Origin of the sequence: Chryseobacterium sp. KBW03 (genome assembly GCF_003852415.1) — a bacterium.
Taxonomy (GTDB): domain Bacteria; phylum Bacteroidota; class Bacteroidia; order Flavobacteriales; family Weeksellaceae; genus Chryseobacterium; species Chryseobacterium viscerum.
This window is the reverse complement of sequence record NZ_QAJO01000015.1, coordinates 1-57,671: the sequence shown is the minus strand read 5'-3', so window position 1 is coordinate 57,671 and position 57,671 is coordinate 1. Positions and strand designations below refer to the sequence as shown.

The 57,671-nt window shown below is 36.2% G+C and carries 52 protein-coding genes (1 of these 52 running past the window's edge); 28 read left to right on the top strand and 24 right to left on the bottom strand.

Going from position 1 to position 57,671, the window contains the following annotated elements; translation table 11 throughout:
* Positions 1 to 190, bottom strand: partial view of a phenylacetate--CoA ligase family protein gene (locus DBR39_RS23125; protein WP_124537039.1) — the 5' end (the start) only. It extends 1,127 nt beyond the left edge of the window; only the first 190 of its 1,317 coding nucleotides appear in the window; it begins with the start codon at positions 188 to 190; the stop codon falls past the left edge of the window.
* Between the two features lie 306 nt (positions 191 to 496).
* Complete coding sequence (locus tag DBR39_RS23120; RefSeq protein WP_124537038.1) at positions 497 to 1,075, bottom strand: TetR/AcrR family transcriptional regulator; 579 nt, start codon at positions 1,073 to 1,075, stop codon at positions 497 to 499.
* A 370-nt stretch (positions 1,076 to 1,445) separates the two neighbouring features.
* Here DBR39_RS23120 and clpB point away from each other — a divergent pair, with 370 nt between their 5' ends.
* From clpB to DBR39_RS23085, 8 genes are all read left to right on the top strand, one after another.
* Complete coding sequence (gene clpB, locus DBR39_RS23115; protein WP_103234542.1) at positions 1,446 to 4,040, top strand: ATP-dependent chaperone ClpB; 2,595 nt, start codon at positions 1,446 to 1,448, stop codon at positions 4,038 to 4,040.
* A 176-nt stretch (positions 4,041 to 4,216) separates the two neighbouring features.
* Positions 4,217 to 4,372, top strand: a complete 156-nt coding sequence (locus tag DBR39_RS24410) for a hypothetical protein (protein WP_185147248.1) — start codon at positions 4,217 to 4,219, stop codon at positions 4,370 to 4,372.
* A gap of 162 nt (positions 4,373 to 4,534) precedes the next feature.
* Positions 4,535 to 5,104 carry a hypothetical protein gene (locus DBR39_RS23110; protein WP_124537037.1) on the top strand — a complete coding sequence of 190 codons (570 nt, stop codon included), beginning with the start codon at positions 4,535 to 4,537 and terminating at the stop codon, positions 5,102 to 5,104.
* Positions 5,105 to 5,122: 18 nt separating this feature from the next.
* Positions 5,123 to 5,767, top strand: a complete 645-nt coding sequence (locus DBR39_RS23105; protein ID WP_124537036.1) for a hypothetical protein — start codon at positions 5,123 to 5,125, stop codon at positions 5,765 to 5,767.
* Positions 5,746 to 6,531, top strand: a complete 786-nt coding sequence (locus tag DBR39_RS23100; protein WP_124537035.1) for a sensor histidine kinase — start codon at positions 5,746 to 5,748, stop codon at positions 6,529 to 6,531. The genes DBR39_RS23105 and DBR39_RS23100 overlap by 22 nt, the downstream gene beginning before the upstream one ends.
* Positions 6,528 to 7,169, top strand: a complete 642-nt coding sequence (locus DBR39_RS23095; protein ID WP_124537034.1) for a response regulator transcription factor — start codon at positions 6,528 to 6,530, stop codon at positions 7,167 to 7,169. The genes DBR39_RS23100 and DBR39_RS23095 overlap by 4 nt, the downstream gene beginning before the upstream one ends.
* A 251-nt stretch (positions 7,170 to 7,420) precedes the next feature.
* A complete protein-coding gene (locus DBR39_RS23090) occupies positions 7,421 to 8,434 on the top strand; it encodes a zinc metalloprotease (protein ID WP_124537033.1) in 1,014 nt (337 codons plus the stop codon).
* A gap of 109 nt (positions 8,435 to 8,543) precedes the next feature.
* Positions 8,544 to 9,953 (top strand): phosphatase PAP2 family protein, encoded by a 1,410-nt coding sequence (locus DBR39_RS23085; protein WP_124537032.1) that lies wholly within the window; start codon positions 8,544 to 8,546, stop codon positions 9,951 to 9,953.
* A gap of 36 nt (positions 9,954 to 9,989) precedes the next feature.
* Here the strand turns inward: DBR39_RS23085 and DBR39_RS23080 are convergent, their stop codons facing one another.
* Together DBR39_RS23080 and DBR39_RS23075 are read right to left on the bottom strand one after the other, a co-directional pair.
* Positions 9,990 to 11,855 (bottom strand): M1 family metallopeptidase, encoded by a 1,866-nt coding sequence (locus tag DBR39_RS23080; protein WP_124537031.1) that lies wholly within the window; start codon positions 11,853 to 11,855, stop codon positions 9,990 to 9,992.
* A gap of 106 nt (positions 11,856 to 11,961) precedes the next feature.
* Positions 11,962 to 14,331, bottom strand: a complete 2,370-nt coding sequence (locus DBR39_RS23075) for an outer membrane beta-barrel family protein (RefSeq protein WP_124537030.1) — start codon at positions 14,329 to 14,331, stop codon at positions 11,962 to 11,964.
* 158 nt (positions 14,332 to 14,489) lie between these two features.
* Between DBR39_RS23075 and DBR39_RS23070 the strand changes: the two genes are divergently transcribed.
* Entirely contained in the window at positions 14,490 to 15,812 is a 1,323-nt protein-coding gene (locus DBR39_RS23070; protein WP_124537029.1) for a sensor histidine kinase, read from the top strand.
* Positions 15,802 to 16,488, top strand: a complete 687-nt coding sequence (locus DBR39_RS23065; protein ID WP_124537028.1) for a response regulator transcription factor — start codon at positions 15,802 to 15,804, stop codon at positions 16,486 to 16,488. The genes DBR39_RS23070 and DBR39_RS23065 overlap by 11 nt, the downstream gene beginning before the upstream one ends.
* Positions 16,489 to 16,492: 4 nt before the next feature.
* Here DBR39_RS23065 and DBR39_RS23060 read toward each other — a convergent pair whose 3' ends face one another.
* The 9 genes from DBR39_RS23060 to DBR39_RS23020 all read right to left on the bottom strand — a co-directional run bounded on the left by DBR39_RS23060 (position 16,493) and on the right by DBR39_RS23020 (position 24,891).
* Positions 16,493 to 17,320, bottom strand: a complete 828-nt coding sequence (locus DBR39_RS23060; RefSeq protein WP_124537027.1) for an endonuclease/exonuclease/phosphatase family protein — start codon at positions 17,318 to 17,320, stop codon at positions 16,493 to 16,495.
* A gap of 66 nt (positions 17,321 to 17,386) precedes the next feature.
* A complete protein-coding gene (locus tag DBR39_RS23055; protein WP_124537026.1) occupies positions 17,387 to 17,590 on the bottom strand; it encodes a hypothetical protein in 204 nt (67 codons plus the stop codon).
* Positions 17,587 to 18,849, bottom strand: coding sequence for a S8 family peptidase (locus tag DBR39_RS23050; RefSeq protein WP_124537025.1), 1,263 nt, complete (start codon positions 18,847 to 18,849; stop codon positions 17,587 to 17,589). Before DBR39_RS23050 ends, DBR39_RS23055 begins: the two co-directional genes overlap by 4 nt.
* A gap of 12 nt (positions 18,850 to 18,861) precedes the next feature.
* Positions 18,862 to 19,440 (bottom strand): hypothetical protein, encoded by a 579-nt coding sequence (locus tag DBR39_RS23045; protein WP_124537024.1) that lies wholly within the window; start codon positions 19,438 to 19,440, stop codon positions 18,862 to 18,864.
* The gene (locus tag DBR39_RS23040) at positions 19,440 to 20,138 is read right to left on the bottom strand and encodes a hypothetical protein (protein ID WP_124537023.1); all 699 of its coding nucleotides are present in this window, start codon (positions 20,136 to 20,138) and stop codon (positions 19,440 to 19,442) included. Before DBR39_RS23040 ends, DBR39_RS23045 begins: the two co-directional genes overlap by 1 nt.
* Positions 20,139 to 20,153: 15 nt before the next feature.
* Positions 20,154 to 21,041: a DUF2589 domain-containing protein gene (locus DBR39_RS23035; RefSeq protein WP_124537022.1), complete on the bottom strand. Its 888-nt coding sequence runs from the start codon at positions 21,039 to 21,041 to the stop codon at positions 20,154 to 20,156.
* Between the two features lie 358 nt (positions 21,042 to 21,399).
* Positions 21,400 to 23,340 carry a M1 family metallopeptidase gene (locus DBR39_RS23030; protein WP_124537021.1) on the bottom strand — a complete coding sequence of 647 codons (1,941 nt, stop codon included), beginning with the start codon at positions 23,338 to 23,340 and terminating at the stop codon, positions 21,400 to 21,402.
* Positions 23,341 to 23,422: 82 nt separating this feature from the next.
* A complete protein-coding gene (locus DBR39_RS23025) occupies positions 23,423 to 24,304 on the bottom strand; it encodes an SDR family oxidoreductase (protein ID WP_124537020.1) in 882 nt (293 codons plus the stop codon).
* A gap of 176 nt (positions 24,305 to 24,480) precedes the next feature.
* Positions 24,481 to 24,891: a DUF1573 domain-containing protein gene (locus tag DBR39_RS23020; protein ID WP_124537019.1), complete on the bottom strand. Its 411-nt coding sequence runs from the start codon at positions 24,889 to 24,891 to the stop codon at positions 24,481 to 24,483.
* A gap of 161 nt (positions 24,892 to 25,052) precedes the next feature.
* On the opposite strand from DBR39_RS23020, the gene DBR39_RS23015 reads away from it, so the two are divergent.
* The 3 genes from DBR39_RS23015 to DBR39_RS23005 all read left to right on the top strand — a co-directional run bounded on the left by DBR39_RS23015 (position 25,053) and on the right by DBR39_RS23005 (position 29,377).
* The gene (locus tag DBR39_RS23015) at positions 25,053 to 26,306 is read left to right on the top strand and encodes a sensor histidine kinase (protein WP_124537018.1); all 1,254 of its coding nucleotides are present in this window, start codon (positions 25,053 to 25,055) and stop codon (positions 26,304 to 26,306) included.
* Between the two features lie 12 nt (positions 26,307 to 26,318).
* Entirely contained in the window at positions 26,319 to 27,002 is a 684-nt protein-coding gene (locus tag DBR39_RS23010; protein WP_124537017.1) for a response regulator transcription factor, read from the top strand.
* Between the two features lie 77 nt (positions 27,003 to 27,079).
* Entirely contained in the window at positions 27,080 to 29,377 is a 2,298-nt protein-coding gene (locus DBR39_RS23005; protein ID WP_124537016.1) for a GH92 family glycosyl hydrolase, read from the top strand.
* 183 nt (positions 29,378 to 29,560) lie between these two features.
* Here the strand turns inward: DBR39_RS23005 and DBR39_RS23000 are convergent, their stop codons facing one another.
* Positions 29,561 to 30,898: a dihydroorotase gene (locus DBR39_RS23000; RefSeq protein WP_124537015.1), complete on the bottom strand. Its 1,338-nt coding sequence runs from the start codon at positions 30,896 to 30,898 to the stop codon at positions 29,561 to 29,563.
* Between the two features lie 100 nt (positions 30,899 to 30,998).
* Here DBR39_RS23000 and DBR39_RS22995 point away from each other — a divergent pair, with 100 nt between their 5' ends.
* From DBR39_RS22995 to ribA, 8 genes are all read left to right on the top strand, one after another.
* Complete coding sequence (locus tag DBR39_RS22995; RefSeq protein WP_124537014.1) at positions 30,999 to 32,426, top strand: oligosaccharide flippase family protein; 1,428 nt, start codon at positions 30,999 to 31,001, stop codon at positions 32,424 to 32,426.
* A 146-nt stretch (positions 32,427 to 32,572) separates the two neighbouring features.
* Positions 32,573 to 33,589, top strand: coding sequence for a sugar phosphate nucleotidyltransferase (locus DBR39_RS22990; protein ID WP_103234472.1), 1,017 nt, complete (start codon positions 32,573 to 32,575; stop codon positions 33,587 to 33,589).
* Between the two features lie 105 nt (positions 33,590 to 33,694).
* The gene (locus DBR39_RS22985) at positions 33,695 to 34,540 is read left to right on the top strand and encodes a DUF4292 domain-containing protein (RefSeq protein WP_124537013.1); all 846 of its coding nucleotides are present in this window, start codon (positions 33,695 to 33,697) and stop codon (positions 34,538 to 34,540) included.
* Positions 34,537 to 36,099, top strand: coding sequence for a murein hydrolase activator EnvC family protein (locus DBR39_RS22980; protein ID WP_124537012.1), 1,563 nt, complete (start codon positions 34,537 to 34,539; stop codon positions 36,097 to 36,099). The genes DBR39_RS22985 and DBR39_RS22980 overlap by 4 nt, the downstream gene beginning before the upstream one ends.
* 31 nt (positions 36,100 to 36,130) lie before the next feature.
* Entirely contained in the window at positions 36,131 to 36,343 is a 213-nt protein-coding gene (locus tag DBR39_RS22975; protein WP_103234782.1) for a twin-arginine translocase TatA/TatE family subunit, read from the top strand.
* A 15-nt stretch (positions 36,344 to 36,358) separates the two neighbouring features.
* Positions 36,359 to 36,973, top strand: coding sequence for a DUF4254 domain-containing protein (locus tag DBR39_RS22970; protein ID WP_103234783.1), 615 nt, complete (start codon positions 36,359 to 36,361; stop codon positions 36,971 to 36,973).
* Positions 36,970 to 37,428 (top strand): hypothetical protein, encoded by a 459-nt coding sequence (locus DBR39_RS22965; RefSeq protein WP_103234784.1) that lies wholly within the window; start codon positions 36,970 to 36,972, stop codon positions 37,426 to 37,428. The genes DBR39_RS22970 and DBR39_RS22965 overlap by 4 nt, the downstream gene beginning before the upstream one ends.
* A gap of 18 nt (positions 37,429 to 37,446) precedes the next feature.
* On the top strand, positions 37,447 to 38,043 hold the full coding sequence (ribA, locus tag DBR39_RS22960) for a GTP cyclohydrolase II (protein ID WP_124537011.1): 597 nt from the start codon (positions 37,447 to 37,449) through the stop codon (positions 38,041 to 38,043).
* 236 nt (positions 38,044 to 38,279) lie between these two features.
* On the opposite strand, the gene DBR39_RS22955 is transcribed toward ribA, so the two are convergent.
* Complete coding sequence (locus tag DBR39_RS22955; protein WP_124537010.1) at positions 38,280 to 38,831, bottom strand: hypothetical protein; 552 nt, start codon at positions 38,829 to 38,831, stop codon at positions 38,280 to 38,282.
* A gap of 116 nt (positions 38,832 to 38,947) precedes the next feature.
* On the opposite strand from DBR39_RS22955, the gene DBR39_RS22950 reads away from it, so the two are divergent.
* From DBR39_RS22950 to DBR39_RS22930, 5 genes are all read left to right on the top strand, one after another.
* Entirely contained in the window at positions 38,948 to 40,672 is a 1,725-nt protein-coding gene (locus DBR39_RS22950) for a glycoside hydrolase family 3 protein (RefSeq protein ID WP_124537009.1), read from the top strand.
* 4 nt (positions 40,673 to 40,676) lie between these two features.
* A complete protein-coding gene (gene bshA / locus DBR39_RS22945) occupies positions 40,677 to 41,825 on the top strand; it encodes an N-acetyl-alpha-D-glucosaminyl L-malate synthase BshA (protein ID WP_124537008.1) in 1,149 nt (382 codons plus the stop codon).
* Positions 41,826 to 41,853: 28 nt separating this feature from the next.
* Positions 41,854 to 43,110 (top strand): DUF2851 family protein, encoded by a 1,257-nt coding sequence (locus DBR39_RS22940; RefSeq protein WP_124537007.1) that lies wholly within the window; start codon positions 41,854 to 41,856, stop codon positions 43,108 to 43,110.
* A gap of 95 nt (positions 43,111 to 43,205) precedes the next feature.
* Positions 43,206 to 43,427 (top strand): PspC family transcriptional regulator, encoded by a 222-nt coding sequence (locus tag DBR39_RS22935; protein WP_124537006.1) that lies wholly within the window; start codon positions 43,206 to 43,208, stop codon positions 43,425 to 43,427.
* Positions 43,428 to 43,430: 3 nt separating this feature from the next.
* Positions 43,431 to 43,943, top strand: coding sequence for a GNAT family N-acetyltransferase (locus DBR39_RS22930; protein WP_124537005.1), 513 nt, complete (start codon positions 43,431 to 43,433; stop codon positions 43,941 to 43,943).
* Positions 43,944 to 44,090: 147 nt separating this feature from the next.
* Here DBR39_RS22930 and DBR39_RS22925 read toward each other — a convergent pair whose 3' ends face one another.
* From DBR39_RS22925 to DBR39_RS22910, 4 genes are all read right to left on the bottom strand, one after another.
* Entirely contained in the window at positions 44,091 to 44,825 is a 735-nt protein-coding gene (locus tag DBR39_RS22925; protein WP_124537004.1) for an SIMPL domain-containing protein, read from the bottom strand.
* A gap of 108 nt (positions 44,826 to 44,933) precedes the next feature.
* Positions 44,934 to 45,746: a carboxypeptidase-like regulatory domain-containing protein gene (locus DBR39_RS22920; RefSeq protein WP_228447905.1), complete on the bottom strand. Its 813-nt coding sequence runs from the start codon at positions 45,744 to 45,746 to the stop codon at positions 44,934 to 44,936.
* A 12-nt stretch (positions 45,747 to 45,758) separates the two neighbouring features.
* Positions 45,759 to 46,571, bottom strand: a complete 813-nt coding sequence (locus tag DBR39_RS22915) for a hypothetical protein (protein WP_228447904.1) — start codon at positions 46,569 to 46,571, stop codon at positions 45,759 to 45,761.
* 5 nt (positions 46,572 to 46,576) lie between these two features.
* Positions 46,577 to 47,323: a hypothetical protein gene (locus DBR39_RS22910; protein ID WP_124537002.1), complete on the bottom strand. Its 747-nt coding sequence runs from the start codon at positions 47,321 to 47,323 to the stop codon at positions 46,577 to 46,579.
* Between the two features lie 182 nt (positions 47,324 to 47,505).
* On the opposite strand from DBR39_RS22910, the gene DBR39_RS22905 reads away from it, so the two are divergent.
* Both DBR39_RS22905 and DBR39_RS22900 read left to right on the top strand, forming a co-directional pair.
* Positions 47,506 to 50,646 carry a UvrD-helicase domain-containing protein gene (locus DBR39_RS22905; protein WP_124537001.1) on the top strand — a complete coding sequence of 1,047 codons (3,141 nt, stop codon included), beginning with the start codon at positions 47,506 to 47,508 and terminating at the stop codon, positions 50,644 to 50,646.
* 123 nt (positions 50,647 to 50,769) lie between these two features.
* A complete protein-coding gene (locus DBR39_RS22900; RefSeq protein WP_124537000.1) occupies positions 50,770 to 50,994 on the top strand; it encodes a hypothetical protein in 225 nt (74 codons plus the stop codon).
* 139 nt (positions 50,995 to 51,133) lie between these two features.
* Here DBR39_RS22900 and DBR39_RS22895 read toward each other — a convergent pair whose 3' ends face one another.
* The 5 genes from DBR39_RS22895 to DBR39_RS22875 all read right to left on the bottom strand — a co-directional run bounded on the left by DBR39_RS22895 (position 51,134) and on the right by DBR39_RS22875 (position 57,443).
* Positions 51,134 to 51,643, bottom strand: coding sequence for a ferritin (locus DBR39_RS22895; protein WP_109739280.1), 510 nt, complete (start codon positions 51,641 to 51,643; stop codon positions 51,134 to 51,136).
* 127 nt (positions 51,644 to 51,770) lie between these two features.
* A complete protein-coding gene (locus DBR39_RS22890) occupies positions 51,771 to 52,223 on the bottom strand; it encodes a hypothetical protein (RefSeq protein ID WP_124536999.1) in 453 nt (150 codons plus the stop codon).
* A gap of 187 nt (positions 52,224 to 52,410) precedes the next feature.
* Positions 52,411 to 53,364 (bottom strand): hypothetical protein, encoded by a 954-nt coding sequence (locus DBR39_RS22885; protein ID WP_124536998.1) that lies wholly within the window; start codon positions 53,362 to 53,364, stop codon positions 52,411 to 52,413.
* 139 nt (positions 53,365 to 53,503) lie between these two features.
* Entirely contained in the window at positions 53,504 to 56,155 is a 2,652-nt protein-coding gene (locus tag DBR39_RS22880) for a 4-alpha-glucanotransferase (RefSeq protein ID WP_124536997.1), read from the bottom strand.
* 124 nt (positions 56,156 to 56,279) lie between these two features.
* Positions 56,280 to 57,443 carry a T9SS type A sorting domain-containing protein gene (locus DBR39_RS22875; protein WP_124536996.1) on the bottom strand — a complete coding sequence of 388 codons (1,164 nt, stop codon included), beginning with the start codon at positions 57,441 to 57,443 and terminating at the stop codon, positions 56,280 to 56,282.
* Positions 57,444 to 57,671 lie beyond the last annotated feature (228 nt).

The following is a 57,671-nucleotide window of genomic DNA, read 5'->3' as shown; positions in this document are numbered from 1 at the left end:
GTTTGTAAGTGATTGGAAGTTTCGTGATATCTTCAATCGACCTTATTTCCTGTGGAGATATTTGCAATTCATCAAATTTCTTTTTATAAAATTCCGACTTCTCTCCCAAATAGCTGATCAAGCTGATCAACCGGTCGGATTGAAGCTGTCTCAACTGACCCAGCTCCAGATATTCAACTGAAAAATCCATAAAACTAACTAACATTTGTTAGGTGTAAATTTAAAAAGATTTTATAAGCTGGCAAAATTTTTATGACTTTTGTCATATTTTGAATGATTCTAAATAACGAAAGCAGGTTTTAAATTGCGGATTCTGTCATTCTGAATACAGACTGAAGGTCTGCGAACGTAGTTCAGGAGTGTAGTGAAGAATCTATTATTAAATACCAGAATGAATCGATTTCTCTATCTCAAAATAACAGACACAGTATTAAAATTCATGACTAAACAGCATAATTATCAGATTCTTCCTTCGTCAGAAGGACAAAAGAAATGTTTAATTTTTCTGGTTCCCCAATAAACCAAAAAGAAGTTTTTCCCTGATTTCATCGGTAATTTCATCGGTGGAATCACTGCTTCTTTTAAACCAGAAATAGGAATTATTTAAAGTATGAAGGATAAATCTTGTGGTAAATGATGGTGATTTTAGCTCCCAGTTTTCGGCTTTGTAGATCTCAGAAATCAATTCTTCAACTTCCTGTTGATAATTTTTTCTTAATTCTACAAATTCGGGAAGCCTTTCTTCCAGATGTCTCCATTCATTGGAATAAATATGGGTAACATCACGGTTTTTAAGAACGACTGAAAGGTGTTTATCCAATAATAGATTCAGTTTTTCCCTTGGAGCAATATCTGTATTTTTTACATGCTGAAGCTCATCGAAAAATTCCTGGGCAATGCCAAAACAAATCCATTCCAAAATTTCTTCCTTTGAACGGATGTGCGCATACAAAGATGCTGCTTTGATATTAAGTTTCGTAGCCAAGTCTCTTACCGAGCTCCCCATATAGCCCTTCTCCTTGAAAAGTTCTACTGCTACGTCTAAAATTTTTCTCTGTTTTTCTTTAAGTTCCATCTGTAAAATGCAAAAGTAATTATTCTAAAATAAAAAGCTGAATTTTAACACTTACATTAAAGAAATTCAACCTTTTTAAAATTTGCTCATCAACTTTCCCCTTTATGATATGACTATTTGTTCATAGATTTCCAAGTGATAATTGTGAAATCGGAAATTTTGTCAAGTTAAATTTCCGTTAAAAATACAAAATCCGGAAAATTTGTCCATATTTTTTATAAATTTAATAATTGAACAGTTTTTGCGATATAGTCATCGAATAAATGATTAAATAATTGATGGCATTAAGAAACTGAGCCTTAAAATTTAGTTTCTTGATGTTTTTTAAAAGTTAAACTTAATACGAACCATTACCAAAAATATAAAAGATATGAACTTAAACCAATATACTGTAAAATCACAGGAAGCCATCCAGGCAGCACAACAGGTTGCTATGGAATTGGGCAATCAAAGTATCGAACCTCAACATCTTCTTGAAGGAATCTTCCAGGTAGATGAAAATATATCGCCTTTCTTATTAAAAAAATCTGAAGCAGATGCCAATTTAGTAAGAGAGCGAAACCGTGAAAATTTAGAAAAACTTCCTAAAGTACAAGGAGGAAACATTTATCTTTCACAATCAGCAAACAAAGTATTGCTGGATGCCCCCAACATCGCTAAAAAAATGGGTGACGAATATGTAACGATTGAGCATTTATGGTTATCACTTCTGGAAACCAGTTCTGAAGTTTCCAAAATGCTTAAAGATATGGGCGTAACCAAAAATCTGCTGGAAGGTGCCATTAAAGAATTAAGAAAAGGAAGTAAGGCCACTTCTGCAAGTTCGGAAGAGACCTATCAGTCTTTAAATAAATATGCTAAAAACTTCAATGAACTAGCAGCAGAAGGAAAACTGGATCCTGTAATCGGACGTGATGAAGAAATCAGAAGGGTTCTACAGATCCTTTCCAGAAGAACAAAAAACAACCCCATCCTTATTGGAGAACCTGGTGTAGGTAAAACAGCGATTGCTGAAGGAATTGCCCACAGAATTATCAGTGGTGATGTTCCGGAAAATCTGATGGATAAAACTTTATTCTCCTTGGATATGGGAGCTTTGATCGCCGGAGCCAAATATAAGGGTGAATTTGAAGAGCGTTTAAAATCTGTAGTCAATGAGGTGACTAAAGCTGATGGGCAGATTATTCTTTTCATTGATGAGATCCATACTCTGGTAGGAGCCGGTGGTGGTGAAGGTGCTATGGATGCAGCCAACATCTTAAAGCCTGCTTTGGCAAGAGGTGAGCTGAGAGCCATTGGAGCCACTACTCTGAACGAATATCAAAAATATTTTGAAAAAGATAAAGCGTTGGAGAGACGTTTCCAGAAAGTAATGGTGGAAGAACCGGATACTGAATCTGCAATTTCGATCCTTCGTGGTATTAAAGATAAATATGAGGCTCACCACAAAGTAAGAATCAAAGATGAGGCAATTATTGCGGCTGTGGAAATGTCTCAAAGATATATTTCAGACCGTTTTTTACCGGATAAAGCCATTGACCTTATTGATGAAGCTTCTGCAAAACTGAGAATGGAAATCAATTCCAAACCGGAAGAGCTTGATGTTCTCGACAGAAAATTGATGCAGCTGGAAATTGAGCTGGCAGCCATTTCAAGAGAAGGCAACCAGACCAAAATTGATCATTTGAAGGAAGATATTGCAAAAATTTCGGAACAGAGAAATGAGATCAATGCCAAATGGCTGAAAGAAAAACAGAAAAGTGAAGATCTTACCCAGATCAAAAAAGATATTGAATCTCTGAAACATGAAGCAGAAAGAGCTTCCAGAGCAGGAGATTATGCAAAAGTAGCGGAAATCCAGTACGGAAAACTTCGTGAAAAAGAGGAAGAGCTCACTAAGATGGAGCTTGAAATGCAGAATCATCAGAATGAGCTGATCAAAGAAGAGGTTACCGCAGAAAATATCTCTGAAGTGATTGCTAAATGGACAGGTATTCCTGTCACCAAATTGCTGCAGTCTGAAAGAGAGAAATTACTGAATCTTGAATCTGAACTACACCACCGCGTGGTAGGACAGGACGAAGCAATACAAGCGGTTGCTGATGCGATCAGAAGAAACAGAGCAGGTCTGAGTGATGACAAAAAGCCTATTGGTTCTTTCCTATTCCTGGGAACAACCGGAGTGGGTAAAACGGAATTGGCAAAGGCATTAGCTGAGTTCTTATTCGATGATGAAAACAACATGACCAGAATTGATATGAGTGAATATCAGGAACGTCACAGTGTTTCAAGATTGGTAGGGGCGCCTCCGGGATATGTAGGATATGATGAAGGCGGACAGCTGACTGAAGCGGTAAGAAGAAGACCTTATTCTGTGGTGCTGTTGGACGAGATTGAAAAGGCACACCCGGATGTTTTCAATACTTTACTTCAGGTTTTGGATGATGGACGTCTGACTGATAATAAAGGACGCCTTGTCAATTTCAAAAACTCTATCATCATTATGACCTCTAACTTAGGATCTCATTTGATTCAGGAGAATTTTGAAAACCTTACTGAGGAAAATCAGGATGAAATTGTGGATAAAACAAAAGACGAAGTTTTTGATCTTTTGAAACAAACCTTACGTCCGGAATTCCTGAACAGAATTGATGAGATTGTACTGTTCCAGCCTTTAAGAAAAAAAGAAATCGGAAAAATCGTTCAGTTTCAGTTGAGAGGATTCAATGAGATGCTATCTAAACGAAACATCATTATGACCTTCACTCAGGATGCGGTAGATTATCTGATGAATAAAGGCTACGATCCTGCCTTCGGAGCAAGACCATTAAAAAGAGTGATCCAGCAAGAAGTATTAAACAAACTGTCTAAAGAGATTCTTGCAGGAAGTGTAAATGATGGAGACAGAATCACACTGGATTATTTTGTAGAAACAGGTTTGGTTTTCAGACCTACTGAACAATAAAATAGTTTTTTTCATATATTATTTTTGTGAATAAGTGCTGTAGAGAAATCTGCGGCACTTATTTTTCATTTATTTTATCCTATTATGGTGAAATAATATTATATTTACGTTACAAATCAATAACTAAAACAAAATCACTATGAAAAAGCTAAAAAGACAAGATTTAAAGAAAATCGATGGTGGAATTGAACCACCAACTATACAGTGTGGTGATGACTGGAGCTGTCCTCCCGGTCTTTGCTGTACAGTGGGATATGTCTGCATGGATTGGAGAAAATATCCTTGTATTTAAAGAACTGGCGGAGAAATATACTTTCTCCGTTTTTTTATAGAGTAAATCTGCGTTTGCTTTCTCTCTCAATTGTTATACTTTACATACAATCCGTAAAAACACGGTAAAAATAACAGTATAATTCCCTATTTACGAATACATTTCCTAGCATATTTTTTACGAGATTTGCATATTAATTGAGTTTTACCGTAAACCATAAGCTATGAATACAGAATCAAACAACCCACTAGAACCTGGAATCATGTCAAACAGTCTTATCCAGGCTCTGATCGACAATTACCGTCAAAACCACCTAAGTGCTATTAACACTGCTTTAGGAATTCAGGATGCACATTCTATTTGGTTTGACCTTCCAAAATTGAAAAATTTTATTGCTAAAATCGAAGAAGAAGCTGCCAAAGTGAATCCAGCTACTTCCGAAGCAGACCTGGGAATCAGATTTTACTATGCAACTTATCCTAAGCAGGAAAACTGGTCTATGATGGACTCTCACCCTGTTCCAGTAGAATATGCCGGAAGACATACTTTAGTGATGATTCCAACGGTGAAAAAAGCCAGTGAAACAGGAGAACTTGTTGATTTTGATTTTAACCCTTTCCAAACCAATGGAGAGAATTCAAATTTAGCATTAAATTCACGTAATATTACTCCATCTGGCAATGGCGGTGATAATGGTAATGGTGGTGGCGGACCTCTTGGTGATGACACTGGTCTTGGAGAAAATAATGGACAACTCACCCCCCCTAAAGCCTCGTTAGGTGAATTATATTAACAATTAATTTATAAATACATGACGGATTTCCAAGAATTTGCTAGCAAAAGTATGCTTTGGGCTGAGGGACTTGCCGCTTTTGTTGGCATTCTGTATTACAATCGTGTAAGAAAAGAGTATTGGAAATTTTTTGTATTTTTCTTAGTTTTCATCTTCATTAGCGAGGCATATGGTAGATGGGGAAAATTTGCTTATTTTTCTAAAGCCTATTTTTACAATTACTTTTTGATGCCTGTCCAGTTTATTTTTTTTTACTGGTTATATGCTGCCAAGTCCTTAGGAAAGCCAAAGCTTTTTTACGGACTATCTCTCCTATACCTTCTTTCATTTATTCCCAATGAATTGTATTTTTCAGGGAATAAAATTGTATTTGCTTTTAACTACACTTTTGGGTGCCTTATCTTAATGCTTTTGGTAGTTATGGAATATTACAAACAAATTAATTCTCAAGATATTCTTCATTTTAATAAAAACAGAATGTTTTATATTAATTTGGGAATTACGCTATCATATATAGGAACACTACCCTTCATGGCATTTTATTCTATATTGTTAGATTATATGGAAATCTGGAATATTTATTTTAGTTATTTTCTAATGTCAGGTGTAGTTATGTATATTTTATTTGCAAGTTCATTCATATGGGGAAAACGGAGCTCTTAATTGTCATTATTCTATTCAATATCCTTTTTGTAATGTTTGTAACGGCGGTATTAATCTATATCAGAAGTTACAAACAACGCAAGAAGGAACACTTGAATGAAATTGAAAGAAAAAATGAACTTCATCAGAGAGAGATCTTGTCTACCCAACTGGAAATACAACAAGCTACCATGCAGCAGATCGGTCGGGAACTTCATGACAATATTGGCCAGAAACTTACCCTCGTAAGTCTGTATGTACAGCAAATGCTTTATGAAAACAAAGTATCAGAAGCAAGCGAAAGAATTGATCAGGTTTCTCAGATCATCAACCAATCTCTGCAGGATCTTCGAAGCTTGTCAAAAACATTAACCGATGATAACATCAACCAAAAGGAAATTGTAACTTTGATACAGGAAGAAGTGGACAACACCAATTCCTTCAAAAGGTGTAAAGTAAGCTTTGAGCACAATTTTAAACAGCTGGATTTAGGTTTTGTTCATAAAAATGTTCTGCTCAGAATCACTCAGGAGTTTATTCAGAATAGTATAAAACACTCAGGCTGTAAAAATATTTTTATCAGCCTGAATACTTCTGAAGACATTCTTTGGGAACTTGATATTCGTGATGACGGAACCGGGTTTGACACTTCCCAGATTAAGTCCAACGGAATAGGTCTCACCAACATGAAAAACAGAGCCGAAATCATAGGAGCCCGCTTTCATATGGAAAGCCAGGAAAATGCAGGAACCCACCTTAATATTATCTTAAAAAAACAGTCATGAAAAAATCAATTGTAATTGTTGACGATCATATACTTATAGCCAAGGCTCTGGAAGGAATTATTGGTAACTTCAATGAATTTGAAGTCATCTATGTGTGTGAAAATGGGAAGGACCTCATCCAGAAACTTGAAGAGGGCAACGCAATTCCGGATATTATTCTTTTAGATATCAGTATGCCGATTATGGATGGCTTTGAAACGGCAGCCTGGCTTACAAAAAACCACCCGGACATCAAGGTTATGGCTCTCAGCATGCAGGGAGACGACAACAGTGTGATCAAGATGATCAAAAGCGGAGCAAAAGGCTACCTCTTAAAAAACACCCATCCTAGAGATTTGGAAACCGCACTTACCCGACTGAATAGTGACGGCTTTTTTTATCCGGACTGGGCTTCAAAAATCATTTTCTCCAACCTTAATAAAGAAACGGAATCTGAAATTGCCATAAGAATTTCCGACAGGGAAAAAGAATTCCTGAAATATACAGTTACTGAACTAAGCTATAAGGAAATTGCAGACAGAATGTGCTGCAGTCCAAGGACTGTAGAAAGCTACCGTGATCAGCTTTGTGAAAAACTGGATTTGAAAACCCGTGTCGGGCTGGCTGTTTTTGCTATTAAAAATGGGTTCGCCAGCTAGTCGAAAGGATAAAAATATTCTATAAATAATTAAAAAAACGTAATTATTTACATTTAAAAATACACATAAATGTGAAATATTTTTTACAAATCAAAAATTAACTAAAATTCAACACAAATCAATAAAACATATCATATAATCAACCAAAACAACTATTAAATAAGAATAATTTAAATAAAATGTAAAATAATTTGCATATCAATTTCAAATAATATAATTTCACATCCTCAACCAAATTATATTATAACGATATGAAAAAATTCTTATTTGGAGCCCTCGTTCTGGGCTTTATGTCGGCATGTAACACCGACAGCTTAAACAATCAAAACGAAACACCTCTGAACCAGGAACCTCCTGTTGAAAGTGCCCTTAAAAGAAGCTGTCCTTCTGAAGAATTGAGAGCTGAAATGTTACAGAAAAATCCTTCACTAAGGCTAAAAGCAGACGAAATTGAAGCCCGTACTCAAAACTTTGCTGACAATCTTAAACTGGGAAAAGTTCTCGCAGATGGAACTGTTGAAATCCCTGTTGTTTTTAACGTAATTTATAACACCTCTGCTCAAAATGTTTCTGATGCACGAATTGCAGAACAAATCGCTGTACTGAATGCAGATTATGGTGCTACCAATTCTGATATTAATAAAATTCCTTCCGCATTTCAGCCTTCTGCGGCAGGTGATGTAAAAATTCGTTTCAAATTAATCGCTACCAATCGCAAGCAAAATTCAAAAACAGGCTGGAAGTCTAACCTGGAAGAGATGAAAAAAGCAAGCACAGGAGGTATTGATGCTACTGATGTAAATAAAAATATGAATATCTGGGTTGTGAATTCAATCCTTGACCAAAATGGACAGGCTGGAACGCTTGGCTATGCCTATTATCCTGAAAATGCAGGACAATGGTATGATGGTCTTGTAATTGGATATCAATACATCGGAAAAACAGGAGCTTCTGCTCCGTTCAACTTAGGAAGAACGGTAACCCACGAAGTAGGACATTATCTAAACCTTCCACACCTTTGGGGATCATCTGATGCTGGCTGCCAGACAGATTACTCTAATGATACACCTACCTCTCCTGGCCCTAACTACGGAAATCCTACCTATCCTCTAAACAGAGTTTGTGGAGGTGTAAGCCGTTCTCAAATGTTCATGAATTATATGGATTATGTAGATGACAAATCTATGGTTATGTTCTCTGCTAACCAAAAAACAAGAATGCAGGCTGTAGTAGCTGCATCCGGACCAAGATCTGGATTAAGATAATCAACAACGTAATTTGTAATATTATAAAAATATTAAAATAGTCTATCTCAATTTTTGGGATAGATTTTTTTAATACTTTTACATGATTTAATTTCGCACCACTACTAAGATGAAAAAATTAGCACTAGCATCAGGAATACTATTGCACTTATACTGTATTAAAGCACAGGATACTATCCAAATTAAAACACAGGATACGATCCAAGTCAGAAGTCTTAAAGAAGATCTCGCATTAATTAATTCCGGTTACAGCATTCAGGAGAAAACCCCTTTTTTCAAAAAAGAATGGGTAAAAAAATCAGTGGCTCCTGCCCTTCTTTTTGCCGCTGCTGCGGCAACATGGGGAGAAAAAGAGAATATCCGCGAAGTAAGAAACCGATATCTTCCCAACTTTAAAGTCAAATATGATGATTATCTTCAATATGCTCCTGCTGCTGCCGTTTACGGATTAAAACTGGCAGGTGTAAAAGGTAGAAACAATCTCGGGCGGGCCACTTTATCCTACGGTACCAGCTTAGTCATCATGGCTATTTTAGTGAATTCTATTAAATATACAGCAAAAGTGGAACGTCCGGATGGGTCCAAAAACAATTCTTTTCCATCAGGACATGCTGCAATGGCTTTTACCAACGCCAGCTTTCTACACAAGGAATATGGTATGGTAAACCCAGCCTATAGTATTGCAGGGTATGGTTCTGCCGCTATTACGGGACTTGGACGGAATTTAAATAACAGACACTGGGTTCCGGATATTCTTGCCGGTGCTGGGATTGGGATTATCTCAACAGAGCTCGGGTATTTCTTTATTGATAAAATTTATAAGAACAAGGGGGATAATTTAAGTCTCTTATCCAGAATACAAGGAAACGATTATCCATCTTTTCTTGCCTTAAAGACGGGGACAGTATTAGGAACCACCAACTTCCTGAAGGAATCTGAACTGGATGACAAAAAACAAACAGGTTTTGAGGGCGGATTGGAAGGTGCTTATTTCTTTTCAAAAAAATGGGGTGTGGGCGCAGATATCACCTTCAGCAGCTTCCCGATTAAATCTCAAAGAATAAACTTTGATGACGGGCAGGATTTTGGTAACCATGAACTAAAAACGCAATCCATGGGCTTCCTTGCTGCAGGTATTGGTCCTTATTTTTCTCATGAATTCTCAGATAAATGGCAGCTTACCTTAAAGCTAACCGGAGGATATGCCGCCACAGCAAGTGGAAAAGTATTTGTAAAAGGAGACGATATAGACGCTCCTAACCACGAACTTCAAATAGCCCGATACAAGCCCAAACCTGCTTTCCGCTGGAATACAGGAGCTGCTATGACCTACAAGTTCAATCCGGGGTTAGGTCTTACTTTCTATACAGATTACAATCAGATCAACTCTACGATCCGCTATCACTTCAGTGACGAGATTAAAGAAAGTGCTGAGCTGGATGAGGAACTTAACAATATGATTGCTAAAGAAAAAATCAATTATATTACATTAGGCTTAAGATTGACAGCCTATTTTTAAAATAAAAAAGCCTTCAGAATCTGAAGGCTTTTACTTTTATAAATTTTTGCGGTTATTTTCCGGAGTATAATCCATAAACAGATCTCCATCCAGCTGTACCGATTTTATTTTTTTCTTAATAGGAATCACCAGATCGGTTAGTTTCTGATCTTTTTCCCAAACAGAAGGAGAAAAATGCAGTTTCTCCGTAGTCCCGTCTTCATAGGCCAATATTGCATCAAACGGAATTACAAATCCACCTACATTTGCCACGTTTACTGTAAGCATATCATTCATCTGGGATGCTCCCGTTACTTTTAAATCAATATAATTATTGGTATAAAACCAATTCTGGAAGAACCAATTCAGATTTTTCCCTGAGCCGGTATTCATAGAGTTGAAATAATCCCATGGCACCGGATGTTTTCCATTCCAGTTGTCCATATAATGGTGTAATGCTTTTTTGAACAGTTCATCTCCTAAATAATCTTTCAGCGCCAGATAAGATAAAGAGGCTTTCACATAGGAATTGTTTCCATACCCCGCGCCACTTACCTGCGTACTCATCGTAATTACAGGCTGATCCTGTTCTGCAGACGGATCATTGATCCATTTTTTAACACGGAAGTTTTTATAAAATTCTTTGGCAGCATCTTCTCCGTTCTCATCAATACCGATAAGATACTCCAGGGTGGTAGCCCAACCTTCATCCATAAATGCATATCTCGTTTCGTTGATTCCCATATAAAAAGGGAAATACGTATGGGCAATTTCATGATCTGCCGTCAATCTTGCATCCTGAAGATCATCAGGAATACTGGTATCATTGATCATCATTGGATATTCCATATCTGCATATCCCTGGATAGCGGTCATTACATTATAGGGATATTCTACTCCCGGCCAGTTTTTAGAAAACCAGTCCAGGTTATAACGCATCCAGTCTACATAGTATTCAAAATCTTTTGCTCCGTTTTTATATCCGGATTGAACGCTTGCTCTTTTTGTTTTTAACTGAACACTGGCTGCATCCCACACATAATGGTTACTCAGTGCAAAACAGAAATCTGTAATGTGGCTGGCTTTGAACTTCCATATATTCCATTTGTTCTGCTGCGTAACTTTCCCCGACCTCATTTCCTGCTCCGTAGCAATATGCATTACTTTATCGCTTTTTAATGAAGCTTTATATCTTTTTAAATATTCCGGCTGAAGGACAGCTTCCGGGTTCAGAAAATCTCCGGTTGCCCAAACTACATAATTTTTTGGTGCAGTAATAGCAAAGCTATAGTCATTGAAATCGTTATAAAACTCCTGTCTGTCTGAGTGCTGAAGCATATCCCATCCGTTGTAATCATCATACACAGATATTCTTGGAAAAGAATAGGCTACATAAAAAGTTTCAGAATCTATCTGACCTTCTCTTCCACTCTGTACAGAAAGCGGATACTCCCACTCTATTTTAACCTCGGATTTTGATTTTGGTTTTAAAGCTGTTTTTAATTTTACTTTTTCAACGGTGCTCCAATCGTCACTATTGATATCATATTTCTCACCGTTCACGATGAAAGATTTAATCTTAAGCCCTGAAGACAGAAAATCCTTAGAGACCACTCCAGATCTTGGCGACTGTGGTTTGTGAAGATTATTTACAAATCGTATCGCCAGTTCATTCAGGTTATCCGGGCTGTTGTTTGTGTAGACAATCGTTTCTTTTCCGGAAACCACTTTTGTGCTGGCATCCACTTTCACCTCTACATTATACGCTCCTTTATTCTGCCAGTAGCTTTTACCTGGCGCCCCGGAGATATCACGTGTTCCTTTTTCATATGCTTTTTTGATGTTCCTCGGCATATATAGTTCCTGTGCAGACAGTTGCAGTAAAGAAACTGCTATCAGCAATCCGGAAAAAATTTTCTTCATATCGATCTTTTTAAAGATAGGTATCAAAAATAGCGAAAATGTGACAGCGGGTGATGATTTCTTTTATAATAATATTTTATTGTAACTGGTTTTATATTAATTTCTTCTATAATCTTTCCTGCTCGGTGGTTTTCTTTATTGTTTTTGCGTTTTTCACAGACTGATTTCCAAAGTTGAATTTCAATGATAATGTGACTCCCTGCGCATCGGTATAATCAAGGAAATAATTATCCTGATTCGCATATTTCGTACTCACTTTCTGACCTGTAGTTCTGAAAATATCGCTGACCACAAAACTCGCTTCCAGTTTTTTATTAAAGAACTTTCTGTTCATAACAAAATAGGCTGACCAGACAGAAGAAATCCTGAAGGTTCCCTGTATTCCCGGAGAATAATAGCGATGTCCCATTTCCATTTTCCAATCGCTGCTTTTATCAAGCGTAAAACTAGTGGAGATATTGGAAACCCAGTTCAGTACTTTGTTTTTATACAACATTCCGTCTGTTCCCTTGAAATAGTTTTCGTTATGTTCAAGATTTTCAGACACGATGATGTTCCACCATGGTTTCACCTGGAAATTTTTGTAAAGGCTAGCCCCGAAAGCTTCTCCTTTTTCAATATTGGTAAAATAATAAATCAGGCTGTTGGTACTCGGCTCCTGATAGGATATTTCCATTGAGGGATAAATTTCTTTTCGGTAATAGAGATCAAGGTTCCATTCTTTCCATGAATAGGTAAGATTCAGGTTATGCGTAATTGTTGCCTTCAGCTTCGGATCTCCCTGGTAGTATGAAAACAGGTTGTAATAAGATTTGGCAGGATTCAACCATGAATAGGAAGGTCTGCTGATCCTTTTTCCATAGGAAAACCCGAATTCCTGCTTATTTTCTGTAGTATACTGTGCATAGAAAGTAGGAAAGAACTTCCAGTAGTTGCTTTTATTCAGTTCATAGGGTTCAGAAACGATGCCTTCAAGATCTGTCATTTCGGCACGAAGCCCTCCCTTGAAGTTCCATTTTCCAATATTGTAGGCAAGTGAAGAATACAGGGCAAAATTATGTTCTTTATAGTCAAAAATACTGCTCTTCTCAGGACGGTACTGTAAAACGCCATTCTCGTTGTCTGAGAAATTAAGCGTACTGTTTGTCTTTACAAAACTATATTTCGCTCCAGATTCCAGCTCCAGCTTTTCACCTTTCCACTGATAATCCAATTGGGTAGAATACAACTGGACATCTGCTTGATTCTGTGTAATGAAGTTATCTTCTTTAGGAGGCTGGCCCGCAAAGTTCAGATAGGTAATCACGTTCTGATATTTATCGCTATTATTTCCGGTAAAGTAATTGATCCAGGAAAGACTGCTTTTTTTATTCAGTTTACGGTCTATCTGAAAACTCACAGAATTATTGACAGACCTCGATCGGTGATCATTAATTGTCGTGTAATTGGATTCCACGATATCCTGAGCATTATAGATCAGCGTAGGAACATGGTAGGTCCCGAAAGATTTTGGAGAGAAATACCCTGAATAGTTGAGGCTTAAGCTGGTCAAGCTGTCCAGCTCATATTCCACATTAAAATTCAGGGTATTCTGGTTAGTGTTTTTATCCTTCCTGTTCATCGTACTCACCCATCGGGTTTGGCTTTCCGGGTAATTCACATAGTCTGTCCCTTCCCGGTAATACGTTCCCATCCCTCTATAATAGCTTCCCATAACGGAAAGTTTATCTTTTTTATAATATTGAGAAAGTCCGACAACGCCTTTCGCATACTGTGTCTGTATATATTTGGATGAAATGATCCCTCGGTAGCCTTCAATCTTATTTTTCTTCAGAACGATATTCAGGACTGCACTTCCTGAAGCTTCATATTTTGCTGGCGGATTGGTGATCACCTCTATAGACTTCACCTCATCTCCCTGGGTATTTTCAAGAAGATTTTTGAGTTCGTCTCCCGTCAGCATTACTTTTTTATCATTAATGGTCACCAGGATCCCTGTACCTCCTTTTACACTCAGCGTACTATTATTTACAGTGACACTTGGTGTATTTTTTAAAATTTCCCAGGCATTGAGTGATGAAATATTGCTGTTTTCAACATTGAATTCCAAACGGTCAACTTTTCTTTTCACCAACGGTTTACGCTTCGTCATTACCACTCCCTCTATTTCCTGAGTTTCTTTTTTAAGGGTAATATATAAAGTTTCTGGCTGCTTCAGATCAATCTTTTTCTCAAATAGAGAATATCCCTGATTTTTGACAACGAGTTTCACATTACCTTCTGTAATATCCTCCAGCACGAAATTTCCATTATCGTCTGTTTTTAATGCTTTGATTAATTTATTTTGAGAATTATACAGCTCCATCTTTACAGATGAAAGTTTTTCATTATCCGTGTTTACAACAGTTCCTCCAAGTTTTTGTTTCTGGGCAAGAACCAGGAGTGGCAGACACAGAAAAAAAAGAATTTTATACATGGCTTATTTTTTAAATCCTATCAAACAAAACAACGGTTCTGTTCTATGGGTACAAAATTCCATATTGAAAGGGAGAATCTCGGTTAACGATGGGTTAATGATAGGTTAATGACAAAAATACTATTTCAGTAGAATGCTAAAGCTTTATCTTTGTTTCAATGATATCCAAGAGTAAAATTCTTATCTCCGTTTTTGCTGCCCTGTTCCTTCTTTTACTAGGAATACAGGTTTATTTTATGTACAAGACCTATCAGGTCAAAGAAAGAGATATCTACAGATCCGTGAATGACGGGCTTACCAACTACACCGATAATCTGGAAGATATCCACGAAGTCAAAGAAACAAAAGATGATTCTCTTCAGCAAATCATCATCAGGTATCATAATAAAGAGATCAACAGAAAGGATTTTTTAAATTATTTCATAGAAAACAGAAAGATAGCCAGAGAAAGACTGATGCACTATATCGACAGTCGCTACCAGAAAGACGGCTATGAAATTTCTGCAAGAATCCGGTATCTCTCCATTGTTCACCTTCCGGACAGTGCCAAAGTAATCACCGAGCCTATTATAATTTTTGAGACAAAGGACAGGATTAAAAATCCCCGTATTGCCAGCAACGGAAGCTGGGAAACCTCAACCACAAAAAAAGATGATTCGGATAAAGGTCAGGTTGAAAAAAGAAATACTTTTCTGGTGAAAACCCAGACCGATTTTGAGATTAAAAATATAAAGAGTATTGTTTTCAAAGAGCTTACTTTATTGATCATTTGTTGTGTTATACTTCTTTCCGGTGTTCTTCTGCTTTATATTTTCACGATTAGAAATCTGATCCAGCAGCAGAAGCAGGTAGAAGTTCTCCACACGATTGTGGATAACATTTCACATGAGTTTAAAACACCCATTGCTACATTAAAAATAGCTTCTAAAGCATTAAAAAAAGGATGGAATCCTGAAACACTCCCCCTTATTGACCGTCAGATTTCCCGGCTTGAAAGTCTGATGCTGCAGCTTCATAAGGATGAAATGCCGGATGAAATGATTGCAGTACAACCAGAGGATTGGAACTTTTTTATTCAGGATCTTGCCGTCACTTATCCCGACAAGGATTTTAACCTTGACAATACGATCTCACAAAAGCTTCCTTTTGATAAAAACCTAATGGAGACCATTATTAAAAATCTTTGTGAAAACAGTGTAAAATATGGTGCATCTGTTGTTAACATAGCGATCAGAACTGCCTCCCAGCAGCTGGAGATTGAAGTCGCTGACAACGGCCATGGTATGGAGACCAAAGAGTTAAATACTATTTTTGAAAAATTCTACAGAATACAGAACAATAATATTCATAACAGTAAAGGGCTTGGACTCGGGCTTTATTTCGTGAAGAAAATCATTACAAATTATAGTGGCAAAATAAACGTTTCCAGCCAGCTTACTAAAGGCAGTACTTTTAAAATATCAATTCCTTATGAAAACTAAAATCCTTCTGGCAGAAGACGATCCGGATTTCGGAATGATCCTGAAACAGTATCTTGAATTGGAAGATTTTGAAGTCAGCTGGTTTCAGAATCCTGAAGAGGTTGTACCGTTGCTTCATGCTGATTTTCCTTTTCAAATAGGAATTCTGGACGTGATGATGCCTCATCTTGACGGCTTTTCTCTGGCTAAAATGATCATCAAGGAAAAAAAGGATTTTCCATTGCTGTTTTTAACTGCCAAAAACCAAAAAATAGACCGCCTGACGGGATTGAAAATAGGTGCCGATGACTATATTGCTAAACCTTGTGATCCTGAAGAGCTTGTTTTAAGAATTAAAAATATCCTGAAGAGAACACTTCCCGCTGTTACGGAAAACGAGATCAGGATTGGACAGTTTTCTCTGGATACAGCCAAACTTCTGCTGTCACATCCCAATGGCAATTCGAGATTAACCATCCGGGAACAACAGCTTCTCTTGTATCTTCTGAAACACAACCGCTCTATCATTACAAGAGATAATATTCTGGATAACCTGTGGGAAACCAATGATTATTTTACGGGTCGCAGTCTTGATGTATTCATCAGCAGGCTTCGCAAGTATTTCATTAGTGATCCCGAAATAAAAATCCAATCCCTGAGAGGAATTGGATTTGAAGTCGATTTTCCAACCCACTGATTTTTTATAGGGAAAGATTCACAATAACCGGAAAATGATCAGATGGATAAAGTAAATTTTCTCTTCTGTCATTGATGTGTCTGTGAGATTTTATCTTAAAACCATTTGTAAAAATATAATCAATTCTGTCTTTCGGAGCTTCGTTTACATTGAAACCCGTGAAAGTTCCTACCGGACCATAATGTTTGGTTTCTGAGTGATAAAAAGTGTCTTTCATATTCTGGGAAAGAATTTTAATCGGTTCAGAATCATCAGTAAGGTTAAAATCTCCACTTAATGCTACCGGAAGATTTTTAGGATTCAATTCTTTGATCTTTTTCAGGATCAGCTCAGAAGATTTTACTCTTGCAACATTTCCTACATGATCGAAATGGAGATTCATTGCCAGGAATTCCTTTTTCGATTTTTTATCTTTAAATACAGCGTAGGTACAGATTCTGTTCAATGCAGCATCCCATCCTTTGGAAGGTTTCTCCGGAGTTTCAGACAACCAGAATGTTCCTGATTTTACGACTTCAAGTTTGTCTGTATCATAAAATATAGCAGAAAACTCACCTTTTTCTTTGCCGTCATCTCTTCCTACTCCTATATAGTTGTAATTCTTCAATCCGTTTTTAATATCCTTCATCTGCTCCGGAAGCGCTTCCTGCACTCCGAAATAATCCGGATGATAATACGTCAGTAAATCGGCAACATCCTGTTTCCTATTGGGCCATGCATTGTCTTTATCGGATTCAACATTCAGTCTGATATTGAAACTCATCACGGTAAGGTCCTGTGAAAATCCTAATGCAAAAAGCATCAGAAACATCATTGAAAATCTGAAATTCATATGGTATTTTATCACTAAGAGACAAAAATAAAACTTCTCTGCGACAGAAAAGCTTTATTGATATGATTATATTGTTAAATTATCTTTTTCTTCTTCTATAGATATAAAATAGTCCTGAAACTCGGCTTCCAAAACGGGTGTATTACTTTCAAGTTTTACAACACCAATGGTTTTGTAGTGGGCAGCCAGTTTTATGCTTTTACTTTTTAGCAGCGTTTCTAGCTTTTTAAAATTTATATCTTTCTTTAAAACAGCGAGATAAGTGTTCATAAGTGGACCTGTATTAAACCGTTTCCTATATCTCTGTATTTTATGCCTTCAATAGGCCTGGCTTTGTTTTCAATCAGTTCCCAGATCTCTTTTGCAGATTTATTGGGAAACTGTTCAATATACAATGCTGCAAGTCCGGAAACATGCGGTGCTGCCATACTGGTCCCGCTCATGGCATAGTAAAAATTATTTTTGTTCTTTGTGTTTTTAGGATAGGCGCTTATAATATCCACTCCGGGAGCACAAACATTGATATTCCCTCCTGTAGACGGATTGATTCCCGCATTTGAGAATCTGGCAATCTTCATTTGAGCATCAATGGCTCCAACCGCCATGATAGATTTTGAATTGGCCGGCATTGAAACCGGTTGCGGAATCTGCGGTCTGCTGCTGTCATTTCCTGCAGCCGCTATAATAAGACAGTTATTTTCCAGTGCTCTTTCTCCTATTGTTTCAAAAAGGACAGAAGGCTGATCATCCAGCTTCACTGGAGACGCCAGCGAAAGAGACAATATTCTGAATTTTTTCGTGATGGCCCAGTCTATCGCATCAATCACGCTGCTGGTGGTCCCTCTTCCGTTATCTGCAAGCACTTTTGCAATCTTCAAATTACAGTCCTTAGCAATTCCGTAACGTTTTCCGTTATCATTTCTGGTATTTCCTGTGGCAACTCCTGCACAGTGGGTTCCATGTCCGTTGGGATCTCTGTTCCAATCTTCTCCATCTATAAAAGACTTCCCTTCAATTTCTTCAGAGGAGAAATCGGGATGGGAGGTTTCAAGCCCGGTATCCAGAATACAGATATCAATCCCTTTTCCTGTAAAATGGGTATTTTCTAAGCCAATCGCTTTCAGCCCCCATTCCATTTCAATGAATGATTGTTGAGGTAAAGGCTTACTGGTGATATATTTTTCAAGTTCTGAAATCTTTTCTGCAAGTCCGGCTGACTGTTTTTTAAGCTCATTAATCAGCTGCAATTCATCAGCAGGAAAAAACTCCCTTTCTTTTTCGTAGTAAACAATAGAATTCGATTCATTTTCCACCGCACTTTTCAATTGCTCTTCATCCATATTATCTACTACAAGAACCCCAAGATTCTTGTAAAGCACCCCGTTGTTCTGATCAATAATTTCATAAGAACGGTTTTCTTTGGAAAGAAACTCCGAAGAAGTAATGTTCACTTCCAGTTCTTTCTCTATTTTTTTGAGTGCGGTTTTCTGCTGATCTTTTAGCAGAACGATATATCTTCCGGTTTCCATAATGATCTTTTTTTAAATTAATTTCAGAAATACTTTTTCCAGGATAAGAAAAATATCTTCCGCAATAACGGTAAGTCTGAGTTTCTTATTAATTCCGGATATTGCTGCATTCTGTACAGTCAGTGAAGTCCAGAAGCTTTCAATTTTAGGAATAGAATCCATTTCTTTCAGTTTTTCATCATCCAAAATTCCATTCTGGTATAACGAAACAATAATCCCTGAAATAAGTTCTTCTGCATCCTCTAGTTTTTTGTTTTCCTTAGCCCAAATCTCCATCAGAATATCATAAATACTTTCTATTCCATTGAATGAAAACCCTCCGAGAATTTCTCGTCTTCCCGTTGTTATTTTCTCCATTTTTATGGGATTAAAACCTCTTTTAACAGTTGCAATCATATTCATAATTTTCAAAACTTCAGATTCATGGCTGGTACTTCCTTTGGTACGGAAATACTCCAGAACTTCGTTAAGAAATACATCAAACTGGGCATCAAAGTCAAATGATTTTGACAGATATAAAGCCTGAACTTCATTGAAATGTTCCAGAAGCTCCTTAATTTTCTGTACTGTGTAGTGAATAAGTTCCTGCATTACTCAAAAGTTATCTGTTCTATTTCGTTACCGTCTTTATCTTTGTATGACACAATCCTGATTCCTTCTTCCTCCATTTCCACATGAAGGTTGATGAATAGCTTATCTTTATCTTCTGCCGCACTTGTATTGGGATCTATGTAGATGTTGTTCAGCTTTGCATTGACCAGCGTATATTTATTCAGTAAAACCTTTGAAAAAATTTCTTTCAGTTCATCAGTCTCTTCTTCCGTGGTCCCGTCCTGAGGTCTGAAGATTCCGGAATCAAGAATTTTGATTTTATTTCGGAGATCCAGTTTCAGCACTTCATTGGCAGGAAGCTTACCGAATTTCTGATCATTTTTTTCCAGTTTACTGAACAGGGTCTTGAATTCTTCAGTCTGAATCTGTCTTTTTGAAATTTCACGAATATTCAGTTTTTTCTCTTTATTCACCAGGCGGATTCTTTCATTCATTTCTGAAACGAACTGATCCTGATTCAGTTTAAAATTATATTTGGGAGCTGAATCTATATCCGTGATCTTGATCGGGATATCCATCTTTACACTGGGCAGTGCATATCTTGGAACCTTAAAATATTTAAGATACTCATGACGGGCATATTCTTTTGCAATAAGAACCGCATTCTCGTCCGCTTTTTTACGAGCCTGAATTATCTCGTTGTTGAGATAATCCAGGTAATCTGATAATTTTATCATTTTTCGTAAAATATATTATTGTGAAAGAAGTCCAAGAACTTTTTCAAGCCCAGCAGGCATTTCATCATTGGTCGCCCGTACTTTCACGCCAAGAGAATATTCTTTTTCCACTTTGATTCCCGTACTGGAAGATCTTTTATAGGACACATCCACTTTGAATTTTACAGGTCCCCATCCTCCGGATGCTCCTGCATCTATTTTAAATTCATCACTTACATCTTTGGTAAACGTTGAATTCAATTTAACATTAAAATCGACTTCACAAGATTCGATTCTGAAACTTGGAACATTCAGCAATGCTATAAAAGGCGTTGAGATTTCTACATCACTAGGAATGGTTTTAGGATTGCTTGCACTTACTGGCTCGTCAGATTTAAAATCTGGATTCGGAATATTTTTTTTGTATTTGAATTCTGCCATTCTCAGTTTTTTAGAACTGGCTGGATTAGTAGGATCTGTAAGCTCGAAACCTACTTCATTAATAAAACTAACAGTGGCAATAGAGGCATTAGACTGCGCTTTTACACAGGCATCCAAAGGTCCGCCAATGATGGTGGCAAAATCAATACTTCCCAATTCTGCTGCAAAATCTGCACTGGCAGCGTCTGAAGTTTTGAAGATCTCTTCATCGGCAGCCATTTTACCGGCAATCAGCTTCATGATTTCTGAAGAGGCTCCGGAAAACGATTTTTCCCACTTTTCATCATAATTCTTTTTGAAGTCTTCTACGATACCTAGCAGTTCTTTATTGGTCAATGCACTCAATTCTGAAGTTTCAATTCCTGATACTTTTTCATAGACTGCCGGGGTAAGAACTTTTTCTACTCCTGATAAAAGGTCGATTAACTCATTTTTTGTTTTCTTGGCGTGGCTTGTTTCAAGCACTGATTTTAATGTTTCCATGTTGTTTTGTTTTTAAATTAATATGGTAAGACAAAATTATATTGCCGACCACCAAAACATTGCAGGAGAACCCCTTCACTTGACCCGGAAAAACACCCTAAAATAAAAAGCCTGAACTTATGATTGTAAGTTCAGGCTCTTGTAATTTATAATGCAGATATTTATTTTGTATAAACGCAAAGATTATATGAATTCTTCTTATTCTAAAGTAAGCTAAGAAAACAACAAACTGCTGACGAAGCTGTATAATTAGCGTTCGCTTAGAAAGAATCAATGAAGTCGATTCCATCTTTGCCGCCTTAAAAATTCAATATCAAATATTAAATCTTTACGTTAAATCTAAATGGATCTAACATTTCTATGCCGGAGTTTTGCTATTATTTTCGATATTGATATCGGGAACGACCGAATTCGGATCCAATTTTACCTCATCTATTTCCTTTTTAGAATCTACTTTGAATGTCCATTCTGTATTTCTCTTCCATACTTCAACAGGGATTTTCATTGTTTGTACCGTTCCGTCTTTGAATTTGATCTGTACGGTTGTAGGCATTGGTAGCTGACCTATATTTTCAATGGTAATCTGAACTCCGTTTTTAAAATCTCCATTGATATATTTTACGTTTTTAACCGCCTGGTCAATTTTCCATTTATTAAAGAACCATCCTCTCCAGAACCAGCTCAGTTCTTCTCCGGAAACATTTTCCATGGTATGGAAGAAATCCCATGGTGTAGGATGTTTGAAAGCCCAGCGGTCTATATACGTTCTGAATGCTTTGTCAAATTTTTCAGGTCCGAGAACAGTTTCTCTTAAAACAGCTAATCCTGTTGCTGGTTTGTAGTACGCCAAAGCTCCGATATTTCTTTCTCTCATATTATCCGGTCCTACCATAACAGGCTCCAGGCTATCTGTCATCAGATAACTTCCTGAGCGCGCAAGATTCGGCTTGGTATAATATTCTCCTTTATTGAAAGCTTCGGTTGAAAGCCCGTTAATGAATGTGTTAAACCCTTCATCCATCCATGCAAATAATCTTTCATTAGATCCAACAATCATCGGAAACCAATTGTGCCCAAATTCATGGTCTGTAACACCCCAAAGATCTTCTCCTTTAGAATCCATATGACAGAAAACAATTCCCGGATATTCCATTCCGCCTTCATTTCCTGCTACATTGGTGGCAGCCGGATAGGTGTATTCATACCATTTTTTTGAATAATGTTCTATGGCTGCTTTTGTATATTCTGTAGATCTTCCCCATGCTTTTTCTCCGGCACTTTCTGCAGGATAAGCTGAAATAGCCAAAGATTTCTTTCCACTAGGCAAATCAATTTTTGCAGCATCTAAAATAAATCCGGCAGATGACGCCCATGCAAAATCTCTTGTCTGTTTTATTTTAAACTTCCATGTTTTTGTCCCTGACGTTTTATTTTTGCCAATTTCAGATTCAGGGTGAATCATTACCGTTTTATCGCTGTTTCTCGCCTGATTCCATCTGTTGATTTCTTCTTTGCTGTAGACTTCTTTTTCATTCAGAAGCTCTCCGGATGCTACTACATAATGATTAGCCGGAACCGTGATATTGGCTGTAATATCTCCGTATTCCAAATAAAACTCCGAAGCTCCAAGATAGGGCAATGTATTCCATCCCAATACATCATCATACACACACATTCTCGGATACCACTGTGCCATGGTAAAGATTTTACCGTTTTTAGTGTCCTGTATTCCCATTCTGTCTGAACCGTAATCAGGAGAAACAAAAGAATATTCAATTTCTATTTTGGCAACACCTCCATTGGCTTTCAGTTCCTTTGGAAGGTCAATCTGCATTCTTGTATCGGTAATGGTATAGCTTACTTCTCTTTTTCCGTCAAGTCTGATTGATTTAATCTTGTATCCACCATTAAATTCTTCGCCATGCGCTCCATTTCTGCTTCCTGAAAGCGGAACTACTCCATTTCCTCTGGAATCCTTCGCAAACAGGTTCTGATCCAGCTGCAGCCAAAGAAAACCTAGTTTATCCGGGCTGTTATTGGTATAGGTAATTTCCGCAGTACCGGTAATCTCTTTTTTATCTTCATTCAGGCTGACATTCAAATGATAATCTGCTGAATTCTGCCAATAAGCATGTCCTGGCTGTCCGCTTGCAGAACGGGTTGCTGTACCTGTCTGCGGATAGAAAAATGGCTTAAATGCTTCTACATAATCATATTTCGGGGTTTGCTGCGCATATACAGTCCCTGAAAATAATACAACTGCAACAGTCGAAACAAGGGTTGGAAGTTTAAAATTCATTTGAAAATTATTATTTACTACATAGGTAAAAAAACTCCCGGAATTGTTACATATCCGGGAGCTTTTTTTACTATAACTTTAACTAGTTTGATTTTTTAGACTTGATCATTGCTTCCAAAGCATCCCACATTTCACTTGGGATTGCTTCAAGCATATTAAATTCTCCTGCCCCCTGAAGCCATTCTCCTCCATCTATTGTAACCACCTCACCATTCATATAAGCTGAGTAATCAGAAACCAGATATGCGGCAAGATTGGCAAGCTCCTGATGTTCTCCTACTCTTCTCAACGGAACTTTCTTTTTCATATCGAATTTCTCCTGAAGATCTCCAGGAAGAAGTCTGTCCCAAGCTCCTTTTGTAGGGAAAGGTCCCGGAGCAATGGCATTGAAACGGATTCCGTATTTCGCCCATTCTACAGCCAAAGATCTTGTCATCGCCAAGACTCCTGCTTTTGCACAGGCTGATGGCACTACATAGGCAGACCCTGTCCATGCGTATGTTGTTACAATATTCAATACAGTTCCCGGAGTTTTAGAATCTATCCAATGTTTTCCTACTGAAAGTGTACAGTTTTTTGTTCCTTTTAAAACGATATCCAGAATAGAATCAAAAGCAGAGTGAGTCAGTTTTTCTGTTGGAGAGATAAAGTTTCCGGCAGCGTTATTCAACAAAATATCAATCTTACCGAATTCTTTTAAAGCAGCTTCTTTCATCGCCTCTACTTCCTCCCAGTTTCTTACGTCACAAGCTACACAAAGAACTTTACCGCCTGTTTCATCTTCCAGTTCCTTCGCTGTTGTTTGTAACTTCTCCAGGTTTCTGGAAGTAATCACCACTTTGGCACCCAATTCAAGAAAGTATTTGGTCATCGCTTTTCCAAGACCGCTTCCACCTCCTGTAACAATCGCTACTTTATCTTTTAGTGCACCTTCGCGCAGCATAGGTTGTGTATATAGATTCATAAAATATTTTTTCTTAAAAATAGCAAATATTGAAATGCAATCCCTTAAAATAGGTTGATAAATAATGCTACAAATAACTATTCTTTATATTATTTGAAAAAATAAATCAAATATTCGAAAACAAAATAGCCTGATAACAGGTACCAGGCTATTTTTTATTTTTTTCAAATGATATACTAAGAAGTAACTACTCCTTTGAATGAAAGCGCTTTAGGCGTCTTGCTATCACTTGTTGTAACGTTCACTGTTTTCATAAACGGACCTGCTGCTGCTGCATTAAAACTAGCTTCTACAAAACCTTTTTTTCCTGGCTGGATAGGAGTTTTTGTATAATCCGCTGTAGTACATCCGCATGAAGGTGCTACATTTTGTATAATGATTGGTTTTGAACTTGTGTTGGTAAATTCAAATCTGATCAATTTTGGTTTTCCCTGAGGAATATTTCCTACATCTATAGATTCTGATTTCCATTTAATAGCATCTGCAACCATTTTTACGATTGAAGGTGCATCTGCAGTAAGTACATTCGCATAAAACGGAGAGAATGCTAAAACAGCTAAAAGAGCTGTGATTTTTAATTTTTTCATGAGTATAAATTTTAATATGTTAGAAAAGGATTATCTTCTTTCGATGTAACAAATGTAAAACAGACTATGGTTACAACTTGTTAACCGCTGTCAAACATTTGTTAACAAGTTGTTAATGATAAAAGATAAATAGATATTTTTGGATAATATTGTTTCAGGAAATGAAAATAAAAAAACTCAATATTATAATAACACTGGGATTTGTAGCTATTATCGGGATTTTAATAGCTCAGCTGATGTGGACGCGCCAGGCTTATAATCTTGAAGATAAAAAGTTTAATCAAAAGGTAAATATAGCCTTAATGGAAGTCGCGGAGAAATTATCCGGAGGTAAAACTTCTTATACAGAAAATCCTGTACAAAATATTGCGAATGACTATTATGTGGTTAATATCAACAATGAATTTCATCCCATCGTTCTTGAATATTATCTAAAAACAGAATTTACACGTTTTCAGATCAATACAGATTACGTATATGCATTATACAACTGCCACAGTGATAAAATGGTGTATGGAAAGTATATGACTTCCCATCAGGAAAGCCCAAGCAATAAGGTGATTAATTTTCCCAAGCACAAAAATCTGATCTATTATTTCTCCATACGTTTTCCTGATAAAACAACGTATCTGATCAGTTCATTGAGGTTCTGGTACCTTCTTACATTTGCTCTTATTATCATTCTTCTGGTGTATGTTTATTCTATCTATACCATTATTCAGCAAAAGAAATTTTCAGAGCTGCAGCGTGATTTTATCAACAATATGACCCATGAGTTTAAAACGCCGTTGTCTTCTATCCTTTTGGCTTCAGAAGCGCTCAATAAGCAGGAAATGGTACAGGAAAATTCTAAACTGCAGACCTACACATCCATTATCATCAATCAAAGTCACAAGCTCAATAATCATATTGAAAAAATATTGAATATTGCAAAGAATGATGCTTCCGGATTGTCTTTAAAACCTCAAAAAATCATTCTGCTTCCCTTTATTCAGGAGATTGCAGACACCATACAGCACAAAAATACAGACCTCAGCATCGAAATAGATATTGAAAACAGCACCTCCATAATGGCTGATGAATTTCACTTTACCAATATCATTTACAACATTTTAGATAACTCCATCAAGTATTGTGAGACAAAACCTGTTATTAAAATTTCATCCTATAAAGATTCAAAAGGTTTATATTTAAAGTTTAAAGACAACGGAATGGGTATCCCGGCTAAAAATATTCCTCAAATTTTTGAAAAATTTTACAGGGTACATACCAAAAGAAGCGAGGAAGTGAATGGTTTTGGACTGGGATTATTTTATGTAAAGAAGGTAGTACAGCAGCATCACTGGAAAATTTCTGTGGAGAATAATGAAGACAAAGGGATTACAACCACTCTTTTTTTTCCGTTTTCAATTTAATCATGGGTAAGTATGGAGAAATCTAAAATTTTATATGCCGAAGATGACAAAACAATAGCATTCCTGGTTGAAGACAGTCTGGAAAGTTATTATGACATCAGCTGCTATTCGGATGGTGAATCTGCACTGGAAGCATTTAACGGTCAACATTTCGACATTTGTCTGCTGGATATTATGATGCCTGGTATGAACGGATTTGAGGTAGCAGAGCAGATTCGTAGCAAAAACTCAGACATTCCGATTATTTTTATTTCTGCAAAAGCTTTAAAAGAAGACAGGATCAAAGGACTGAAAATAGGCGCTGATGATTATCTGGTAAAACCATTCAGTATTGAAGAACTGATACTGAAGATTGAAGTTTTCCTGAAGCGTACAAAAAAAACGGATACTTCTCCTCTGAAATATAAAGTCGGGCAATATGATTTTGATCCCAAAAATTACACGCTTCAAGGTTTAGAAACCAGTATTACTCTTACCCAAAGAGAATCTGATCTGCTTTTATATTTCATCCGCCATAAAAACCTTGTTGTGAAAAGGCAGGATATTCTGAAAGCCATTTGGGGAGACGATGATTATTTCATGGGACGAAGCCTTGATGTATTCATTTCCCGACTGCGAAAAGTATTGGCTGAGGAAAAGGGTGTTTTAATCGAAAACCTGCATGGAATAGGTTTCCGTTTTTCCGAAAAAAAATAAATATTGAACGAATTCACGTAAAATAAAACTGCAAATGGTGATTTTAATTAATTTTAAACTTTGAAAATTTGTCATTAATGAAAAATCACAGACCCATTGTTTTTCTGTTTCTATTATTTTTAAGTGTACATCTTAAAGCTCAAAAATTTGAAAAATTAGTACAATATGTCAATCCGCTGATCGGTACCGAAAAGATGGGACATACTTACCCCGGAGCTACCACTCCTTTTGGGGCCGTACAGCTAAGTCCTGAAACGGATACAATCTCTTATGAACTTAATGGAAAATACAATGGTGACGTTTACAAATACTGCGCCGGCTACCGTTATGAAGATAAAACCATCGTAGGTTTCAGCTCTACCCACTTCAGTGGAACGGGACATTCTGATCTTGGAGACTTTCTGGTAATGCCTACCGTAGGAAAACTTCAGCTGAATCCCGGAACAGCTTCTCATCCTGAAAGTGGTTACAGAAGTAGGTTTTCACATCAAAACGAAACTGCAGAGGCCGGATACTATAAAGTAAAACTGGATGACCACAATATATTGGCAGAGCTGACAGCAACTCCAAGGGTGGGAGTTCACCGCTATACTTTCCCAAAATCTGACCAGTCACACATTATTCTTGATCTGATGGCGGGTATTTACAATTATGACGGGAAAAATGTATGGACTTACGTTCGCGTAGAAAATGGAAATACGATCACAGGCTACCGCCAGACTAATGGCTGGGCGAGAACCAGAACCGTTTATTTTGCCATGACATTTTCAAAACCTTTTAAATCATATGGTCAGAAAAACTATGATGAAAAACAAGTATACAAAGGATTTTGGAGAAAATTTGACCAGAATCAGAATTTCCCGGAGATCGCCGGCAAGAATCTGAAAATGTATTTTGATTTTGACACCAATGAAAATGAAGCGATTGAAATTAAGCTGGCTATTTCTCCCGTAAGTCAGTCCAACGCTTTGGAAAACCTGGAAAAAGAGGCTGGAAATATGAATTTTGATCAGATTAAAACCCAAGCCCAGAACAATTGGAATAAAGAATTAAATAAAATTGTCATCAAAGGTTCTGATACGGAAAAGACGAATTTTTATACTGCAATATATCATACTTTTATCAATCCTACCACTTATATGGACGTCAATGGAGAATATAAAGGATTGGATCAGAATATTCATAAGGCGGAAGGTTTCACTAATTATACGACCTTCTCTTTATGGGACACCTACCGTACCCTTCACCCTTTCTTTAATATTATCCAGCCCAAACGAAACAGTGATATGGTAAAGTCTATGATGGCTCATTACCATCAGTTTTCTATGAAAATGCTGCCTATATGGTCACATTACGCCAATGATAACTGGTGTATGAGTGGCTATCACAGTGTAAGCGTGGTTGCTGATGCCATTATTAAAGGAAATTATGACGGTGACCCTGAAGAAGCATTAAAAGCATGCATAGAAACAGCTGATAAAAGGAATTACGAGGGCATCGGACAATATATTGATCTTGGGTATATTCCAGCTGAGAAAAGTGGAACTTCAGTCTCTAATACTCTGGAATATGCTTATGATGACTGGGCTATTGCTCAACTGGCAAAACATTTGAACAAAACAGAAATTTACAATCAGTTTATCAAACGGTCTGAAAACTGGAAAAATAATTTTGACAAGACCATTGGATTCATGCGTCCTCGTCTGGCAGATGGAAGCTTTAAAAAAGACTTTGATGTGCTGAGTACTCATGGCCAGGGCTTTATTGAAGGAAACTCATGGAACTACAGTTTCTTTGTTCCCCAAAATCCTGATGAGCTGATCACAATGATGGGCGGAAAGAAAAAATTTGCATCCAAACTGGACGAGCTGTTCACTATGCATTTACCCGATGAATTCTTTGCCGATACTGAAGATATTACAAGAGAAGGAATTATTGGTGGGTATGTTCATGGGAACGAACCTGCTCATCATGTTGCTTATTTCTATAACTGGGCAGGACAGCCATGGAAAACACAGGCACAGATCCGCCATATTCTGGAAATGCAGTATAAAGCTACACCGGCCGGACTGGGAGGAAATGATGATGCAGGACAAATGAGTGCATGGTATATTTTAAGTTCATTAGGATTTTATCCTGTCGCTCCCGGATCAGAAGATTATTCTATCGGAAGTCCTGCGGTTGATAATGCTGTTTTAAATTTGGAAAACGGAAAGACTTTTGAAATTGAAGCGATCAATCAAGGTCCAAAAAATGTATATGTTCAGAAAGTTCTTTTGAATGGAAAGGAGATCAGGAATTTTACTTTGAAACATTCTGAAATTATGAATGGTGGGAAACTTACTTTTCATATGGAAAATAAAGCAAAAAAGTAAAATATTCTAGATGATTGGTTTTAAAAATCTGTATAATCACCAAGATCTGCGAGAGCTAAGAATAAGTTTTGGCTAAAGCCAATGGAAGATCTTAAAATAAAAGAGCGGGCTAAAGCCCGCTCCTATTGATTTATCGTAATAATCTCAAGTTAACTCGAAACTATATTCTGTGATTTTGTCTTATTAATCTCTCGCTTCAAAAAGCAATCTCTCTCCAAATTTCTCCTCTGCAATTTTTCCATTATCATACACCAGATGTCCATTAACAAAGGTGTGGGTAACTTTAGAATGGAAGTTCATTCCTTCTAATGGGCTCCAACCGCATTTGTACAGTAAATTATCTTTGGCAACTGTCCAGTCTTCATTTAGATCAACTAAAACAAGATCCGCTTTATAACCTTCTCTCACAAAACCTCTTTTTTCAACCTTGAAAAGAATTGCCGGATTGTGGCACATCTTTTCAACAATTTTCTCAAGGGAGATTTTACCGTTTTTATAGTTTTCAAGCATCACAACCAGTGAATGTTGCACTAACGGAGCTCCTGAAGGGCATTTCGTATATACATTGTTCTTTTCTTCTGCAGTATGTGGGGCGTGGTCTGTAGCAATCACATCAATTCTATCGTCTAATAATGCTTCCCAAAGGGCATCTTTATCCTTTTGCGTTTTTACAGCAGGATTCCATTTGATAAGATTTCCTCTTGTTTCGTAATCTTCATTCGTAAAAGTAAGGTGGTGAACACATACCTCAGCAGTGATTTTTTTATCTTTTAAAGGAATATCATTTCGGAAAAGCTCCATTTCCTTTGCAGTTGAAAGGTGGAAAACGTGAAGTCTAGCACCCGTTTTTTTCGCAAGCTCGATAGCTTTGGATGAAGATTTATAACATGCTTCCTCGCTTCTGATCAGGTGATGGAATTTTACAGGAATATCATCCCCATATTCATCCATATATTTTTGAGTATTAGCTCTGATTGTAGCTTCATCTTCACAGTGAACAGCGATTAGCATTTTGGTATTGCTGAAAATATTTTCAAGCGTTTCCGGATTGTCCACCAGCATATTTCCTGTAGATGAACCGAGGAATAATTTGATTCCCGGAACATTTCTAGGATTTGTTTTCAAAACTTCCTCCAGATTATCATTGGTTCCGCCCATCATAAAACCATAATTGGCATACGCTTTTTGAGCACCAATTTCATATTTATCGGCTAACAATTCCTGAGTAACAGCATTCGGAACTGTATTAGGCTGATCAATAAAACTTGTTATTCCTCCTGCAATCGCAGATCTTGATTCACTTTCGATATCTCCTTTATGAGTAAGCCCCGGATCACGGAAGTGTACCTGATCGTCGATCACTCCGGGAAGAAGAAATTTCCCGGAACCATCAATGGTTTGGTCTGCATCTTCAGAAATACCGGCCGCTATTTTAGAGATTAAATCATTTTCTATTAAGATATCGCTTTCAAAGACTTGTCCTTCGTTGACGATATTTACGTTTTTTATAAGAACTTTCATTTCAATTTATTTCCACACAAAATTAAGATTTTAAGTTTTAATTCACTCCAAAATCACAAAACGAATGCTTAAAGTTTTACATTTGTAAAAAATTTCGACTTTGTACAAAAAACTATTAGGGCAGACAATCATCTATGGAGCGGGGGCTATAGCACCCAGAATTATTTTATTCATCCTGAATCCACTGTTGATCTATAAAATCCCCAATGAAGGTTTTGCGATTTTTACACAGCTTTACGCGTGGATTTCGTTTGTTAATATTATCCTTTCTTTTGGTTTTGAAACAGCCTATTTCCGATTTTCAGCTGAAGAGGGTAATGAAAAAAGAACTTTCAACACTTCGTTCTGGTTTTTGTTTTCAACCTCCACTATTTTCCTTGCATTGTGTTATTTATTCAACCAGCCTATTGCTGACTATGCAGGATACCATGATAACCCTGAGTACATCAGATGGTTTGCTTTAATTGCCTTTTTTGACAATTTACTGGTGATCCCTTTTGCATGGCTTCGTTTTCATAACAAACCTATCAAATACTCTGCAGTAAGGGTTGTTCAGGCTATATTTCAGGCCGTTTTTACAGCTGCACTATTCTTCTGGATCCCGGAAAATATATCAAAAAGTTTTGGGTTGGACCAAAATGTAGATTACCCGTTCTTCAGTAATTTGGCAGGAAGTGCATTGGGAGTTTTGCTGCTATTTCCTATTATATTAAAGGTAAGATTCCAGTTTGTAACTTCTTTGTTTGGCCGTATGATCAAATATTCCTTCCCTCTTATGCTGGCAGGGCTTGCTTTCATGGTCAATGAAAACTTTGATAAATCTATTCAGAGAAACCATATTTCAGATGAAGAAGCAGGTGCTTATGGGGGGTGTTATAAACTGGCTGTACTCATGACCTTATTTGTTACCGCTTACCGAATGGGTATAGAGCCTTTCTTTTTTAAACAAATGGATAAAGGCGATGCCAAAAAAACGTATGCTAAAGTAGCAGAATACTTTGCCTTTTTTGCCTGTGCGGTTGCTTTAGGAATTATTGCCAATATATCCTGGCTGAAAGAAGTTTTTATTCCTAATAAATCTTACTGGATTGCTATAGATATCATCCCGATTATTGTTATTGCCAATCTTTGCTTCGGGATCTACTACAACTTTTCCACGTGGTACAAAGTAACCGATAGAACCAGTGTAGGAACTGTTATTTCATGGCTTGGTGCGGGTATCAATATTGCTCTCAATCTTTTAGCATTGAACTATTATCACAGCATGATCGGCTCTGCATGGGCTACTTTCAGTGCCTATGTTATTATGATGATCGTATCCTATCTGCTGGGACAAAAATATTACCCTATTCCTTACAGAATGAAGAAAATGGCTTTCTTCCTGATATTATTGAGTATCTTTAGTTTTGTCATTGTAAAATATCTCAACTACAATATCATAACCAGTAATTTACTATTTTTGATCTTCACAGGAATTTTGATTTATTCTGAAAAAAACCTGATTTTATCGAGAATCAGAAAGAATTAAACTTTGGTCTTTATTTTGATTATCAACAAACCATTGTTATTGTAAACAAATATTTAAAAAGATATAAATCATACCCCACCAAAGGTTTTAATTATTATCTTTAACCATATATAAAAACAACTAATAAAACATCTTTTATATAATTTATGAAAATTATTGTTCCTATGGCTGGACGTGGTTCCAGATTACGTCCTCATACACTGACTGTTCCAAAACCTCTTATTCCTATTGCAGGAAAACCTATCGTACAGAGATTGGTGGAAGATATTGCTAAAGTTGCAGGAGAAAATATTGAAGAGGTAGCTTTTATCATCGGAGATTTTGGTGCTGAGATCGAGAGATCCCTTATTCAGATTGCTGAAAAGCTGGGAGCAAAAGGAAGTATATATTACCAGAACGATCCTCTTGGAACCGCTCATGCTATAAAATGTGCTGAAGAATCTATGCAGGGAGATGTCGTTATTGCTTTTGCAGACACCCTTTTCCGTGCAGACTTCCAGTTGGATAAAAATTCTGACGGTGTCATCTGGGTGAAAAGTGTAGAAGATCCATCTGCTTTCGGAGTTGTAAAATTGGATAACTACGGTTTCATCACAGATTTTGTTGAAAAACCACAGACTTTCGTTTCAGATCTTGCCATCATCGGTATTTATTATTTCAACAGTGCGGAAAAACTGATGGATGAGATCAACTATATCATGGATAATGATATTAAAAACGGAGGTGAATACCAATTGACAACAGCACTTGAAAACCTTAGAGCAAAAGGAGCTAAGTTTACTCTAGGAAAGGTAAATGACTGGATGGATTGTGGAAACAAAAATGCTACCGTAGAAACCAACAGCAAAATCCTTGAATACGAAAGAGAGGAAATGATGCATTATCCTGCTTCTGCTGTGATTGAAAACTCTTTGATTATTCAGCCTTGCTTTATTGGTGAAAATGTAAAAATCTCCAATTCTAAAATAGGTCCGGGAGTTTCATTAGGAAATAACACAGCGATTGTCAACTCTAATATCGAGAACTCTCTCATTCAGGAAAACACAAGAATTAATCATGGAAATCTTTCCAATTCTATGATCGGTAATTCTGCACAGTATTTCGGGGTTGCCAGAGAAATCTCTTTAGGTGACTATTCCGTTTTAGATTTTCTGTCTAAATAACAAAAGAAAATTTTTAACTTAAACAAGATATCATCAGGCCACACAAAAGATTTTGTGTGGTTTGGCGTTAATATTGCAACGTATTTTTAATTTAAAGATAAATACATGAAAAATTGGATCCCGTTTCTTTTATTACTTCTTGCCCTATCGTCCTGTAAGACCCGTACCGCAGCTCAAAACGATACAGATCATGCGCGGGACAGCATTAATACTACAAAAGATAACGGAAATCCAAAAGATGTAAACGAACCGGTGAGAGAGAAACTCACTTTTTACGAACATGTATTAATTGCACCAAAATTTGAACAGATAAAAATTGACAGTAAAGTACGGGTAGAAACAGGAAGTTTTGTTCCGACACTGGATGCTACCATCTATATTGAAAATGATAAAAAAGTATGGATGAATCTTAGGGCTCTATTCATCAATGCTGCCAGAGGGATTGCAACTCCTGAAGGAATAAAAGGACAGGATAAGATCAATAAAACTTATATAGACTCCGACTTCGATTATCTTAATAACTTACTGAATGTCAATTTTATTGATTATAAATCATTGGAAAAAATCTTATTAGGGAGGACTTTTGTAAAGATCAATGACAGACAATTTGACCTGACTCAAAATGCCCAGGGTTTCAAAATGGTTTCTAATATCAATCAGAAAATTGTGACGGATGAAAAAAACAGGGAATATAAAATTGCTCTGCAGTACGACACCAATTATGATTTACTATCTGTCAATTTAAAAGATATTTTATCTTCAGATGAGCTGGATGTTTCTTACAGTGACTGGAATGAATATGAAGGAATACGCCTTCCGAAATATGTTAAAATAATTATAAAAGGCTCAAAATCTAGTCAGATTTTAATTGAAAATACGAAATTTGACTTTTCGAGGATGGAAACACCTTATTCTGTACCATCCAGTTATAAGAAAATTGAGATTAAATGATTAAAAAATTTAGCTTTTTAATAGGTGTTTTGATGTTTGGACTGCACCAGGGACAGCAGAACAAAGAACAGCTGCAGAAGCAGAATGCCGAACTTAAAAAACAAATTGCACAAATAAATTCCGATTTAGCCAAAACCAGAAGTGAATCTAAGCTTTCTGTAGCCTATCTTTCTAATGTCAATCAAAAATTGATATTGAGAGAAAAAGTATATAATAATACACAGAAAGAAAAAAGATTCATTGAGGATGACATCTATCTGCGTCAGCTGGAAATCAACCGTCAGAATAAAGAACTGGCTGTGTTGAGAAAAAACTATGCTGAGGTTTTGGTGAACGCTTATAAAAATAAAGGGGTACAGAACAAAGTAACTTTTATTCTTTCTGCCAAGAATCTGGGCGAAGGGATACGAAGAGTACAGTATCTGAAACAATACTCCGATTACCAGGATAAAAAAGCGGCTGAAATTACAGATGCAGCCAATCTGATCAAGAAAACCATTGCACAAAAACAAAGCTCCGTAAAAGCAAAAGAAAACCTTCTGGTAAACCAACAGAAGGATTTGGCGACGATCAATACTGAACGGGCACAAAAAGAACAGCTGGTAACTGAATTTAAGAAAAATGAGATCAAACTGACCGCTGAACTTAAGCAAAAACAGGTTCAGTCTAAAGCATTAGAAGGACAGATCAGAGCTATCATTGCAGAAGAAATCAGAATCGCTAAAGCAGAAGAAGAAGCAAGAAGAAAAGCGGAAGCAGAAAAAATACGTTTAGCAAAAATAGCTGCTGAAAGAGAAAAAGCAAGAATTGAAGCTGAAGCTAAAGCAAGAGCAGAAGCCTTGGAAAGAGAAAGAAAGCTTGCAGAAGCAGAAGCTAAAAGAGCAGCGGACCTGGCTGCAAAAAGAGCAGAAGAAGAAAGAAAGCGTAATGAAGAAGCTGCAAGGGCAGAAGCCGGAGCAAGAGATGAAGCCAGAAAAATTGCAGCTAAAAAAGCTTCAGATGAGGCGAATGCAAGAGCTAGAGAAGCAGCTGATAAATTAACTGCTGCAAGAGCCGCAGAAGCTGCCCTTACAAAGAGAAAAGAAGAAGATAAAAAAGCTGCAGAAACGAAAGCCATGACAAGCTATGGAGTTTCTACAGCCAGCGGAAATAGTTTTGCAGACAACAGAGGAAGACTTGGTTACCCTGCAGACAGAGCCGGACAGATTACTCACCGTTTCGGAAGACAGCCTCACCCGGTTTTCAAAAATATATCTGAAGACAATACAGGGATTAAAATCGCTGTTCCGTCTGGTACACGTGCTAAATCTGTATTTCCGGGAACCGTATCTTCGGTTGTAGCCAGCAGTGACGGAACCAAGACCGTTATCATTAAACACGGAAGCTACTTTACCATTTATTCCAACTTAGGAAATGTAAGTGTTTCCAAAGGACAGCAGGTTTCATCGGGAACTCCGGTAGGTACAATAGCTCAGGATTTTGATGGTGCTTATACCCTTGATTTCCAAGTATGGAGCGGAAGTACACCAGTTGATCCATTAGGTTGGATTTCATATTAAAAAAAGTGTAACTTTACAAAAATTTTAAGAGATGAATACACTAACTATACTTGCCTTATCTTGGCAGCATATCCTTATCGTAGCGATACTTTTAGTATTACTGTTTGGAGGAAAGAAAATTCCTGAATTAATGAGAGGAGTTGGTTCTGGAATCAAAGAATTTAAAGATGCGGTGAAAGAAGAAGACAAACCAGGTGCTGAGAAAAAGCCGTCTTCCGATAATAATAATTCTTCAAGCAACTAAAATTACTTAGAATTAATGAAATTTACTGAGACTGCATGGAAGGTCTTCAATCAAGCTATTGAAGACTATCACGTGTCTGATGACGTTAACACTCTAATTAGTAACCCGTTCGAAAAAGATAGTTTGGAACGGATTTTGTATGCAAAGAACTGGATTGATACCGTTCAATGGCATCTGGAAGATATAATTAGAGATGAAAATATTGATCCGGCTGAAGCTCTTCAACTGAAGAGAACAATAGACGCCTCCAATCAGAAAAGAACTGACCTGGTAGAGTATATTGACGGCTGGTTCCTTAATAAGTTTGAAAATATAACTCCTAAATCTGAAGCAAAAATAAATACAGAAACTCCCGCTTGGGCAGTAGACAGATTATCAATTCTTGCATTAAAGGTTTATCATATGTCGTTAGAAGCTAATAGAGAATCTGCTTCTGAAGAACACAGAAACAACTGCCAGGCTAAACTGGATGTTCTGCTTACTCAGAAAGAAGATCTGTCAACTTCTATAAATCAGTTGCTTGCTGATATTGAGAACGGTAACGTTAAGATGAAAGTATACAAACAAATGAAAATGTATAACGATGAAAGTCTTAACCCAATCCTTTATCAAAAAGGGCAACAGAAATGAAACGATTAATTTTTCTTGGAGTACTTATCATATTAACATCTTCCTGCGCAACGGAAAAGCTTAACCTTTCTCCGCTGTCAAATAATTTTTATAGTGATACCAAAGGTTCTGATTCCGACAGAGGCTCAAAGAAGAATTTTAATATCAATATTAAAGAGAATGTAAATGCTTCTGAAATTTCAAATATGATCTCTACTTTTCCTAAGTTTAAAAACAATGGATTGAATGATGAGATCACCAGTTTGAAATACAGCCTTCAGAATTATTTATATGCTATTGATGCCAACAATTCTACGGGAAAGGGAAGAGCCCTTAAAAGCTTCGAAAAATCTTACAAAAAAATTCAAAAGCTAAGGCAAAATCTTGACAGAGATGACGATGATGTTCTCAACAGATATCTGGTTCGCTTAAAAACCAATATTTCTGTTATTGAAGATGCTTTACCAGGAAGTTAAAAACTAATCGAACAATCAATGATTAAAATTCAAGCGGAAGCCAATGTTCCTACAGAACACGGTACTTTCCGAATGATCGCTTTCTCCGAAAACGTAAACGACTGGATGCCTCATATGGCGATTATTGCAGAAAATACAGATTTCTCAAAACCAGTTAATGTTCGTTTCCACTCAGAATGTATTACCGGAGAAGTTTTCCATTCAAAAAAATGTGAATGCGGCCAGCAATTGGATGCTGCAATGAAATATATCCATGAAAACGGTGGAATTATCATCTACCTTCGCCAGGAAGGAAGAAACATCGGGATCATCAACAAGCTAAAGGCATACTCCCTACAGGAAAAAGGTTTGGATACTGTACAGGCCAATCTTCAACTGGGACTTCCTGCAGATGATAGAAATTTCAGCGTAGCGATTGAAATCCTTAATCTACTGGATGTAAAAGATATCAATCTTTTGACCAATAATCCTGAAAAGGTAAAATATGTAGTAGACAGCAACATTCACCTTAATTCAAGAGTACCGCTACAGATTCCTGCCAACGAAATAAGCAAAGGATATCTGCAAACAAAAAAAGACTTCTTTGGACATCTTCTGGATGACAATGATAACTAAATAAAACAAAAGCTTCAGAATATTTCTGAAGCTTTTTATTTTCCTGATCTCTTATTATCTAACCATTTGTTTCCGCATCTAAAAAAAACTAGACTAAACAACCTAATCAGATTCTCTCACATATAAATACATTTAAATTAATAGCTTGGTCGTACCTCTTATGTTTATAAATCAAAAGCCCCAAGATTGCTCTCGGGACTTTTTTAATTATAAAAAACTGAAAAGATATTTCTAAATTATTTAGTCTTGATTTTAGACTCGTCAATATTGTAATATTTAATTACGCTCTTGTAATCATTGTAATCTACTGCACTACTTTTAGCCGATTTTGCTCCACCGGTTCCCGTTCCATTAGCCGGAAGAATAAGAACTCTGAAGTTTTTATTCTGATAGTAAGATGGATTCGCTGTTAAACTGAATGTAGAAGTAGAGTTAATATTAATGGTAGCTCCAAACTTACTGAATTCATAAATATAATCTACTGCATCTTTATTTGCATTACCCACATAATAGGTATATGGAAGAAGTTTCCAGAGAGGCGCCCCACCATCAGTTCCGATCTGCATATAAATAAGCACCATATCGGATTGTACTAATGGGCTATTAAAATCATCACTCCATCTGTAAAGATTATCATTAACCTTTGTGAAACTAACATTTGTTAAATCAAAAGATTGGTTTATCGTATCATAGTCCTTTCCCTGTACAACAACATCGTCGTCCTTATCACAGCTATAAGCAGTAAAGCTTACAGCACCCAGGAATAAAAAGAGAAGTATTTTTTTCATTTCTTATTAAAGTTTAGTTATTATTTATATTGCTTATTCAAATCATATACCAAAAGTTGCAAAAACTTTGTTTTCATCATTTTTTTAATTGTATTTTTGTTCTTATTCAAAAAGTCATGAAGAAATTATTATATACTTCACTCTTTATTGTAGCATTGATAAGTCCTAAAGTTAATGCCCAGTACCAGCCTAAAAATGCTTCTAAGGAAGATTTGAAAAAGGCTCAGCAATGGGTTGAAAAGACATACAAAAATCTTTCTCAGGATGAAAAGTTAGGACAACTTTTTATTGTTGCACTTTATACCAATAAAGGAGAAGACTATATCAGCCAGGTAAGAAATATTGTTGCGAATGATAAAATAGGAGGTTTGATTTTAATGCAGGATGATGCAGCAAGAGAAATCAATCTGGTAAATGAGTTTCAGCAAAAATCTAAAATCCCTTTGATGATCGGTATGGATGCGGAATGGGGACTATACCAAAGAATTGCAACCGCTCATAAATTTCCATGGGCCATGACATTGGGTGCCATCCAGGATAAAAACCTTGTCTATCAGATGGCAGCAAAAATTGCTGAAGATTGTCACAGAATGGGTATCAATTGGGATTTTGCTCCTGTAGTGGATGTTAATACCAATCCAAATAACCCTATCATCGGAAACAGAAGTTTTGGTTCTGAAGTGAATAACGTAATCAGCTCTGCCCTATCCTATTCTAATGGTCTTCAGGATAACAATATATTAGCAGCCATTAAACATTTTCCAGGTCACGGAGATACCAGCACAGACTCACACCTTGATCTTCCGGTAGTTTCCCACAATATAGACAGACTTAATACTATAGAACTGGCACCATTCAAAGCGTTGATGAATAAAGGAATCGGCGGAGTAATGGTGGCCCATTTATATGTTCCAAGTTTAGAATCAGGGAAGGGAATTCCGGCATCTGTTTCTAAAAATATCATTACTGGATTACTTAAAGATAAATTAGGCTATAAAGGGTTAATCATTACAGACGCACTCAATATGGGTGCTGTTGCCAATAAATACAAACCGGGTGAACTGGATGCTATGGCGTTCAAAGCAGGAAATGATATTATGCTTTTCTCGCAAGGCGTTTCTGAAGGTAAAAAACTGATCCAGAAAGCCATTGATAAAGGAGAAATCCCGCAATCCAGAGTAGAGGAAAGTGTAAAAAAGATCTTATTAACCAAATATTTTCTTGGATTGACTCAATACACTCCAAAAAAACCTGAAAATATCAATACAGACCTGAATAATGATTCTCATACTCAATTAGTACAGAATCTTTATTCCAATGCATTGACATTATTAAAGGATGAAAAGAAATTACTGCCCCTTACAGGAAAACAGATTTATTATGTTCCTCTGGAAGAAGCGCCTTATCAGACTTTTGCCAACCGACTAGGAAACAATGCCATCATTAAAAAAGCGGGCGAAATTAATACTATTCCGGCAGGTTCTACAGTAATCGTGGGTTTCCATAAGGATAACTCAACAGCTTACAAGCCTTACAAAATCTCTGAAGAATCAAAAAAAGTACTTTCTGATCTTACCAAAAATCAAAATGTAATACTGAATGTATTCGGAAGTGCATATGCATTAAAGGATATTGATATTTCAAAAGTTTCAACCGTTCTTGTTTCTTATGAAAACAATGAGGATTCAATGAACGCTACTGCAGATGCCTTAAACGGAAAAACAAAAATATGGGGGAAACTTCCTGTACTTGTCAATGACCAGTTGAAACCAGGAATGGGTATAGAGCTTAATGCAGCTACCTCAGCAAACCCTAATAACACAACATCAAAACAACAATAATCTAATGAAAATAGGCATACTTTGCTATCCTACATATGGAGGAAGCGGAATTGTAGCAACAGAATTAGGAATGTCTCTTGCCAATAAAGGCTATGAAGTACATTTCATCAGCTCTGCACTTCCTGCAAGATTAGACATCACCAACCCGAATATTTTCTTTCACAGGGTAAATGTTCAGACCTATCCGCTTTTCCAGTATCAGCCTTATGATATTGCGTTAAGCTCGATGATCTACAGGGTTGTCAATCTTTATAAACTGGATCTTCTTCATGCACATTATGCCATTCCTTATGCATATGCGGCTTTTACAGCCAAACAGATGCTTCAGGAAGATAATAATGATATTCCACTAGTGACTACATTGCACGGTACAGATATTACCCTTGTAGGTCAGCATCCAAGTTATAAGCATGCTGTAGAATTTTCAATCAATCAGTCTGATGCGATTACTTCCGTTTCTCAAAGTCTGAAAAAAGATACGCTTCAGTTTTTCAACATCAAAAAAGAAATTCAGGTGATTACCAATTTTATTGACAATTCTGAATTTGATGACTGCTCTGAGTGCCAGAGAACACAATTTGCGAATCCTGATGAAAAAATTCTGATTCACGTATCCAACCTTCGTCCTGTAAAACGTGTAGATGAAGTATTACAAATCTTTAAAAATGTAGAGAAGAAGGTAAAATCTAAACTTATCATCATTGGGGAAGGTCCTGATATGGAAAAGGTAAATCAGTTTTTGGAAGAAAATCCTGAGCTTATTTCAAAAATCCGTCTTCTGGGAAAAGTGAATGATCTTTATAAAATCTTACAGCTTTCAGATGTATTTCTTCTTCCTTCGGAGCAGGAAAGTTTCGGGTTGGCAGCTTTGGAAGCAATGGCAGCTTATACCCCGGTTATCAGTTCCAATGCGGGAGGAATTCCTGAAGTAAACATTCAGGGAGAGACCGGATATCTTGCAGAAATCGGAAATGTAGAAGCCATGAGCAACTACACCATCAAATTATTAAGCAATGATGAACTTTTAGCCAAAATGAAACAAAATGCGAAAGATCAGGCTATAAAATTCGATTTGAAAAACATTCTTCCTATCTATGAGAAAATGTATAGAACAACCATAGAAAATTTTAATAAGGAGCTGACGAAAGTATAATATTTCTATTATATTTATCGTCATACTTATGACGGAAAAATTACTTCAATATCTTTGGAACTATAAGGTTTTCAAACATTTTGACTTCAAGGATATTGAAGGTAATTCCGTTGAGATCATCCATTTTGGAAAATGGAATAAAAATGCAGGCCCCGATTTTCTGGACGCCAAAATAAGAATCAACGGCTTGCTTCTTGCAGGAAATATAGAACTCCACGTCCGTTCCTCAGACTGGATTTTCCATAACCACTCCCTGGATCCCAATTATCAGAATATCATTCTGCATGTCGTTTTTCTACACGATATAGACATTAATGAATTTACCGGAAAGAATGTTTCTACTTTGGAACTGAAGGATTATATTGATGAAAATATAGTCTGGAAATATGAAAAATTTGTCGACAAAGAAGAATTTATTACCTGCGAAAATATATTCGATACAGAAAAAATCCCGGTCCATTTTCATGAAGAGAATATTCTGAAAAAATTGGATGAGAAATCTTCAGAACTTGAGCAGAGTTTAAGTCAATACAAAAATAATTTTGAAGCCGTTTTATTTCACAGCTTTGCTTATTCGTTCGGGCTAAAAGTTAATGCCCATCTTTTCCGGCAGATTGCAGAAAGTGTGGATTACAGCATTATTAATAAAATTCGTCAGAATCCTCTTCAGCTTGAAGCTTTATTGTTTGGAATTTCAGGATGGCTTGATCATCCGGATGACGAACAGATGAAAATCTGGAAGAGAGAATTTGAATTCATCAAAGCCAAGTTTTCTATTTCAGATCTTAAGTTTCATCCTAAATTTTTAAGATTAAGACCTCCTAATTTCCCCACAATCCGCCTCTCTCAATTGGCAGACCTTTACAAACATCAGAATTTATTCTCAAAGATCATGGAGACCAGAAATACAGATCAGCTGTATAGCATTTTCAATTCTATAAAAGCTTCTGAATATTGGGATTCCCGTTTCAATTTCGGAAATATCTCAAAAGTACATCCTAAAACGCTGAGTAAAGATTTTATTGATATTCTGATTTTAAACACAGTTCTTCCTTTAAAGTATTCTTACCACAGATATCATCGGGAAGAGATTACAGATGAAATTATTGAAATGTATAAAGATATTTCTGCTGAGAAAAACACCGTCATAACAGGATGGAAAAAACTGGGGCTTAAAATCACCAATGCTCTCGAAAGCCAAAGTCTGATTTACCATCATACAACCAATTGTGAAACAAAAAACTGTTTAGCCTGCAGTATCGGATTTAAACTTTTAAAAGAATAATTATCCCCGAACAGATCCCATCATTCAAAAACCTTTATCAAAAAAATTGCTTACCTTGCAGTATTAGGATTCAACTTTTAAATAACAATCTGGAAATGCTGAGTAATATCCGTCATAAAATGGAAAGAGAATGGTTTGGTGTACTGACAAGAATGGGTGCCAAGCTGGGAATTCCTGTATCTAAATTGAGAATTTTCTTCATCTATTCTACTTTTGCCACAGCAGGTTTTTTCTTTCTGATCTACTTGGGATTGGCATTTATGCTTTGGATTAAAGATATTTTTATCACCAGAAGACCCAGCGTCTTTGATTTATAAATTATGGAATTTTTACCGATTACTTCTGCTGAAGATCATAGAGTTCAGGAAATCTATACTTCTTATACGACCACTTTTCCTGTAGACGAACAAAGAGATAAAGAACAATTTGTGGGTTTATTTTCAAATCCGCGGGTAAAATTCATGTCTGCTGTTCATGAATCAGAAGCTATAGGTTATCTCATTCTTTGGGAACTGAGTTCTTTTGTTTTTGTAGAACATTTCGAAGTGTTTGAGACCTTCAGAAGTAAAAAGCTGGGATCTCATATCATGAATCACTTATCAGAAAGTTATCCGAATATTATCTTAGAAATTGAGCCTGCAGAATTGAGCGAAGATGCATCAAGACGGTATTCTTTCTATCAGAGAAATAATTTTAGCCTGATCGATACCACTCATATCCAACCGAGCTATGGTGAAGGAAAAAAGTCATTGAATTTATGGCTGCTAGCCAATTATACTCCTGAAAATATAGAGGAGCTTAAAAATGAAATATGTAATACTGTTTACGCTTAAAATACAAAACGCCGGAATTGTTTTTCCGGCATTTTTCATTTATTTTTTTAGGCATAAAAATTTTAAACACTTAAGTTTTTTGTAAGCCATGCTCTATGCATAATAAGTACACCTAAGTTTTATGAAGTTTACTAGACAAATTTTCTGTTAATTTACTTCGTACTCCAACTTTATTGTAATACTAGCTTCTTTTTCTTTGGAAGAAGTATTGAAAGTTCCACCGTATGAATAATCTTCATTGGAATTGGGCGCTGTAATCTGGATCACTCCCATTGTTGCTTTCTTCAGATTTCCCAGTCTGCTTCCTGAATTTTCTGCAATTTTTTCAGCACGTTCCTTAGCATCTTTTGTTGCACTGGCAATCATTTCCTGTTTCACTGTTGCAAGTTTAGTATAGAAATAGGCAGGTGAAGAGGAGGTGAATTCAATTCCACGGTTGATAATTTCGGTAATATTTCTGGATAAGTTTTCTATTTTGCTGACTTCTTTACTTTCAATGGATACTTTTTGGGTAAGATTGTAACCAGAAAATTCTCCCTGTACATAATTCCCGTTTGAATCATTATAGCTTCTGAACTGCTTTTGAATATCTACCGATGAAAATACAATCTCCTTCTGCTGTATTCCTTTTGAAAGCAAGTAATCGTTGATTACTTTTCTGTCTGTTGCCAGTTCATCATAAGCAGATTTCAGATCTATATTGTTTTTGGAAAAGCTTCCGGACCAGGTGATCAGATCTGAAGTAAATTGTTTTGTTCCAAGTCCTGTTATAGAAATTGTATTTTCAGATTTATTTCTATTTTTAATGGCATTTCCTAAAAGCCCGAGTCCAATTACAAAACCTAGTGCTGCGATGGCTACTGCAAAAATGTTTTTATTCATAAAATTTGTGAATTTGGTTGTTGTTACAACAAGACTGTATCAATTTCCATTCCATTATTTTAAGATTTTTTTAACATTTTAAGAACAGAAATCTGAAGGCGCGTAGAGCTACTTTTGCTGCTGTTTCAATCTTTCAATAAAAAGAGGTGCTGTTTCTTCTAGCCTTAGCATGACACCGGAAAGGTTTCTTGCTTTCACATAAGTTCGTACCTGCGGTTTCGCCAAAAATGAAAACTGGATAAATTCTGAAATCCTATCAGCCGGGATTCCTGCTTTTACAAAGTAATCATCATCTATCCTGTTCCGAACCCAGGCAATATGTTCCTGGAGATCATCATATTTATATTGTCTTTTCTGTCTTCTCGCTTTACCGCTTATCAGATCATATACTCCCTGAACATTCAGGTTTCCCAGAAGTATGGGTAAAAGAACACTTTTCACTTCCGCAGGCTTTTCTCTCATTTTACCCACCGGCTGTGGCAGACCTACAGCATCTCTTACCTGTTCTCCTTTGTCTACTTTTGCCACAATTCGGGAATCCACTTCCAGATCTCCGGTGAGTTTTTTAACGATCTTCACTTCCCCCACATCTCTCGGAATCTGATAAAGAGTAATAAACAGCGGTGAATTGATACCATTGGTAAGAACTCTTCTGGATGTTCTGTTGAACTCTTCTTTTACAAATCTCAGCTCATCATTAGGACTGGCTTCAATAGAAAAAATTCCCTGTGCATCAGAATATACTTTCTTGTCGGTAGACATGTTGATAACGATTACCTTACTTAAATCTCCACCAGCTTCATCTACTATTCGTCCTGTCACGGTCTGCTGAGAAAAGATAAAAGTACTGCACAGCATCATAAGGAAAAGAAAAATTTTTCTCAGCCTCAATGCTTCGATATTTTTAGTGAAATAATTCAATTTTTATAAAAGTTATTCTTGAGTTCCTTCTAGTTTATTCGTTTTACTGTATTCTGCGAATGCTACTTTAAGCTCATATTCTACATCATTTATCTGAAAATCTTTCCTAAATCTTTTTGCTAGTGAACGTGTTTTTTCTGCATAGAGAAGAAAACTATCAATCTGCTCTTCGTCCATCCCATATTTTTTCAGGAAACTCAGATTGATCTGATTTTTTACTCTCTTAAGAAAATCCTGAGTTTCATTGTAATTGGCCTTGGTAATTTTAGGTTTTGTTGCTTTTTTTACCAAACCAGCTACAGCGCTCAACACTCCAAGCACATTTACCTGCCCTGCATTAAAATCATGCCCTGTAAAAGTTTTTGATATGGTATTATTTGGGAGAGCCTGAATAAGGGGACTCTTCATATAACTCTCCAGATCTGACTTTAATGACTGAATTTTTCGGGATTCATTCAAATGCTGATTATCTTTAGCCAAATTTCCTGTAGGTTTGTATGTTATTTTTACCTCAGGAATCTGGATCTCCATTCTCTTCAAAATGATATTCAACGGAGCATTCATGTCTTCTCCGGTAATTTTTCTATCAACACGGTAATACCCTTCTTTTACAAATCTGATCTCATCATTTTCTTTTGCTTCGATCTCAAACCTTCCGGACATATCACTTAACATGCTTTTGCTGTTTGAGATATTAACAACCAACACAGGAGTTAAATCCAGTTCATTTCCTGTAATGACTTTTCCTGATATTTTTTGCTGGCCCCACAATCCTGAAGCGATACAAAAAATCACAAGAAGCAAACCTTTTTCGATACGTATCATCCCCATTATTTTTGAGTTTGTGGAGTACGGTAGGATGAGATTCTTGTCAGAACAAAACGTTGAAACCTATACAGATCCGCATCACTGCAGAATCCATATTTCAGGATTTTTTTTCTTTCAAAACCGCCTGCAAAAACGTAATAAATAAAATGGTCTATCAGAGGTTTTTCTATTTTAAGATTGGTAAAATACTCATCTCCAAGACTCGCTCTGATGTATTTCATCAAATCTACATCATCCCATTTATCTTTTACTTTCCCAATAGAAAATCCTTGCCCTTTCGGCTGTACAAATTCTCCGGGCCTCGCCGCCAATATTCTTGGGTCTGATTTCTGAGCAATATACTGATCAATATCTTTAATCAGTTTTTCTACTTTCTTAGGCTTATTGTAAAGTTTTGAGTCTATTTTTAAGTTTCCGGTAAGGCCTTGCTTTACTTCAACTTCAGGAATCTGAATAGTTTGCCGTACAAGGCTTACATTCATGGGAGATTGGGTATTTTCCTGAGAAACTTTTCTTGCCAAACGCTCATATCCTGCTTTTATAAAGCGTAACTCATCTCCTTCTCTTCCGGAAATCATGAAATGTCCATCCCTATTTGAAACTACTATTTCGTCTGTTCTGATATTGATTACATTGACATCCTGCATTTCAGCACCGCCTTCGGAAGTAATCTTACCAAATATATAACTTTGAGCATGGGTTTGAATAAAAAAGATAAAGGACAAGAAAAGGAATAGTTTAAGTTTCACAGGCTATTTTTTATAAAGCAAAGCTAAAATTATTTTTAAGTTCTACCATAAGTTTAACCACAGTTAACGCGTTTTAATATTTCTTTTTGATTTTTGCCTTGTAAACTGTTAAATAGGCCGATTAAATTGTTAAAGTTTCTTTCAAATTTTAGCTAACTTGCAGTCTCAATCCTCTTTTAACAATGCAAAATTCTTACACAGTCATCAATGCTTCTGCCGGATCAGGGAAAACATACGCCCTGGTACAAAGACTTCTGATGATCTGTCTCCGCTATCCTAATCAACAGCAGTCGATCAGGAATATTCTCGCACTGACTTTCACCAATAAGGCAGCCAACGAGATGAAGGAAAGAATTTTATCCTGGCTGGGAAATTTCTCAGCAAAAGAGTATGCAGAGAATACAGATCTGAAAAATATTCAGAAAGCATTTGAAGAACAAGGTTTAAAAATAACGATCGATGATCTTCATGAACGTTCTAAAAGGCTATTGGACTATGTTCTCCACAATTATTCCACACTGAATATCGGAACGATTGACCGTTTTAATTCAAGACTGGTAAGAAGTTTTTCATACGAATTGGGACTTGCTAAAAATTTTAATCTTGAAATTGAAGCGGAACCTTTTCTAATAGAAGCTGTTGATAAAATGCTGGACCAAATTGGTGAAAACGAAACGATCTCCAATTCTTTCATGGATTATGTAGACTACAGTCTTGAAAATAATGAAAGAATCAATCTTAATAAAAACCTTTATGATTCGGCAAAAGAATTTGTGAAGGATATTCATTATGAACATCTGAAAAGCAATAAGAGTTTTGATGATGCCAATTATGAAGATATAAAGAATACACTTCGTAAAGAAATTGTTTTAAATAAAAAAAGTTCCGCAGAGCTGGCTGCCAGTTCTATTGAATTGTTCAAATCGAGAAATATAGAGATTGAAGATTTTGCCCAGGGAAAAAACGGAATCGGAGGTTTCTTTACTAAAGTGACCGATTTTTATCAACAAAAAAGACCAGGGTTTCCTTTTCCTACCACCCAGGAAGAATCTGTTATCAACAATTACAGGAAAGGAGCTTCTTCAAAGTCAAAACATAAAGAGTCTGAGATCTTTGAAATCCTTGATGCGCTTCTGGACAACAGGATGAAACTTATCCTTCTGTACATTGAAACGCAGAAGAAAGAGAAAATTTTGTCTGCTCTTCTTCCTTTAAAGGTTAATAAAGATATTCAGGACGAACTTCAAAAAATTGAAGAGGAAAATGATCTTGTTCTTCTTTCCAAATTCAATATCCTGATCAATGAAAACCTCAGAAACGAGCCTTCAGCTTTTATCTATGAAAAAGTTGGTTCACAGTTTCAACATTATTTCTTTGATGAGTTTCAGGATACTTCAGAACTGCAGTGGCAAAATTTTGTCCCTCTGAGGGATCACAGCGTTTCTACAGAATATACTTCATTTACATTGGTTGGCGATCCCAAGCAGAGTATTTACCGATTCCGTGGTGGAGAAAGTAAACTGATGCTGGATATTATCAACAAAAAAGAATTTTCACCAAAGGAAGCGGATCTTCTTGTCTTAAAGGATAACTGGAGAAGCGCCAGAAATATTGTACAGTTCAATAACGAACTGTATCGATATCATTCTGAAGGCCTGCTGGAAGAGCATAAGAATATTTTCGGGGCAGATGCTGAGCAAAGTCCAAAATCAAAGATTGATGGGCGTGTAAAGGTTAATCTGATCGAAAATCTTACGAATGAAGAGTTTTACAATGATACTTCGGAAAGAATGCGGAAAGATATTCAGGAGTGCCTGAATAATGGTTTTAAGTTTTCTGATATCACCATTCTTTGCCGTGGGAATTTTGATATTTTCAGCTATTCTCAAAAACTGGGAAATTTAAAAGTCAATTATCTTGGTGAGGAAACCAATATTAAAACAATTTCTGATAAGGGTCTTACACTGGAACTTTCTAATACGTTAAAAGCTGTTATTGAATTTCTGAGATGGGAACTCAATCCTAAGAATAAACCTTGTCTGATCATGATGATGTATCATCTGAATACAGTGGGGAAAATTACTATGCCGGATTTCACTTTAGAAATGAAAGAAATTCTGGATATTGAAGGCCATGAAGAAATACTTCAGTTTATTCAGCAGAAATATTCGCTGCGTCTTAAACAGGATAATTTCCCGAGATTCAATCTGTATAATTTTATTGAATATTACATCAATGAATTCTCTGTTGAAAACAAGGAAACTGACTTTCTGATGAACTTCCTCGAGATGCTTTTCAATTTTACACAAAATGCAGGTGCCAGTACCAAAGAGTTTCTGAAATATTGGGATGAAGAGGCTTCTTCGTATACCATTCAGGCTTCAGAAAACATTGATGCAATTCAGATCATGACGATTCACAAATCTAAAGGGCTGGAGTTTCCTATTGTTTTCATCCCTATGATGAACAAAAACCGGGATAGTGAATTTACCAACTGGTTTGATACCAATGAAAACGAAGCTTTAAAATCAGTCAACATCAACCAGTTCAGTAAAAATCTGGAAGCTTATGATGATGAAATTCTGTTTTTCAACACTAAAAACGCTTATAAAAACCTGATTGACAGATTGTGTCTGCAGTATGTTGCTACCACAAGGCCTGTTGAGCAGCTGTTCTTCTATCTTCAAAAAGCCAATAAAACGTCTAATAATCTTGAGCTATTGGAATTCCTTCAGACAAAAAATTCAGAACAAGCTGATGAATTTGACGTGTATGACGTAAATCCTGAGATGCTGAAGAAACATTCTAAAGATAAAAGCTCACCTTTTAAAACCCAGAATATACAGAATCTGAAGAACGTCAATGAGAAAAGTACTTCCATCAAGATTGCTACTCCTTCTAAAAATTACCAGGTGCGAAATGAAAAGGTAAGAATCGGGCTTTTCGTACATGAACTTTTATCGAAGATCAATACTGAAAAGGATATTACAAAGGTCCTGGAAGGATACGCACTGGAGGGTCAGATTACATTGGAGGAAAAAAATGAAATACAGATTACGCTACAGGAAATCGTCCGAACCTACGCAGAATTCTTTGATGAGAAGTGGGAAGTGATCAACGAAAAAGATATTATGATCTCTGAAAATGGAGAAAGTCATATATTCAGACCTGACCGTATTTTAAAGGGTGAAGAGGGATATATCATTGTTGATTTCAAGACTGGTGAACAGAAAACCAAGGATGAGGCACAGGTAGAAGGGTATAAAAATATCCTTGAACGTCTGGGTAAAAAAGTTATTAAGACTCAGATTATTTATCTATAATATTTTCAATTATAACATTATCAAAAGGTTTATATTAAAAACTGTTTTAAATATAAAAGGTTTTATTATTTTTATTAACGATGAATACTGTCTGATCAGTTATTTGTTTTGATCACCAATACCATGAAAATATATTTAATATCCTTTGTTGTAAGTCTTTTGATTACGTCGGTTTCTACAGTGCTTACCTATCATATTATAGATGGTTTTGACCCGCCTGTCACAGAGGATGGACGTCGGTATATGCCAACTGAGAATATTGTAAAATCTTTGTTTCTGAGTTTTGTATTAGGAGCATTTGTTTTTATTACCTCAGTCAAAATACAAAGAAAGAAACAGAAAAAGTAACCTTCCCTATTACACTATCAATTTTAATCAAAATAATAGATATTCAGTATTGGCTAATGCCAGGAGTATTTTTTATTGAAAATAAAAACCGCTATTCCAAAAGGAGAGCGGTTTTATATTTTGAAAAGAATTTTCAATCTTAAACTGTTGGAGTCGGAGTAAATACTCTTTGAGACAATTCCTGATCAAAAAGATATAATGCTGATGGATTATCGCATACCATTTTGATTTTTGTTACATACTGAGAAGCGCTTGCTTCTTCTTCTACCTGCTCGTTGATAAACCACTGCATGAATGATGTTGTTGCAAAATCTCCTTCCTCGTTAGCATTTTTTACAATATTGAAAATACTTTTAGTTACGATTTTCTCATGAGCCAATGCTTTCTCAAAAATATCCGTTGCACTTTCGAACTCATGTGGAGGTTTTGGAATTTCCCCGATGATAATTTCCCCGCCTACGTCATTCAAATAATCAAACATTTTATCGGCATGCATCAATTCTTCTTTGCTTTGTACTCTGAAATAGTTGGCAATTCCATCCAAATCTTTTCCGGAAAACCATGCAGACATTGACAGATAATATTGAGCGGCGTATTGTTCGTGGGCAATTTGTTCGTTAATTAATTTTGCAATTTTTTCGCTAACCATAAGTATTAAATTTATAGTCAAAAATAAGGAATAAAAGCCCGAAATCAAAGGTTTTAAAGAAAATTAATACAAAAAGGATGGAAAAGCATCCATCCTTAATACATTAAAAAAATAAAATTACAGGCTGTTATTTTACTTCAGCAGTCCCTGTGTTCATCGGCTTTTTCATCATTCTTCTTTCTTTCATTGCCATTTTCATTTTCTCTGCTTTTGCATTTCTATCAGCCTGCCATTTATCATATTGATCAGGGGTAAGAATCTTCTTCATATCTGCGTCCATTTGTGCTTTCTTGGCCATCATCTCCTGCATTTTGGCTTGTCTGTCTACTTTATTTTTTTCAAACTCTGACTTCATTTCAGCTTTTCTTTTGTCCTGAAGTCCTTTAATCTGAGCTACCTGAGACTGATTAAGATTAAGGTCTTTTTGCATCTGGTCTAAGCGCTCCTGTTGTTTCTGCTCCATTCTCTGCTTCATTTCGGCGCCTCTTGCCTGTCTGTCCTGTGGAGTTGTATTGGTCTGCTGTGCCATTGCAAAACTTCCCATTCCGATAAATGCTATTGCTAAAACTAATTTTTTCATCTTTTTTAAAATTTAATTAATTGTTATTTTGTTAGTATACCTTTTTGATTATGAATTAAAACATAAGTTAAATTGATAAATTAATAATTAATGTTAAATTTTAATAAAAATAAACTAAAAAATAATAAAAAAAAGGGCAGATTATAAAAACCTACCCTTCACACCACTTAAATATAATATATGAAAATTAATTCCTTACTAAACTGCCTCTAAAACCACCGCCACTATTACGGTTTTCCTGTCTTGGAGCTGAATTTTCAGATTTTTGTCTGAAACCACCGCCATTATCTTCTCTTTTGGGCGCTTCTCTTCTTACCTCATTGTTTCCTCTGAAACCACCTCCATTGCTATTTCTAAAGCCTCCGTTATTATCCGAGTTTCCTCTGGTTCCCCCATTATCAGAATTTCCTCTGAAGCCACCTCCATTATTATCTCTGAAGCCTGAATTATCACGAGTTCCATTATTACCACGGAAGCCTCCTGAATTACCATTTGTTCTTGTATTTTTGAAACCGTTGTCTGCTCTGCTGTCTCTTCTGATCACATCAAAAGTAGGGTTATCCATTCTGCGGAGTCTTGATCTGTCTACTCTGTAAATATTGATATTGATATTTCTATATCTTGGCATCACAGTATATCTCGGTCCATAATATGTTCTTCTGTAATTCTGGAAATAGACGATTGGGCTTGAACCTCTGTAATAGTTATTTTGAAAAACAACAAATGTTCTTGGTCCTAAAATTCTTTCCATCGCATAAAACCTATCGTAATACCATCTGTCCGGATTATATCTGTAGAAATTATTCCACGTTGTAAAACTGGCGTACAGATTATTGAGTCTCATGATCTGATCTACCTGCCAACGGCTTAATCTGTTCTGTACAAAAAATCCGTTCCAGTCGATATTGACAATACTATTTCTATAATCGTTATAATAGCTCTGATAATAATCAGTTGGATAATAATCCTGAGGATAATTGTAATAATAATCATCAGGGAAATAATTTTTGTCATCTTCATCGCTATAATAGCCTTCTCCATTCTGATAATAACCGTCATCACCCCAACCATTATTCGGATATTGCTGAGCTGACGTCAAAACGCCTAACCCAAAAGCTAATCCCAAAAGTATTTTTTTCATCTCTATAGTCGTTAATTGGTTAATATATAACAGAATATCTTAATTCTATCTTTTGGATACAAATAAAAAAAAGAAGTTAAATCGTTAGATCAAACTTCTTTTAAAATATTATTAACTAATTGATAATCAGGTGTTAAATTTACACTCTTCCACTATCTTTTATCCAATGGGCTATCTTTTTATTGAAAGATTCCTTGTTTTTCAGGTCTTCCAGCTTTATATGCATCCTGTAACGCCAATAGTGAGGGAAAACTGCAGGATTATTGATCCTTTCATTATCTATTTTTTTATTGGTAAGCTCCGGATCTGTTGCAAGAAATTCCTGGATTGGGAAAATAGCCAGCATTGCATCGTTATATAAATGCTGCTTCATAATAATCTCCGCAAGATGAGGATTAAGATCCGCAGGTGCTTTTCCGTACTGTACCAGCTGTTGATTGAAATATCTTTGTGTAAGTGCAGGATCTTCTTTCCACCACTGCCTCAAAGTTGAACTGTCGTGCGAAGAAGCTGTAACCACATTCATATAGCTTGCACTCTTAGGATTATAGAACGGAATATTTTCAGAAGGCATTCGCTGTACCTTCAAGGCTATAATTGCTAATTCGTCCATTACCTCCGGTACACAGGCAGGAACCATTCCAAGGTCCTCTCCACAGATCAGCATTTTGGTAGCATTCAGGATTACCGGAAGTTTTTCCATGGCTTTTTCAAACCATAAATGATCCTGTCTTCTGAAGAAGTAGTCGTGATACAGGTCATAAATACTTTTCTGTTCAGACTCCGGAAGATATTTATAAGATTCTGTGTTGTACACATTGAATCTAGGATGATAAACCGTCTTCCCATTTCTTTCCTCTGTCAAAAACAAAACATTGGCACATAAGGAAATTAATTGCTCTTCAAGCTGGCCGTATGATTTTTTCTTAAAGAAATTAACCAGTTTTCTCTGGGTATCAAATTCTTCTTTAAATGAAAAGGTTCCATCATCGTTGCGATTCATAAACTCAAGAGCTTTCTCACTGTCTTTTCCAAAATGATCCCATAAGATCTTATTATTGATAAAAGGCTTACAATACCTGTCAACATTAAATGGAATCTGCCAAGCTTTAAATTCCTCCGCTACAATAGGAACAGCCGGGTAAAAGTATCCCAAAATTCCCTGTACAGCAGAAATAGGCATTCTCCATATTCTGAAGAACCCTAAAATATGATCAATCCTCATAGCATCAAAATACTGCTCCAATGCTTTGAACCTGTTTATCCACCATCTGTAACCGTCTTCCTTCATGGCTTCCCAATTGTAAGTAGGGAATTCCCAGTTTTGGCCCAATTCTGTAAACTGATCTGGTGGGGCTCCGGCCTGGAAATCCATTCCAAATAATTCAGGCTCTGTCCAAGCTTCCACAGAGTGTCTGTAAATTCCTATCGGAAGATCTCCCTTCAACGAAATTCCCAGGTTATGAGTATAATCAACAGCATCTTTCAGCTGTACATGTAATTGATATTGTACCCAGGCATGAAGCATTGAGATATCATAATCTTTATTTTTCGTTGTAAAGAACTGTGATATTTTTCCTGCAATATATTTTTTGTGAGTCTTCCAATCATTGAAATTGGGAGTTTTATATTTGTCCCTCAATACACAGAATGCCGAGTAAGGAACAAGCCAATGCTCATTATCTTTAATAAACTTTTTAAAGTTTCTGTCTTTATAAATTTTATCTTTTTCCGTATTGAAAACTGCTCTCAGATATTTCCACTTACTTTCGATCATTTTTTCATAATCAACCAGATCTAAAGCATTTAAAGTCTCTTTTTCAGACGAATACTCATCAACTAATTCTTTAGGTAAAGAATAATCAAGCTTTTCTATGGAGATATATTGTGGATGTAAAGCATACACAGACACTGCCGCATAAGGGTAAGAATCTGTCCATGAATAATTAGCTGTTGTATCATTAATCGGAAGGATCTGAATAATACCAAGGTTGGTTTCTTTCGTCCAATCGGCTAATTTTTTAATATCTGCAAACTCACCTACTCCGAACCCATCTTCACTTCTCAAAGAAAATACAGGTACAGCAACACCGGCGTCGTGATACATCTGATATCCTTTGAATCTAAAATAATGATTGGAAACAATCTGCAGGACATCCGCTAATGGATTAGCAACCGTAAATCTGTTTTCTCCGGTTTCTACATCAATAACTCTATTTTCTTTGGTGTCGTAAAGACAGTATTTAAACTGGATAAATTCATTTTCAGGAATTTCAACAGAAGCTTCCCACATTCCAAAATCTGTCTGATTCAAATGAATGACTTTTCCATAATCCCAATGTCCTAAAGACGCTGTACTTCCAAACAATACGACTCTCCAGTCCGGATTATAAATAGGAGCTTCTATTCTGAATAAATGGGTATGTTTTTTTAAAACAGTTATTTTTTCAGGAACAAAATCATGCAGCTTATTGTAGAGGATTTTATTGTTTAAATAATTCTCGGGGAAATTTTTATTATTCCATTCGTCAACAATAATAAATTCCTTATAGTTATGTGGAAAACTAAGATGATGCGGAACAAATTCTTCTCTTAGTACATTTCCTTTTTCATCTACAACACGATATTGATAAGAAACGGATTTTGAGAAATTATCTACCTCACATTTCCATAATCCATTCTCTGCATAAAACATAGTATGGATATGTACTGCAGCCCCATCTTCTCCAATTACCAACTGTAAATTTTCTCCAGCCTTTACAATATATCCTACATTAAAGTATAGTTTCATCAATATTTTTTTATAAAAATACATTTTAATATCGAAAAATAAAACTTATTGAATATCAAATAATCATTAAAAAACCTTCTCAAAATGATTAGAGAAGGTCTTTATATACTGAATGTATGTTCAATTATTTTGTTACAAGAATCTTCTTATTGAGTATTACTTTACCAGATTCATCAACGATATTTACAATATAAGCACCGCTTATCAATCCTTTAAGATACACCTTCTGATCAGACGAACTCTCTTTTATAGACAAATTCTCAGTCATTACATTTTTACCTGACATATCAAAAATATTCAACTTGATATTGCCTTTGATATTATTATTTACATGAACATTGATAAAATGCTCATCCACTTTAGTAGGATAAATATCCAGATTTGACAGTGTATTGACTGCAGAAGCTTTATCATTTACAAAGTACTTACTTGCCAAATCATAAATATGAAGTCCCTGCTCTCCAGGGATCTGCTTACCTTGTAAAGTCAGCAAATCTACTTCATACAGAGCAGCACCTTTTGCACTTGCTACCACTACTTTCCCCTGACTGTTTACAGCAGCTCCATTTACAGAATAGTTATCTGGAATACCTGCGATTTTACCAACAAATTTTGCCTTTAGATCCTTTGTCAGAACTTTGAAAACGTTCCCTGAAGCAGCAAAAATGTAGAAGTTATTCTCTGCATCAGCGATCATATCTCCCCCAAAACCAGTTTCCATAGCAGTAAACGAATTTCTACCGTTAGAAGTATCATCTTTAATAATTCCAAGATCATTTACTACATACTGTCCATTTTTCTTACTGATTTCCAAAAATTGTGTCCCTGCGTTATTAACAGCATAAATATTTCCATTATATCCTGTTGCCATTCTTGTAATATGAGAATTGATATCACAGGATGTTACTCTTGCAACATTATTCTCTACCAATGTAATCTCTTTAGTCTGAGGATTTAAAACATAGATATTAGAAGAAAACATAGGCATATATACAAGGCTGTTATTAGATGAGTCATAAGCCAGCGCTGCTAAAGTTACCGCCTGAGAATTGCTGTAAGAATTTCTGTCTTCAGCTACAGCCCCTCTTCTAGTTTGTGAAAATACTTTTGCAGAAGAATCAGTCGTAAAAATTTTGTCTCCTGAAGTTCCATTTATAGCATCAATGGTACGGAAATCATTGAAATTAATACTTTGAGTCTCTTTTCCTGTTATTGCATAAATATCTTGCTGTGCTTGTGCATTCACACCTAATAGCAGTAAAAACAAAGGGAATAAATGTTTTTTCATATTATATATTTTTAAATTCGTAATTATTTTAACATTACTAAGTTACACAATTTTCAAATTAAAAAACAAGAAATCCCTACTATTTGAATAAAGTAGAGTAAAACGGGGTTGTATAAGGAAATAGTTTTATTGAACGACTCGTTCTATTTCAGAAGCTTGATCCCGCTATCCATTCATACTCCTCACGTCAGTGCGCTGCTACACTTACACCCCACCAACTCTCCAACT

Coding starts and splice junctions, on each gene's coding strand:
- DBR39_RS23020 (WP_124537019.1), bottom strand. CDS start 24,891: ATGAAAAAATTAAAAATCACAGCTCTTTTAGCTGTTTTAGCATTCTCT.
- DBR39_RS23040 (WP_124537023.1), bottom strand. CDS start 20,138: ATGATAAAATTATCAGATTACCTGGATTATCTCAACAACGAGATAATT.
- DBR39_RS23110 (WP_124537037.1), top strand. CDS start 4,535: ATGAATACAGAATCAAACAACCCACTAGAACCTGGAATCATGTCAAAC.
- DBR39_RS22935 (WP_124537006.1), top strand. CDS start 43,206: ATGCTGAGTAATATCCGTCATAAAATGGAAAGAGAATGGTTTGGTGTA.
- DBR39_RS23025 (WP_124537020.1), bottom strand. CDS start 24,304: ATGAATCTATATACACAACCTATGCTGCGCGAAGGTGCACTAAAAGAT.
- DBR39_RS22930 (WP_124537005.1), top strand. CDS start 43,431: ATGGAATTTTTACCGATTACTTCTGCTGAAGATCATAGAGTTCAGGAA.
- DBR39_RS23080 (WP_124537031.1), bottom strand. CDS start 11,855: ATGAAGAAAATTTTTTCCGGATTGCTGATAGCAGTTTCTTTACTGCAA.
- DBR39_RS23030 (WP_124537021.1), bottom strand. CDS start 23,340: ATGAATTTTAAACTTCCAACCCTTGTTTCGACTGTTGCAGTTGTATTA.
- DBR39_RS22950 (WP_124537009.1), top strand. CDS start 38,948: ATGAAGAAATTATTATATACTTCACTCTTTATTGTAGCATTGATAAGT.
- bshA (WP_124537008.1), top strand. CDS start 40,677: ATGAAAATAGGCATACTTTGCTATCCTACATATGGAGGAAGCGGAATT.
- DBR39_RS23095 (WP_124537034.1), top strand. CDS start 6,528: ATGAAAAAATCAATTGTAATTGTTGACGATCATATACTTATAGCCAAG.
- DBR39_RS22890 (WP_124536999.1), bottom strand. CDS start 52,223: ATGAAAAAATTAGTTTTAGCAATAGCATTTATCGGAATGGGAAGTTTT.
- DBR39_RS23090 (WP_124537033.1), top strand. CDS start 7,421: ATGAAAAAATTCTTATTTGGAGCCCTCGTTCTGGGCTTTATGTCGGCA.
- DBR39_RS22955 (WP_124537010.1), bottom strand. CDS start 38,831: ATGAAAAAAATACTTCTCTTTTTATTCCTGGGTGCTGTAAGCTTTACT.
- DBR39_RS22905 (WP_124537001.1), top strand. CDS start 47,506: ATGCAAAATTCTTACACAGTCATCAATGCTTCTGCCGGATCAGGGAAA.
- DBR39_RS23055 (WP_124537026.1), bottom strand. CDS start 17,590: ATGAACACTTATCTCGCTGTTTTAAAGAAAGATATAAATTTTAAAAAG.
- DBR39_RS23070 (WP_124537029.1), top strand. CDS start 14,490: ATGATATCCAAGAGTAAAATTCTTATCTCCGTTTTTGCTGCCCTGTTC.
- DBR39_RS23035 (WP_124537022.1), bottom strand. CDS start 21,041: ATGGAAACATTAAAATCAGTGCTTGAAACAAGCCACGCCAAGAAAACA.
- DBR39_RS22925 (WP_124537004.1), bottom strand. CDS start 44,825: ATGAATAAAAACATTTTTGCAGTAGCCATCGCAGCACTAGGTTTTGTA.
- DBR39_RS24410 (WP_185147248.1), top strand. CDS start 4,217: ATGGTGGAATTGAACCACCAACTATACAGTGTGGTGATGACTGGAGCT.
- DBR39_RS22965 (WP_103234784.1), top strand. CDS start 36,970: ATGAAACGATTAATTTTTCTTGGAGTACTTATCATATTAACATCTTCC.
- clpB (WP_103234542.1), top strand. CDS start 1,446: ATGAACTTAAACCAATATACTGTAAAATCACAGGAAGCCATCCAGGCA.
- DBR39_RS23015 (WP_124537018.1), top strand. CDS start 25,053: ATGAAAATAAAAAAACTCAATATTATAATAACACTGGGATTTGTAGCT.
- DBR39_RS22915 (WP_228447904.1), bottom strand. CDS start 46,571: ATGATACGTATCGAAAAAGGTTTGCTTCTTGTGATTTTTTGTATCGCT.
- DBR39_RS23065 (WP_124537028.1), top strand. CDS start 15,802: ATGAAAACTAAAATCCTTCTGGCAGAAGACGATCCGGATTTCGGAATG.
- DBR39_RS22980 (WP_124537012.1), top strand. CDS start 34,537: ATGATTAAAAAATTTAGCTTTTTAATAGGTGTTTTGATGTTTGGACTG.
- DBR39_RS23120 (WP_124537038.1), bottom strand. CDS start 1,075: ATGGAACTTAAAGAAAAACAGAGAAAAATTTTAGACGTAGCAGTAGAA.
- DBR39_RS22895 (WP_109739280.1), bottom strand. CDS start 51,643: ATGGTTAGCGAAAAAATTGCAAAATTAATTAACGAACAAATTGCCCAC.
- DBR39_RS22970 (WP_103234783.1), top strand. CDS start 36,359: ATGAAATTTACTGAGACTGCATGGAAGGTCTTCAATCAAGCTATTGAA.
- ribA (WP_124537011.1), top strand. CDS start 37,447: ATGATTAAAATTCAAGCGGAAGCCAATGTTCCTACAGAACACGGTACT.
- DBR39_RS22875 (WP_124536996.1), bottom strand. CDS start 57,443: ATGAAAAAACATTTATTCCCTTTGTTTTTACTGCTATTAGGTGTGAAT.
- DBR39_RS23075 (WP_124537030.1), bottom strand. CDS start 14,331: ATGTATAAAATTCTTTTTTTTCTGTGTCTGCCACTCCTGGTTCTTGCC.
- DBR39_RS23000 (WP_124537015.1), bottom strand. CDS start 30,898: ATGAAAGTTCTTATAAAAAACGTAAATATCGTCAACGAAGGACAAGTC.
- DBR39_RS23105 (WP_124537036.1), top strand. CDS start 5,123: ATGACGGATTTCCAAGAATTTGCTAGCAAAAGTATGCTTTGGGCTGAG.
- DBR39_RS23060 (WP_124537027.1), bottom strand. CDS start 17,320: ATGAATTTCAGATTTTCAATGATGTTTCTGATGCTTTTTGCATTAGGA.
- DBR39_RS22975 (WP_103234782.1), top strand. CDS start 36,131: ATGAATACACTAACTATACTTGCCTTATCTTGGCAGCATATCCTTATC.
- DBR39_RS22885 (WP_124536998.1), bottom strand. CDS start 53,364: ATGAAAAAAATACTTTTGGGATTAGCTTTTGGGTTAGGCGTTTTGACG.
- DBR39_RS22900 (WP_124537000.1), top strand. CDS start 50,770: ATGAAAATATATTTAATATCCTTTGTTGTAAGTCTTTTGATTACGTCG.
- DBR39_RS23085 (WP_124537032.1), top strand. CDS start 8,544: ATGAAAAAATTAGCACTAGCATCAGGAATACTATTGCACTTATACTGT.
- DBR39_RS22880 (WP_124536997.1), bottom strand. CDS start 56,155: ATGAAACTATACTTTAATGTAGGATATATTGTAAAGGCTGGAGAAAAT.
- DBR39_RS23010 (WP_124537017.1), top strand. CDS start 26,319: ATGGAGAAATCTAAAATTTTATATGCCGAAGATGACAAAACAATAGCA.
- DBR39_RS22990 (WP_103234472.1), top strand. CDS start 32,573: ATGAAAATTATTGTTCCTATGGCTGGACGTGGTTCCAGATTACGTCCT.
- DBR39_RS23100 (WP_124537035.1), top strand. CDS start 5,746: ATGGGGAAAACGGAGCTCTTAATTGTCATTATTCTATTCAATATCCTT.
- DBR39_RS22940 (WP_124537007.1), top strand. CDS start 41,854: ATGACGGAAAAATTACTTCAATATCTTTGGAACTATAAGGTTTTCAAA.
- DBR39_RS22985 (WP_124537013.1), top strand. CDS start 33,695: ATGAAAAATTGGATCCCGTTTCTTTTATTACTTCTTGCCCTATCGTCC.
- DBR39_RS23050 (WP_124537025.1), bottom strand. CDS start 18,849: ATGGAAACCGGAAGATATATCGTTCTGCTAAAAGATCAGCAGAAAACC.
- DBR39_RS23045 (WP_124537024.1), bottom strand. CDS start 19,440: ATGCAGGAACTTATTCACTACACAGTACAGAAAATTAAGGAGCTTCTG.
- DBR39_RS23005 (WP_124537016.1), top strand. CDS start 27,080: ATGAAAAATCACAGACCCATTGTTTTTCTGTTTCTATTATTTTTAAGT.